Here is a 57671-nt window from a genome sequence, read left to right as displayed (position 1 = left end):
ATTTCACTTACAATCTGCTGAACAACTTGTATAAATACATCGGATAGGTTGTGAACGGAAATCATGGATCAGATCGTCCAGTACTTCCCTATTTTTTTGCTTATATTTTGTCGAATGACATCGTTTTTCGTCGTGGCGCCATTATTTTCCATGAAAGGTGTCCCGAGTACATTCAAGATTGGCCTCGGTTTCTTTTTATCCCTAATCGTATTTATGACATACGGGCTTAAAGAAACGATGGTTCCAATGGATGCCGAATATATCTTGTATATATTCCGTGAAGTACTGATCGGGTTAATGATGGGGTACGTCGTTTACTTATTCATGACGGTTGTGCAAACGGCAGGCGCGCTTATGGATATGCAAATCGGCTTCGCAATGTCGAACGTTATTGATCCGATGACAGGTGTCTCGGCTCCGCTGCTAGGCAACTTCAAGTATATGCTTCTCATCATGGTGTTCCTAGCGGTGAATGGTCATCATTATCTGCTTACGGCATTAATGGACAGCTACAAATGGATGCCATTGTCCAATGAACTGTTCGCAGCTATTTATAATGGAAGTATATCAGAGTTTTTGACCCGGGCAGTTGGTAATGCTTTCCTGCTTGCCTTGCAGGTCGCTGCTCCGCTGGTCATTGCGATGTTCCTGACCGATGTAGGCCTTGGTTTACTGGCGAAGACAGCACCTCAATACAATGTCTTTGTTATCGGGATTCCACTGAAGCTTCTTATTGGCCTTGGTTTACTGATTCTGCTTCTTCCAGGCGTTTCTGCGATATTCGAAAGACTGATTGATATTATGTTTAACAATTTAGAGAAGCTGTTTAGTGTCGTTCAACAAACCGAAAGTAAATAAGGGGGCTGCAACGTTGCGATCTTACTACCTAGAGCTAGACTTGCAGCTGTTCAGTCAGGAAAAGACGGAAAAGGCAACGCCAAAGAAAACGCAGGACGCTCGAAAGAAAGGGCAGATTGCGAAATCCAATGATTTGCCAAGCTCAATGATCCTGCTTTTTACATTCGCGACTTTTGCTGCTTTGGGCAATTATTATAAGACGCGAATTATGGGTTTGTTTCGAGAGTTGTTCGAGAATTGGATGATGATGGACGTAACAGAAGAAAATGTTATGCCATTGTTTAATGAGATTGCAGTGGATATGCTCATGTTTCTAGCACCAATATTCGCAATCGTTGTCATCGTTGCCATACTCGGTAATGTCATGCAGTTTGGATTCCTGCTTACAGGTGAACCGCTCAAGATGAAATTTACGAAGCTCAATCCGATTAATGGATTTAAGCAAATCTTTTCCATGCGTACGGTAGTTGAATTTCTAAAGAGTTTAACTAAACTCCTTGTCATCGGATTTTTGGTCTATCAGGCCATATGGAGCGATTGGGATAAGATATTGCTGCTTTCCAGCTTATCCATAGGTCAAATCTTTCAATTTGCAGCAGGTCTAACCATTAAGCTTGGGCTCGAGACAGGAGCCGTACTTGTCGTTCTGGCTTTCGCTGATTTTATGTATCAGAAATATGAGCATGCGAAGAGTCTTCGGATGTCCAAGCAAGACATTAAAGATGAATACAAGAAGTCGGAGGGTGACCCTCTCATTAAAGGCAAGATCCGTGAACGGCAGCGCCGGATGGCGATGCAGCGGATGATGCAGGATGTGCCTAAAGCAGATGTTGTAATTACAAACCCGACTCACTTTGCGATCGCCTTGCAATATGATGCTTCGAAGATGGAAGCACCACTCATTATTGCAAAAGGAATGGATCATGTTGCGCTTCGCATTCGTGAAGTTGCTAAGGAACACGGCGTTATTATGATGGAAAACAAGCCGCTCGCCAGAGCCTTGTATGAACGGGCAGATATTGGGGATTCGATTCCCGCCGATTTGTTCCAAGCTGTGGCGGAAGTATTGGCTGCTGTTTATAAAATGAAAGGCCGAGTTCGATCATCATAATTGAAAGGGAGAAGACAACATCATGAAAGTAAAAGATATTGCTATCTTAGCTGGGATTATCGGCATCGTACTCATGATGGTCATCCCTATACCTACATTGCTTCTCGATATATTGCTCATCCTGAACATTTCGATCGCGCTCATGATTCTGCTGATTGCGATGAATACGAAGGAAGCCCTTGATTTCTCGATCTTCCCGGCAATCCTGCTCGTCACGACTTTATTCCGGCTCGCACTTAACGTGTCCACTACACGTAACATCTTACAGCATGGGCATGCCGGTGAAGTCGTTCAGACGTTTGGATCATGGGTTGGCGGTGGAGAAATCGCCATTGGCTTCGTCGTCTTCCTCATCCTGGTCGTTGTCCAGTTCATCGTTATTACGAAAGGTTCGGAACGGGTAGCAGAGGTTGCAGCCAGATTTACACTCGACGCCATGCCCGGCAAGCAAATGAGTATTGATGCCGACCTGAACGCAGGACTGATCAATGAACAGCAGGCGCGCGAGCGCCGCTCGAAAATTGAAAGAGAAGCGGATTTCTATGGCTCGATGGACGGTGCAAGTAAATTCGTCAAAGGCGATGCTATTGCTTCTATTATTATCTTGATCATCAACTTGGTAGGCGGATTTATCATCGGGATGGCCATTCATGGAGACTCCTTCCAAGATGCCATTCAAACCTACTCCATTCTGACGATTGGTGATGGTCTGGTTAGCCAGATTCCTGCTTTGTTAATTTCAACTGCAGCCGGTTTGATCGTAACCCGTGCAGCATCAGATGGTAACTTTGCACAGGATGTTACGCAGCAGCTGCTTAAATATCCGAAGCTTCTCTATATCGTAGCTGGAACGATCACACTGCTCGGCGTGTTCACACCAATTGGCATTCTACGTACTATTCCTTTTGCCGGATTGCTTATATTTGGGGCATGGAAGATGCAGAAGACAATTGCGAAACAAATGCAGCAAGAAGAACTACTGGAGGAGGAACAGCAAATCGAAGAGGTTCGCAGTCCAGAAAGTGTCATCAGCTTACTGCAGGTCGATCCAATCGAATTCGAATTTGGTTATGGTCTTATCCCACTTGCTGATACCCAGCAGGGCGGTGATTTGCTCGACCGGATTATTATGATCCGCAGACAATGTGCATTAGAGCTTGGGCTCGTTGTTCCAGTCATTCGGATTCGAGATAATATTCAGCTTAAACCAAATGAGTACGTCATTAAGATAAAAGGCAACATCGTTGCTCGCGGTGAGCTTCTCCTAAACCATTATCTCGCTATGAGTCCAGGGTTTGAGGATGAGTCGGTAATCGGCATTGAAACGACAGAACCGGCCTTTGGCCTTCCGGCTATATGGATAGATGAGGCAATGAAAGAGAGAGCGGAGATATCGGGCTATACAGTCGTAGATCCACCATCCGTAGTTGCGACTCATTTAACGGAAGTAATTAAGCGTCATGCTCATGAACTGATTGGACGCCAAGAGACGAAAGCTTTGGTAGAGAATGTGAAAGATGCTTATCCAGCTCTTATCGAAGAACTTATTCCTTCTATTCTATCAATTGGCGATTTGCAGAAAGTATTGGCGAAGCTGCTTCGTGAGAAAGTATCTATTCGGGATCTTGTTACCATCTTCGAATCATTGGCTGACCAAGGTCATTATACGAAGGACCCGGACATTCTTACGGAATATGCCCGCCAGGCGTTGTCTAGACAAATTACCCAGCAATTCACTTCTACAGGAAATATGCTGAAAGTCATTACGGTTGGACCTTCGCTCGAGAAGAAAATTGCAGAATCCGTCCAACAAACCGATCAAGGCAGCTATATTGCTCTCGATCCGGTTGCGACTCAGCAAATCTACCAAAAGCTGAATGAACAGGTATCACGCCAAATTCAATCCGGCCAGCAGCCAGTAGTACTGACATCACCAACGATTCGTATGTATTTGAGACAAATCGTGGAACGGACGATGCAGGATGTACCAGTATTATCATACAGCGAGCTAGAACCTAATATTGAGGTTCAAAGCGTAGGGGTGGTGAACTTATGAGAGTAAAACGTTATGTCGTGAATGCCTTGCCTGAAGCCTTACCGATGATTCGGAGCGAGCTTGGAAAAGACGCCGTAATCCTTAATACAAAGGAAGTTCGCATCGGTGGATTTATGGGCATGTTTCGGAAGAAGAAGATGGAGGTCATCGCAGCGATAGAATCTGGAGCGCCTGCTCCGGCAGCTGCTTCTCAGCCGCGTCAAGCTGCAGCGGATGTTCAACGTGTTGTTCATGCGATTCAAGAGTCGAAGAGACAGGCTGCAACAGCTACAGCGGTCTTAGAGCCTCCTGTCGTGCAGACTCCTACACCTTCCATACCAACTGCACCTGTTTCTCAACCGCTAAATCGAATCAATGATGATCTGCTTGAAGAAATTCGTCACATTAAGCTGTCTTTGAAACAGCTTTCGATGCATAGGCCAGAGGTCGATAAACCTCTAGCGATTCAAGCTCTGTATAGCCGATTGGTTCAGCAGGAGGTTGAGGCAGAACTTATTGATCGATTAATTGACGCGGTAAACGAGAAACTTGCGGGCAATCCGGAGCTGCTTAATCCACAAGACATTTGGAGCATAGCACGTGGTCTGTTGAACGAATGGCTGGCACCACAAGCCAATCACACCATCAATCATTCTGCGAGAATCGTTCATTTTGTTGGTCCAACTGGAGTTGGCAAGACAACAACGATTGCCAAACTTGCTGCCGGGCAATCAATCAAGTTCGGCCGCCAGATTGGTCTCATTACTTCTGATACTTATCGAATTGCAGCGGTCGATCAACTTAGAACCTATGCGAACATTTTGAACGTACCCATGGAAGTTGTATTCTCGCCGATGGATCTGCCGAAAGCATACAAGCAGCTTGAGGATCGAGAGCTCATCTATATGGATACAGCCGGCCGGAATTTCCGCAATGAGCTCCATGTATCGGAAGTGAACAGCTTGCTGCAGTCCAATGAGCAAAGTGAAACCGTACTTGTACTAAGCTTGACCGGCAAAACGAAGGATATGATGGCTGTTGCCGACAACTTCGTGAAGTATGGTGTAAGTAAAGTGCTCTTCACCAAGCTGGATGAGACATCGGTGTATGGCGCGATCTTTAACCTGGCATTGTTATACGAATTAAAGCCGGTGTTTATTGCAAGCGGCCAAACGGTTCCAGATGATATTAGCCCGTTTGACGCCGAGCGTTATATCGATGCGCTGCTGGGGGCTCCTGCCGATGAATGATCAGGCTGAGGCGCTGCGCAACATGGTGAAGATGAAGATGGGACAAGATAAAGCCCGCCCAACCCGTATCGTGACCATCACGAGCGGGAAGGGAGGAGTAGGTAAATCGAATTTCAGCTTGAACTTTGCCATCACGCTTCAACGCCTAGGGAAAAAAGTACTCGTATTTGATGCCGATATCGGCATGGCAAATATCGATGTGCTGATGGGGGTCAGCTCCCCCTATCATCTCTACCATCTATTTAAACAGGATAAAACAATTTGGGATATCATCCAAATGGGACCATCGGGAGTCCATTTTATCGCAGGTGGTTCAGGGTTTCAGGATTTGCTTGAACTCTCGTCAGCACAACTGGATTGGTTCGCTGAGCAGATTGGCAAGCTGCAAGGCGAATATGATTTCATCTTGTTTGATACAGGGGCAGGGTTATCTAAGGAGACGCTTAAGTTTATATCGGCCGCGGAGGAAACAATTGTTGTTACAACACCTGAGCCTACCGCGATCACCGATGCTTATGCTCTTGTGAAGATGGTCAAATCAATGGGCGTTAACGCTTCATTCAAGCTCATCATTAATCGTGCAACAGATCGAAGAGAAGGCATTCAGACGGCGGACAAAATCAATCTTGTAGCAAAAAAGTTCCTGCAAGCAGAGCTCCCGACATTAGGAGTTATATTGGATGATCCGAACGTGACAAAGGCTGTGAAACGACAAACGCCGTTTACGGTTGCCTATCCGGGAAGTGATGCAACGAGAGGGATTGAGGAGATAGCTCGCAGGTACCTGGAGATGTCTTCACCCGAGCCTGCTGCTGCAACTGGTGTTAAAGGTTTTATACATAAAATGTTCAAGCTATCGCGGTAGTGATTTTACATAAGAGGGGGGAACAGAATGCTTCCTTATCGCGTGCTAATCGTGGACGATTCGCCTTTCATGAGGAAAATATTTAGCGATTTGATCGTACAGGACCCCCAATTTACGATTGTGGCAACAGCTTCTAATGGACTCGAAGCGATAGAGGCTGTGAAGAGGTGGAAGCCGGATGCGGTAACGCTTGATCTTGAAATGCCTGAGCTGAACGGAATTGATGCGTTGCAGCGCATTATGAGTGAACAGCCGACTCCAATTATCATGCTGTCGGGTATTAGCGAAGAGAACACAAGAGAGACCATCAAGGCGCTCCAGTTTGGTGCATTTGACTTTATTCGTAAGCCCATGGGAGCTTTCTCTAACGACATCGTTCGAGTTGGAGAGCTGTTGCTGGAAAAACTAAGAATCGCTGTTTTGATGAAAAGGTATTCTTCCATTAATGGGATAGAGGACACGCCTGCTCTTCCAAAGGCAAAGATAGAACGATTGCCGTTGGTTAAGAGGGCAAATCCTTTAGAAGAAGAGAGCAGCCGCAAGAAAAGGTTGCTGCAGCCCGAACAGCAGGCGGAAGCTCGGGAAGCGGCTTCGCCAGCGCAAGAGGTGAAGGCTTCCAGTGCTATGAAAAAGCTGCCGAAACTCTCCAATGAGGAGAGAATTCCACTTGTACCTGCAGCGGCACCTCTAGAGAATGGCATGAGTGGGAAGCAGCCGAAGAAGAGATTAAAAGCTGCAGATCAATTCGATCATGTTATTGCAATTGGGACCTCCACGGGTGGACCACGTGCACTACATGAAGTGATTTGCTCTCTTCCAGCAGAGCTTGCTGCACCGGTCTTAATTGTTCAGCATATGCCTCCCAAATTCACAAAGTCGCTTGCACAGCGGCTGGACAGCTTCAGTGATCTGGAAGTCATTGAAGCGGCACAAGGAGATCGGCTGAAGGCAGGCGTAGCCTACGTCGCGCCTGGCGGCCATCATATGGAACTGGCGAAAGACCAAGCAGGCTATTATGTCCAGCTTACTCAGAAGCCGCCTCGAAACGGTCATCGCCCTTCGGTGGATGTGTTGTTCGAATCTTTAACTCCGTTTGATGAATTACGACGCCATGCTGTCATTATGACAGGGATGGGCAGCGACGGAGCAAAAGGGATGAAAGCTCTTGTCGACAGCGGGGCAGAATCGGCAATTGCCGAATCGGAACAAACCTGCGTCGTTTACGGAATGCCACGTAGTGCTATTGAGAATGGCTGCGTGAAGACGGTATTACCATTGCAGCAGATTGCTGCAGAGCTGCAGCAAGCAGTATTGAAAGGATAATAGACGATATAAAGTCCTATCAGGAGGTGCGACAAAATGGATATGAACGCCTACTTGTCAATGTTTATCGACGAGTCCAATGATCACCTGCAATCTTTGAACGAAAATCTGCTACGCCTCGAAAGCGATCCGGAGGATCTGTCGATCGTCCAATCGATTTTCCGCTCAGCCCATACGCTTAAAGGTATGTCTGCAACGATGGGGTACGAAGACCTCGCTTCTCTGACACATGAGATGGAGAATGTCCTCGATCTTGTACGTAATAGCAAGCTTAAAATGGATAGCTTCATCTTCGATACACTGTTCAAAGGACTTGATGCTCTGGAAGCAATGGTCCAGGATATCGTAGGAGGAGGCACGGGTAAAGCAGATGTAACTTCGCTGGTTGCTTCCCTTCAGTCGATTGTAAAAGGGGATTACAAAACATCAGGGGCTTCTGCAGCAGTATCGCCGGCAGCCACAAATGGCCAGCAGGCAACTGGTCCTGCGTTACTAGACGAATTCCAAACCTCTGTTATTCAGCAATCTATCGATAGCGGACATAATGTTTACTTTATTGAAGTTGAGGTCCGTGAGGATTGTGTATTGAAAGCGGTTCGTGCTTACATGGTATTCGATCTGTTGGGTAAGAACGGCGATATTATAAAATCCGAACCGCCGGTAACGGATTTAGAGCAGGATAAGTTTGACCGCTCCTTCACAGTGTTTACCATCTCGACCTTATCTCAGCAAGAGCTTGAAACACAACTCTCTGCTATTTCGGAGATTGAGAAGGTTTCGGTTGCCTTGCTGGATCTCGAATCGCTAGCCATGTTGAATAATGCTGCCAAAGAGCAATCTCCTGCAGCTGCTCCAGTTCAAGTGGAAGCGGCAGCGAAAGAGGAAGCCAGCAAGCAGGTTACCACAGCGCGTTCGCAGGCAGCAGCTGCTTCAGCAGCACCAGCAGCCGTTTCAAAAACGATTCGTGTTGATATTGACCGGCTTGATGCACTGATGAATCTGTTCAGTGAACTGTTGATAGATCGAGTAAGACTAGAGCAGCTTTCCAGTGAGATCCGCCGTAATGATCTGACAGAGACCGTAGAGCATATGACTCGTGTCAGCTCAGATTTGCAAAATATCGTTTTGAAACTAAGAATGGTTCCGGTAGATTCGGTATTCAACCGATTCCCGCGTATGATTCGGGATCTAGCCAAATCACTTGATAAGAAGATCGATCTGGTTATTACCGGTGCAGATACAGAGCTTGATCGGACCGTCATTGATGAGATTGGTGATCCGCTCGTTCATTTGCTTCGCAACTCGGTCGACCACGGTATTGAGACGGTGGGAGAACGGATTGCGGCTGGCAAATCCGAGACTGGTACGATCAATCTACGTGCTTACCATAGCGGCAATCATGTATTCATCGAAGTAGAAGAAGATGGACGTGGCGTTAACCAAGAGAAAGTGCTTCAGACGGCCATTAAGAATGGAGTAGTAACAGAGGAACAGTCCAAACAGCTGACTAGTGAAGATATCAACATGTTGATATTCGCACCGGGCTTCAGTACGGCTGACAAAATCTCGGATATTTCAGGACGCGGAGTAGGTCTTGATGTAGTAAAATCGAAAATCACTTCACTTGGCGGCAACGTTACAATTGACTCCGTTCAAGGACGAGGAACAAAGTTTGCCGTGCAATTGCCTCTGACGCTATCTATTATTTCGGCAATGCTGATTAAGCTAGGTTCAGAGAAATATGCGATTCCTCTTACTTCGATAGTAGAGACAGGTATTATTCAAAAAGAGCAGATTTTGAACGTTCACGGTAATCGAATGATTCATTTCCGCAACGCGGTTATTCCTTTGGTTTCTCTAAGTAAAGTCCTTGAATCTCCGGACTTTAACGAGCATAACGAGTCAGAAACAGAGATTGTTGTTATTCGTAAAGGCGATAAATGGGCAGCTGTTACGGTAGATGAATTTATCGGGCAAAGCGAAATTGTTTTGAAGACGCTCGGCAAATATTTGACCAATATCGAGGCAATTTCAGGTGCAACTATACTTGGTGATGGCCAAGTGGCACTCATTATTGATCCTAACGCGTTAATCAAATAGGGAGGGCTTACCGATGGGAGAAGAATTAAAAGTTATCGTATTTACACTGGCACATGAGGAATATGGCATTGAGGTTGATAAAGTTCGTACGATCGAACGTCTAGCCCCAATTACTCGGGTTCCGAAAACTCCTTCCTTCATTAAAGGTGTTATCAATCTGCGCGGTATAGTTGTTCCTGTCATTGATTTGCGCGGACGTTTTGGTCTTCCCGAATCCACAACAACAGAGAACAGCCGGATTATCGTGGTCGCGGCTGCTGATATGGAAGTTGGCTTTATCGTAGATTCTGCTAATGATGTGGTTGATATCGATACGGATACCATTGATTTACCGCCGGAAATTGTCGGAGGAATTAAAGCGAAATATTTAAGAGGGATTGCCAAGTTCGGTGACAACCGTTTGCTCATTATGCTGAACTTGTCCGAAGTGCTGAATAAGAGCGAAATTATTCAACTCGAACAGTTAGAGGTGTAAGCGTGGACGCCTTTAATCGATTTAAAGCGTTTGAGATGGATGTTCTGAAGGAAGTAGGCAACATTGGAGCGGGTAATGCAGCTACTGCATTATCCCGCCTTCTGGACAAGCCGGTAGATATGGCGGTGCCTAAGGTCAGCCTGCTGCCGTTTGAAGAAGTTGCTGATCGTGTGGGCGGTTCCGAACAAGTTGTCATTGCGGTTTTTCTTCGAGTAGAAGGGGAAGCACCAGGCAATATGTTCTTTATTATTCAAGAAGAGGCAGCCAAGCGACTGCTTGGACAACTGCTTTCTCTTGAAAACGAAGCACCGGACAATTATTCCGAAATGGAGATGTCTGCGCTTTGCGAGATCGGTAATATTTTGGCGGGCTCCTATCTATCATCCCTAGCTGACTTTACAAATTTGTCGATGGCACCTTCGGTTCCCGCAGTTGCTAGAGATATGGCAGGACCTATCCTCAGCTACGGGCTTATGCAATACGGGGAAATGGGAGATTCCGCATTACTTATCGAAACAACGTTTCTGGAAGACAAAGAGGAGCTGGAGGGACATTTCTTCCTTATTCCAGATCCAGATTCCTTCTCTAAAATATTTCAATCCTTGGGAGTACTGACCGAATGATCCAACAAGATGTGATCAAGGTCGGCATGGCAGATTTAAAATGGGCTGCGGGCGGAGCACATCTACGGACAACAGGGCTAGGCTCTTGTGTCGGTCTGACGTTATACGATCCTGTTGCACGAGTTGCAGGAATGGCACATGTTATGCTGCCATCTTCAGAAATTGCCAGAGAGTCGACAATGAATATTGCCAAATATGCGGATACGGCAATTCCTGAGCTTATTGGGCAAATGAAAGTAATAGGGGCGGTAGTTAACCGCCTTGTGGCCAAAATGGCGGGTGGCGCACAAATGTTCGCCTTTTCAGGCCAATCGGATTCGATGCGAATCGGACCACGTAATGTAGAATCCTGTTTGGGAATTCTCGCGAACTATTCCATTCCTGTCTTAGGGCAGGATACAGGCGGGAATTATGGCCGCACGATTGAAATTGACAGCATGAGTGGAGTATTGACGATAAGAAGCGTGCAGTTTGGGATAAAGGAGATTTGAAATGGTTGGAAATTGGCGATGGAATGTCGGCTTGGGGATTATTGGCGCGGTACTAACCTTATTATTCTCGATTGGTAAAAACCCGCTGTCTGTCATGCTGATGCGCAGCATGTATGCTTTCATCGCCTTTGTAGCGATTGCATTTGTAATGCGGATTGCACTGGCCTTTATACTTACCCCGCCAGTCATGCATCAAGAAGAGACAGCACAAGAGGATGGCAAAGGCACGCAGCTGGATCTGCAGACTCCTGATGAGAGTGAAGACCTCAATCAGCTTCTTCGATCACAGCTTGATAGCAATCATACGCAAGAAGCAGAACAGTCGGAGCAATCAAAGCAGTTTAAACCATTAACACCGCCTCAGCTTGTTTCGACCCAGAATAAAGAGCCTGAGGAATTGGCTAAAGCCATTCGTCATATGACAGGAGGGTAAGTGACATGATCGCAACTGCAAATTTGGAAATGTGGCGAGCGTGGAAAGAGGAAGGCGACCTAGAAGCCAAGAAACGTCTAATTGAGCAGTTCTTGCCTTTGGTCGATTATGTAACGAACCGAATGGCGATTGGACTGCCGAAAAATGTGTTAAAGGATGACCTCGCCAGCAATGGAGTGATGGGACTCATTGATGCCATCGAGAAATTCGATTATTGCCGAGGTTTGCAATTTGAGACATACGCGTCCTGGCGTATTCGCGGGTCAATAATTGATGGTTTGCGACAAGGGGATTGGGTGCCGCGCTCAGTTAGAGAAAAGGCGAAACGAATTGAGGAAGCTTATCAAAACCTGGAGCAAAAATATTTGCGTTCGGTAACGGATGCAGAAATTAGCCATCATTTAAATGTAAGTGAAAAAGAGTTTACGAATATGCTCCATGAAATCGCAATTACTACGGTTTGCTCATTGGAAGACCCGATCAGAGAAGAAGAGTCGGAGACAAGGCTGTCGCTGCTAATTGATGAACGGGCGAAAAACCCGGATCATAAAGCACATGAGTTTTTCTTGAAGGACTCACTGATCAGTGGAATTGAGAAATTAACGGAGAAGGAAAGAACCGTTATCTCTCTCTTCTATTATGAAGAATTATCGTTAAGCGAAATTGCGGAAGTAATGTCACTTTCCCCTTCACGTATATCACAATTGCATTCGAAAGCGATCTTAAGACTTCGTGGTGCTCTGGCGAAAAATAAAGAACAATTATTGCAGCATTAGAAGGGAGTGGGCAAGGTGGATGACCATTTATTAGAGTCTTACTTGCGTATCCAGATATCTGCTGATAAGCTGTCTGCCTTCCTGACCTTTAACCGGATCACCGAAGATTTCGACTGCACTCCCGGTCAATTGGAACGTTTTGTACGCAGCAAAGGTGTTGTATTTGGAATACGCACAAGTGTGTTACATGAGATTTGCACCAATACGCTTGCTTATTGTAAAGAGCAAACGTTAATTGCTATGGGTACTCCGGCAACTCCAGGCAAGGACGGTTCAATCCGTTTTGCCTATGATATGAAGGAGCAATACCTACGTCCGGCAGAGATGGAGGACGGCAAAGTTGATTTCAAAGAAGTCTCGCGTTTGAAAAATGTGAAGCGTGGTCAATTAATTGCGGAGCGGGTGGACGCTTTATTTGGTGCCCCAGGAATGATGATTACTGGTGAAGAAATCTCAGCTAAACAAGGCAGGCAAGCTAGGTTTAAAGTAGGGAAAAACGTTGTCGTGAACGAAGATCAAACGGCGATGTATGCCTTAATTGATGGCCTTATTACGATTACTGACAAAGAGAAAGTAAACGTTTTCCCGGTTTATGAAGTGAACGGGGACGTTGATTATAGAGTCGGCAATATTGATTTTGTCGGTACGGTAGTCATCCGTGGGAATGTATTAAGCGGATTCCGAGTGAAAGCTTCCGGAGATATTCGTGTTATTGGTGGAGTAGAAGGGGCCGAACTGGATTCTGAAGGCTCCATCGAGATTACTGGCGGTATTATGGCAGGCAACAAAGGCTACATCAAAGCACAAAAGAATGTAAAAAGCTCCTTCATCCAAGACTGTAACGTCATTGCTGGTGAGGATGTTCTGGTATCGCAAAGTATCATGCACTCGAATGTCCGGGCAGGCAGAAACGTTATTTGCCAGGGGTCGAAGGGACTCATTGTGGGTGGTTCAATTCAAGCGGTGGAGCAGGTCTCTGCGCGAGTTGTTGGCAATACGATGTCAACAGCTACTTCTATTGAAGTAGGGGTAAGACCGGAGTTTCGCTCAGAGCTCCAAGAGCTGCGATTAAAGCTTAGGCAGAACATGGATGCGATGGATAAAACGGAGAAAGCGCTTGCTATTCTTGATCAGCAGGCAGCTTTAGATCAACTTACTGATCAGAAGATGGCGATGCGCATTAAACTCGGTGCAACTAGACGTCAGACTACCGCTGAGAGCGATCAGATTAGAGAGCGTATTCTTGAAATTGAGAAATCACTGGAAGATACGGACAAATCCAAGGTAGACATCAGCCATACGGTATATGGCGGTATTAAAATTGTAATCGGCCGATATACCCGTTTTATCAAGGATCCCGTACAGCGTGTTTCATTCCGTTATTCGGAAGGTGATATTGTACAGTATCCTTTGTTTACGTAATCTCATTGTTTTCTTTTAATGAAGAAATGTTAACTGGGCTGTTACGAGAGGAGCTGAGCGTATGCCTTTTAAGCCAATTGATTTGCAATGGTCGATTCCACGAGCACTTGAAGCAAGTGGGACACAAAGCCAGACTAACCATAAGCCTATTGCGGAACAGACAAGAATGGCAGAGCTGGCATCCAAACAAACGGAACAGTTACGAAGTAAAAATACTGGTGTTGAGCAGACTGGCGGACCAAATGTACGCAATGATCGAGATCGGCAGAGCGGTAATCCCTATTTGGCAAAAAGGAAACGTAAGCCGGAGGAAACCCAGGACATACCTGAAGAAAGCCGCCAGGCCGAGCATCCCTATAAAGGGCATCATGTGGATATATCGTTATAGCATCAGCAATGCTTTGTAGAGGGTGTGTATTATGTCTAACTGGTCTTATATTGTACTTCTTGGTGCTGTTGTAGTCGTAGCCTCGCTATTCCTTCCACGGAAACAGCAGTCACAGGAGTTAAAAGATACTCGTAATATGGAAATTGCTTTGGAGCAGTTTATGGAGAATACGGAGCAGGATCATCAAGACCTTGTGAAGCTTGTAACGGTTCTTCGAGAAGAAGGAAAAACACAAAACGAGCAAAGTAAACAGCGCTTAATGGAACTTGAGAACAAATGTTCGCTGTTGGAGCAACAGCTAGGTTTTCTACAGCAACAGCGTCAGAACGACATGATGGCTGCTCAGGCCTATTCTGTACCGATACAGACAGCTGCACCAGCTTTCCAAGCAGCGACAGTTGAATCTACTGTTGAGGATCCTGAACCTCAACAAGTAGTATCGGGCATTCAATCGCGTTATGCCGATTTATTCGAGCTGTACAATCAAGGAAAGTCAATTGAGGCTATCGCTAAAAAACTGAGTATGAATAAAGGGGAAGTGCAACTGATCTTGCAACTGGCTAAGCAGGAGGAGAAGGTCTATGTTTAAGAACCGCTCTTTTGTAGCTGGACTAGGTGCAGGGATCATAGCTGGTGCTATTCTTCTGCAGATTATGCAGATTGGGGACGATAGTCAGCAGAAGCTTTCTGATGGATATAAGGATGTAGAGCCTAAGCTCTATACGCAAGCGGAACTAGATGATAGGATTGCTGAGGAACGTGCAAAGGCTGCTGATGTGGATGCTGTTGAATCAGCCAAGCCATCGGAGAATCCAACTGATGAAGCTGCAGCCACGCCAGCAGCTGAGGATAAGGATACCAAGGCAGAAGAGCAAGCAACAGTCACAGAGAAGGCAGAGACTAAGCGTAAAATCCATATTACAGGCGGTATGAATTTAACAGATACAGCAGAGCTGTTGAAGGAGCAGAACCTGATTACAGATAAATCGGCTTTTATCGCTAAGATGAAGAAGAAGCCTGTTCGCGCAGGTTATTTCTTGTTTGAAGGCAATCCAACCGTAGATGAAGTCATTCAGATTATTACAAGCCAGCCCGTTTCGAAGGAAGAATTTGATCAGCAGAAGTAGACACCGGAAATTTTCGACAAACTTCTGTTGCACCGTGTTGTCATATATGTTATATTAATTGTCGGTGTTAAAAACACACGCCTATTAATTCCGTTAATGGTGCTTCCGGTCGCCGGAAGTTTTAGCGGAAGATGCGATGGGCGGAGGTAACTACTCAAAAACCATAACAGGAGGTGTGTTGAATATGGCGGTTATTTCCATGAAACAACTTCTCGAAGCTGGTGTGCATTTCGGTCACCAAACTCGTCGTTGGAACCCTAAGATGGATCGTTATATCTTCACAGAAAGAAACGGAATTTACATTATCGACCTGCAAAAAACAGTTAAGAAAGTCGAAGAAGCTTACAACTTCGTACGTTCTGTAGCTGCTGAAGGCGGCACTATGCTGTTCGTAGGTACGAAAAAACAAGCTCAAGATTCAGTTAAAGAAGAAGCTGAGCGTTGTGGCAACTTCTACATCAACCAACGTTGGTTGGGTGGTACGTTGACTAACTTCCAAACGATCCAAAAACGTATTGACCGTCTGCGTCAACTCGAAAAATGGTCGGAAGACGGAACTTTCGAAGTTCTGCCTAAAAAAGAAGTTATCATTCTTAACAAAGAAAAAGACCGTCTGGAAAAATTCCTCGGCGGCATCAAAGGCATGAAAGGTCTGCCTAGCGCTTTGTTCATCATCGATCCTCGTAAAGAGCGTATCGCTGTTGCTGAAGCACGCAAACTCGGTATCCCAATCGTAGGTATCGTTGATACTAACTGCGATCCGGACGAAATCGATTATGTAATCCCAGGCAATGACGACGCGATTCGCGCAGTTAAATTGCTGACGTCCAAAATGGCTGACGCTATCGTTGAAGCTAACCAAGGCGAGCAAACAACTGCTTAATCCGAAATAAATTGCTACAACAAAGGGTGGTCAGAAGGTGAAAGCCTCTCACCGCCCTTTTTTTGAACGTAAAAACTAAAAATGGAATTTCCAGGAGGGCTTATTATGGCAGTATCCGCTAGTGCAGTTAAAGAGCTTCGTGAAAGAACTGGAGCAGGTATGCTCGATTGCAAGAAAGCATTGGACGAAACAAACGGTGATATCACAAAAGCAATCGAATTGCTTCGTGAGAAAGGCCTGTCCGCAGCTGCAAATAAAGCTGGTCGTATTGCAACTGAAGGCGTTGTTGAATCGTATATCCATGCAGGCGGCCGTATCGGCGTACTTGTAGAAATCAACTGCGAAACTGACTTCGTTGCGAAAACAGATCAATTCCGTACTTTCGCACGTGATATCGCTATGCACATCGCTGCAGCTAACCCTAAATTCGTTCGTCGCGAAGAAGTTCCTGGTGACGAAATCGAAAAAGAGCGCGAGATTCTGAAAGCTCAAGCGCTGAACGAAGGCAAGCCAGAAAAAATCGTTGAGAAAATGGTTGATGGCCGTATCTCTAAATACTACGAAGAGTACTGCTTGATGGAGCAATCCTTCGTTAAAGACCCTGACAAAACTGTCTCGGCTCTTCTGAACGAAAAAATCAGCGCTATCGGTGAAAACATCTCGATCCGTCGCTTTGTTCGTTATGAACTGGGCGAAGGCTTGGAGAAAAAAGTGGATAACTTCGTTGAAGAAGTTATGGCTCAAGCAAAACTGTAAACCGAACGCACAGGCGGGGCGGGGCGTTCGCCCCGTCCCTTTTTCTAAATAAAGATCATTATAGGATGTTACCTCGCCCGCGAGGTACAAGATGGAGGTAGGGACGATGGGACAGCCTGTTTTCAAAAGAATAGTTCTGAAAGTAAGCGGTGAATCTTTGTCAGGAGATCAAGGCTACGGCATTGAAGCTTCGGTCATTTCAGAAATCGCTGATCAAGTGAAAGAAGTAGTTGCACTTGGCGTTGAAGTCGCTATCGTTGTTGGCGGCGGCAACATCTGGCGTGGTATCGCCGGTACGGCGAAAGGTATTGATCGTGCTACTGCTGACTACATGGGCATGCTGGCAACCGTTATGAACTCACTTGCACTGCAAGACGCACTTGAGCAAATTGAAGTGCCAACTCGCGTTCAAACTTCAATTGCTATGCAGCAAATTGCGGAGCCTTACATAAGACGCCGCGCAATCCGTCACCTTGAGAAAGGCCGTGTTGTTATTTTCGCAGCTGGTACGGGTAACCCGTTCTTCTCGACGGATACAACTGCAGCACTTCGTGCGGCTGAGATTGAAGCAGAAGTTATTCTGATGGCTAAAAACAAAGTAGACGGCGTATACTCTGCTGATCCATTCAAAGATGCAACAGCTGAGAAATACGAAGAATTAACGTATATGGAAGTACTGAACAAGAACCTTGGTGTTATGGATTCAACGGCATCGTCGCTATGCATGGATAACAATATTCCGCTCGTCGTGTTCGCGATTACTGAAAAAGGGAATATTAAGAGAGTCGTGCTTGGTGAGAAGATTGGTACTATTGTGAGAGGAAGTGCGAAATAATGCCACAAACCGTTAAAAAGAATGCAGAAGATCGTATGGAGAAAGCAATTCTCGCTTTGAAACGTGATCTGGCTACACTTCGTGCAGGACGGGCAACGCCTGCTTTGCTCGATCGTGTTCAAGTTGAATATTATGGGGCACCTACGCCCGTTGCGCAATTAGCGAATATTAATACACCGGATTCCCGTACGCTGTTTATTCAGCCTTGGGATAAAACATCAATCGCAGCAATTGAGAAAGCGATTATGAAATCCGATCTTGGCCTTACACCATCCAATGATGGTTCGGCTATCCGTATTACATTGCCTCCTCTGACGGAAGAGCGTCGTAATGACCTTGTGAAAACAACGAAGAAATTCGGTGAGGATGCTAAGGTTGCTATCCGTAACATCCGTCGTGATGCAAATGATGATATTAAAAAGATGGAGAAAACGACTGTTTCTGAAGATGAGTCACGTCGCCATCAAGAAGACATTCAAAAAGCAACAGATCGTTTCATTGCGGAAGTTGATAAAGTACTTGTTGCAAAAGAGAAAGAGATTCTGGAAGTATAATTGCACCTACAGCCCCTCCGTAAGGTGGGGTTTGGTTTTTTGAAATCCGGGTGGGAGGAACAAGCATGATCAGTCGAATTTTGGCCAAACTTGGCAAATCGTCCTCGAAAGAGGCTGAACCGTTTTTGGCAACTGACAATGTTCCGAAGCATATCGCCATCATTATGGATGGTAACGGACGTTGGGCGAGGAAACGTGGACTTCCACGGATCGCCGGCCATCATACTGGTATGAAGACGGTGAAGCGAATCGTAATGGAAGCAGATCGTCTTGGTGTCAAGTATTTGACATTGTACGCTTTTTCCACGGAAAACTGGAAGAGGCCTAAGGACGAGGTTGATTTCTTAATGAAGCTTCCTCAGCAATTTTTGGAAATTGAGCTGGAAGAGCTCGTTGAAAAAAACGTTCAGGTACGCATGATGGGTCACAAAGAAAACCTCCCGTCGTTTACCTTGAATGCTGTTGAAGAAGCGATTACGAAGACAGCTAATAATACGGGACTCGTACTTAATTTTGCTCTTAATTATGGCGGTCGTAGGGAAATGCTGGAGGCTATTAAAGAAATTGCTGCCGATGTACAGGATGGACGATTATCTACGGAACAGATTGATGAACAGCTGTTATCCAGCCGTTTGTTGAGCGGGGATATTCCGGATCCGGACTTATTGATTCGTACAAGTGGCGAGTTAAGACTTAGTAATTTCATGCTGTGGCAGCTTGCCTATAGCGAAATGTGGTTTACGGACGTGTACTGGCCAGAATTCAATGAGACACATCTGCAAGAAGCAATACAAGAGTACCAGCGCCGCGCTAGGCGTTATGGCGGTTTATAAGCATCGATATCGGAGTGTGACCATCACTTGAAACAAAGAATCATTTGGGGACTTCTTGCCGGTGCGGCCTTTGTCGCATTACTGCTTGCCGGCGGATGGTTGTATGCAGCTACGCTTGTATTGCTGGCTTTACTCGGCTTTAACGAGTATACGAAGATGAATGGGCACACATGGAATGAACCAGCTTCATTGCTGGGTTATGCAGGTGTGCTGTTGTTCGTGCTTCCGTGGAAGCTTATGGGCGTAGATTCACCCTCTGCGATTACCGTTCTTTGGACATTGGCATTCTTGCTCTTAGCTGTCACGGTATTCACCAAAAACAAAATAACCATCGACGGCGCCTCGCTAATGTTGTTAGGCGCTTTATATGTAGGTTACGGCTTCAGTTCGATGAATGCAGTAAGGGATCTCGAACATCACGGCATCTTCTGGTCGTTTCTTATTATAGCTTGTAACGTTGCATCCGATGCGGGAGCTTACTTCGTCGGACGAGCAATCGGCAAGAATAAGTTATGGCCTTCTATAAGCCCTAACAAGACAATTGAAGGGGCTGTCGGTGGTGTTGTCCTGTCGGTCATTACAGCTTTTGTATTCGCTGTCTGTGCGCCACATATCATAGAGATCACTAATGCATTATTGATTGGTCTCATTGTAGCGGTAGCCGGACAACTAGGGGACCTTATTCAATCCGCTTACAAACGCGTCCGAAACATCAAAGACTCTGGCTCGATCTTACCAGGCCACGGCGGTGTTCTCGATCGTTTCGATAGTTGGATTATCGTATTCCCGTTGTTAATCCTTACAGATCTTCTACCTACATAAAGAATTGAAGTATGCTGGTGTGGATAAACGTAAACATGGTAATAATGACATGTTCATAATGTTTATACTGCTCTCCATCTTTTATTTCTTGGTATTCCGACTTGGAAGGAATGCCTTAAGTGTCTGCTCTTGGGCTTGGGAGCGAAGCGAGAGTGTCATGGTTGAGAAGCGAAGCGTTCGCCTTTGTCTATGAATTTCAACCGCTAAGCGGATTGAGATCAAGAAATTCAGAGACAACAGCGATCGAAGCCATGACACTTTTGCGCAGCGACCCAGTCCATCAGTAGAACAGCAACACGCATCAAACGAGTTCCAGGAGGAATCCATGAAAAAAATCACCATCTTAGGCTCCACCGGCTCCATTGGCACTCAGACGCTGGATGTTATCGCGAATGATCCGGAGAGTTACCAAGTCGTTGGCTTATCAGCAGGCAATAACTTGCCTCTGTTGATCGAGCAGGCGAAGCAGTTTCGTCCTTCAGCTGTATGCCTATCCACTAAAGATTTAGCGGAGCAGGCCAAGGCTGAATTGCCATCTGGCATTCAGGTGCTGTACGGTGAAGAAGGGCTTGTTGAGATTGCAGCGAATAATGATGCGGATGTCGTTGTTACAGCTATTGTTGGAAGCCGCGGATTACCCGCAACACTTGCAGCGATTGAAGCAGGCAAAACAATCGGTCTAGCGAATAAAGAAACGCTTGTAACGGCCGGTCATATTGTAATGGAACGTGCCAAGCAGAAGGGTGTTTCCATTATTCCAGTCGATAGTGAGCATTCAGCTATTTTCCAATGCTTAAATGGTGAAGACCGTAAAGCTTTACAACAGCTTACTCTCACGGCTTCTGGCGGTTCATTCCGTGACCGTTCACGGGAACAGTTGGTTGGTGTAACGGTTGAGGAAGCGCTGAATCATCCGAACTGGTCAATGGGAGCTAAAATTACAATTGATTCCGCAACAATGGTGAACAAAGGTCTTGAAGTAATCGAAGCGAGATGGCTGTTCGATGTGACATACGATCAGATTAACGTACTTATCCATCCGGAGAGTATTATCCATTCGTATGTTGAATTCAGTGATAACAGCGTCATAGCACAGCTTGGATTACCGGATATGCGTGTTCCTATTCAATATGCGCTAACTTATCCGGAACGTTATCCAACACCTACGGGCAGGCTTGATCTTGCTGCCATAGGCAAGCTTCATTTCCGTGAGATGGATTTTGTGAGATATCCTTGTTTGAAGCTCGCATTTGATTGCGGAAGAGCGGGGCTTTCAGCTCCAACGGTCTTCAATGCTGCGAATGAAGTTGCTGTAGCTCGATTTTTAGATGGAGAAATTGATTTCTTAGGCATTGAACGAGTGCTGGAACGCGTATTGGAGCGACATTCCGTAACAGCAGTAATTGATTTGCAGGCGATAGCAGAAGTGGATGAATGGGCTCGTAAAGAAGCAACAGTCATCTAGCTTGAGCTGTAACCTGCGGTTCTCTTGTGTCGTACGGGAGAATAATGATAATCTATGTACAGGCCGTTACGAACAGGAGGCTCGTTATGGAGATGATTCGGGTCGTTTTTATGACCGTGCTCGTATTTTTTGTTATTGTAACCATCCATGAATGGGGACATTACTATTTCGCCAAACGCGCTGGAATACTAGTTCGGGAATTTGCAATTGGCTTTGGTCCAAAGCTGTTCTCAATTAAGCGTGGTGAAACCAGATTTACGCTACGACTCGTACCGGCCGGCGGATTCGTCCGTATGGCAGGAGAGGATCCAGAGATTGTAGATGTTACAGTCGGACAGACGATTGCTCTTCGTGTGAAGAACAATCAGGTTACCCGGATTTATCTCGATCGGCTGGATGAACGCAGTGGTGTTGTCCGTGGAGAAGTGACTGCGATTGATCTGGAGAAGGATTTGTTCGTTACTCTTGATGTGGAAGGGGATCAAGAACGGTTCGCTGTTCATCCAACCGCGCTTCTTATTTCAAGAGGGAAAGAGACACAAATTGCTCCGATTGACCGTCAATTCGGAAGCAAATCGGTTGGCGCACGAGCGTTATCGATCTTCGCTGGCCCACTGATGAACTTTGTGCTTGCGTTTATTTTGTTCATGGTATACATACAGATGGCAGGCACGCCGCAAGGTTTGCTCGTTGATAAAGTAACCAAAGGGATGCCGGCTGAGCAAGCTCAGCTGCAGCAGGGAGACTTGATTGATACTGTTAATGGAGTCAAGATCGGTACCGATTATGACAAAATGATAGATATCATCGGAGCATCTGCTGGTAAAGCTATTCAGCTCAATGTAATCCGCGATGGAGCTCTTCAACCTATTAAATTGACCCCGATAGCGGATGATCAAGGTGTCGGTAAGGTAGGTATAACGGCTGCTTATCAATTCCGCAGTGCCACGGTTGGTGAGACCATTACAGGTGCAGCCAAGCTGATGAAGACCATGACGGTTAGTATTTTTGAAGGCTTCAAGAAGATTATTATCGGAGACTTCAAGCTGGATGATCTAGGCGGCCCAGTCCGCACAGCGGAAATGACTAGTGAAATTGCTCGCAAAGGTATTACAGATTTAACGTCATGGACGGCTTTATTAAGCCTGTACCTTGGCATTTTCAACTTGCTGCCCATTCCCGCGCTTGATGGAAGCAGGCTTATATTCCTTGGTCTCGAGGCGGTACGCGGACGTCCGGTTAATCCAAACCGGGAGAGCATGGTCCACTTCATCGGCTTTGCACTAATTATGCTGCTGATGCTAGTTGTGACTTACAACGATATTTTGCGATTGGTACGAGGGGAGCCATAAGTCGGTTATGTCTAAGGATAAACAGTTTGTTACCGAAATTACGCCGCAAGGCGAGGATTTTTCAAGATGGTATTTAGATGTTATTAAAAAAGCAGAGCTCATGGATTATTCGCCGGTACGGGGCTGTATTGTTTTCCGTCCAGAAGGCTATGAGCTATGGGAAAATATTCAACGCGATCTGGATCGCCGTTTCAAAGAAACCGGTCACCGCAATGCTTACTTCCCGCTCTTTATTCCAGAGAGCTTCTTCCAAAAGGAGAAAGAGCATGTTGAGGGCTTTAACCCTGAGCTGCCGTGGGTAACGGAAGCTGCTGGTGAGAAGCTGGAAGAACGACTTGCTATTCGTCCAACTTCAGAAACGATGTTTGGACACATGTATTCGAAATGGATCCAGTCGTATCGCGATTTGCCGCTCTTGATTAACCAATGGGCGAATGTTGTACGTTGGGAAAAACGTACACTGCCATTCCTTCGTACAAGCGAATTCTTATGGCAAGAGGGCCATACGGCTCATGAGACAGAAGACGAGGCTCGCGAAGAAACGATGAAGATGCTTAGCGTGTACCGTGAGTTCGTTGAGGAGTTCCTTGCAATCCCGGTAATTGAAGGGGAGAAAACTCCTTCCGAACGTTTTGCAGGTGCGGTAAACACCTATTCGATCGAAGCGATGATGAAAGACGGTAAAGCGGTTCAAGCCGGTACTTCCCATTATCTTGGTACTAAATTTGCAGTAGCTTTCGACATCAAATATTTGGACCGTGAGAACACGCTTCAATTCGCGCATACCACATCTTGGGGCGTGAGTACACGTCTGATTGGTGCTATGATTATGGTTCATGGTGACGACCGTGGTCTGGCTTTGCCGCCTAAGGTTGCACCAACTCAAGTCATTATGATTCCAATTGGTCCGGCCAAAACCCGTGATCAAGTAGTTGGCCGTGTTGACGAACTGTTTGCTGAGCTTAAGAAAGCCGGCATCCGTACTCGTGTAGACGACCGTTCGGACGTCAGCCCAGGCTGGAAATTCAACGAATACGAAATGCGCGGTATTCCACTTCGTCTTGAACTTGGACCTCGCGATATGGAGAATGGCCAAGTCGTTCTTGTATCGCGGATTAGCGGGGAGAAGAGAATTGTTCGCCAGGACAACCTAATTGCTGAAGTGGAAACGATGCTCGCTGATATTCAACGTGAAATGTATGAGAAGGCGAAGAAATTCCGTGAAGATAATTTCTATGATGTAGATACACTTGACGAGATGAAAGCTTCGATGGAAGAGAAACGTGGATTTGTACTAGCTGGCTGGTGTGGTTCCGGAGCTTGCGAGAAGCAAGTGAAGGAAGAAACAGGCGCAACAAGCCGTAACATTCCTTTTGAACCGGAGAAGAAGAAGAGCAAATGTCTCGTCTGCGGAGAACATGCAGAGCACACGGTCGTATTTGCACGTGCATACTAATAGCTTCGATCGGATTGGATCGTACAGGAGTGATTGATTGCCATGAGCCAAACCGGAGACAAACGGCAGCGCTTTGAATTGCTGATGCAGCAAGCGGGACTGCCGCAAGAAATAATAAATTCCTATTACAAGGACGGTTACATCGAGCAAGTTCTTGTAGGAAAAAGCAATAGAAAGTGGACGTTTTGCATTCGCAAAACGTCCTTAATTCCTTATAAGGCCTTTATGGCGCTGACCCAAGCCGTAAACATGAAGTTTTCGCATATTGCTGAAACTTCTTTTCAGCTTCAATACGAAACAACGGTTCCTTCTGTAGAGATTGCCCGTGAATATTGGCCGATGTTCCTGGAGTGGGTTCAACAAGAGAACGCCTCGGTTAATGGCTGGCTGAGTAAAGCAGGAATGGAACCAACCGATGAGATGATCACCGTATCGCTGCTCGATGGTATGGGCCTGGAGTTAGCCAAGAAGAAGAAAATTGATGAAGCGATCAGCAGCTTTTATGAGCGTAACTTCGACCGGACGTATCGTGTGAAAATGGAAGTCGCCGAGCAAGCTAGACCGGAAGTTTATGAGGAGTTCCAGCAGAAGCGGGAACAAGCGGAGCGGGAAGCAGTCATTCAGATCATGGAAAGCGTCGCTACAGAAGCCTCTGAGGGCGAAGGCGATGAAGCGCCGACTAAATTGGCGATGGGCTATGACATTCGTGATGAACCTACTCCACTTATGAACATCCGTGAAGAAGAAAAGAAAATTACAGTACAAGGCGCTGTATTTGGCCTCGAAGTGAAAGAGCTTCGTAACGGTATGACCTTGTTTACGTTTAACGTAACCGACTTCTCCGATTCGATGGCGATGAAAATGTTTGCCAAGAACAAAGAAGACGTGAAGATGCTTAGCCTATTGTCGAATGGCAAATGGGTGAAAGCACGTGGTAAGGTCGATTATGACCGCTTCATGCAGGAGCCAGAGCTGGTCATGATACCAAATGATCTCCAAGAAATATCTTCACCGCCTGACCGTAAGGACAATGCCGAGGAAAAACGTGTTGAGTTCCACCTCCATTCCACAATGAGTGCGATGGACGCGGTTACTCCTATTGGTGAATATGTAAAGATGGCTGCTAAATGGGGTCATAAAGCGATAGCTATTACCGATCACAGCAATATTCACTGTTATCCAGAGGCTTTCAAAGCAGCGAAGAAAAATGGGATCCAAGTTTTATTCGGCCTTGAAGCTAATGTTGTGAATGATGCAGTGCCGATGGTGCTGAATTCAAGGGAAGAACAGCTGGCCTCTGCCGAATATGTTGTATTTGATATCGAGACGACGGGCTTATCTATTATAAATAATAAAATTATCGAGCTTGCAGGCGTTAAGATGGTGAACGGTAAGGAAATCGACCGATTCTCCACCTTCATTAATCCGCATGAGAAAATTCCTTATCATATTCAACAGCTGACGAATATCAATGATGAGATGGTACAGGATGCCCCTGAACTCGAACCTAAGCTGCGTGAATTTATTACCTTTATTGGCGATGCCATTCTCGTAGCACATAATGCAAGATTCGATATGGGATTCATGCAAGCAAATTTGAAGTCTTTGGGACTTCCTGAGATTACAAATCCAGTACTGGATACGCTGGAGCTCGCAAGATTCCTACATCCGTCCATGAAGAACCATCGACTTAATACATTGTCTGCAAAATATAAGATTTCTCTCGATAACCATCACCGCGCCGTAGACGACTCGGTTGCCCTTGGTGGTGTATTATACGGACTCATTAATGATGCATCTGAACGCAATATTACCGGACTTCATCAATTAAATGATTATGTTGGTCTCGATATTTCGAACTCCCGGCCATTCCATTGCAATATTTACGCGCTAAATGCGGCTGGCAAGAAAAATCTGTTTAAAATGGTGTCGATCTCGCATACGGAGCATTTTAAACGTGTTGCTTGTATTCCGAAAAGCAAACTTGTCGACATGCGTGAAGGTATTCTTGTCATTTCCGGCTGTGAAAAGGGAGAGTTCTTCGAGACAGTGCTTAACAAATCATACGAAGAAGCGCTTGAAATCGCTCGATTCTATGATGCGCTCGAGATTCAGCCGATTGACTTCTACATGCACCTTGTTGATAAAGGATTTGTTGGCAGCCGTGCTGAAATTGAACAGGCAATCCGACGCATTTGTGAAATTGGTGATGAGCTCGGCAAGCCGGTTATCGCTACCGGCAACGTCCATTATTTGAATCCACGGGATAAGCTGTATCGCGATATCGCCATTCACGGGATAACCGGTTTTAGTCCGCTTAAAGATTTGCGTAAGCCGGATGCGCATCTGCGTACAACCGAAGAAATGCTTCGGGAGTTTGCCTTCTTAGGTGAAGCAAGGGCTTATGAGGTTGTCGTGAAGAACACTGTGGAGCTTGCTGATCGGTTCGAGCCGTTCGAAATGTTCCCGGATAAACTCTTTACCCCAATTATCGAAGGGGCGGAAGAAGAAATCCGGAATACATGCTATGACACTGCGAAATCCATGTACGGCGATGATCTCCCACAGGTTGTAATTGACCGTCTGGAAAAAGAGCTTGTACCGATTATCAAATTCGGCTTCTCCGCCAACTATTTGATCTCAGAAAAGCTCGTTAAGAAGTCCAATGCTGACGGATATCTCGTAGGTTCACGGGGTTCAGTAGGTTCTTCTGTCGTTGCGACATTCCTTGGCATTTCCGAGGTTAATCCATTGCCTGCGCATTATTTATGTATCAATTCGGAATGCCGCTATAGCGAATGGTTCCTTGATGGCAGTGTCCCAAGTGGATTTGACTTGCCAGATAAGAACTGTCCGAATTGCGGCAAGCCAATGAAGGGTGAAGGTCAGGATATCCCGTTTGAGACCTTCCTGGGTTTCAAGGGCGATAAAGTTCCCGATATCGATCTAAACTTCTCTGGTGAATATCAGCCAACGGCGCATAATTTTACTAAAATTATGTTCGGCGACAAGTGCGTTTTCCGTGCGGGCACGATTGGTACGGTAGCCGAGAAGACAGGATACGGCTTTGCTAGAAAATATGCTGAAGATCATAATAAAACTTGGCGTGGTGCCGAGCTTAACAGGCTAGCTTCTGGTGTAACCGGCGTTAAGCGGAGTACAGGTCAGCATCCGGGCGGTATAGTTGTTGTTCCGAATTATATGGAAGTCGAAGACATTACTCCGGTGCAATATCCGGCGGATGATGTGAATGCAGAATGGAAGACCACGCATTTCGATTATCACGCTTTTGAAGCGAACTTGCTGAAGCTTGATATACTGGGTCATGATGATCCGACGATGATGCGGATGCTTCAGGATTTGACGGGTGTTGATCCAACGACGATTCCGATGAATGATCCGAAGGTTATGAGTATGTTCAACTCGACGAAGGCGCTTGAAGTGTCGCCTGAGAAGATCCGCACACCAGTTGCTACTTATGGCGTGCCGGAGATGGGGACGAAATTCGTTCGCCAAATGCTTCAAGAGACACAGCCATCTTCGTTTGCCGACTTACTTCAGATTTCAGGATTATCCCATGGTACAGGGGTATGGCTGGGCAACGCACAAGAGCTGATCAAGAAGGGCACTTGTAACATTAAGACAGTTATCGGCTGTCGTGATGATATTATGTTATACTTGATATATAAAGCTGGAATGGATGCCGGACTCGCATTCAAGATTACAGAAAGTGTTCGTAAGGGTAAGGGCCTAACGCCGGAATGGATCGAAGAGATGAAGCGTTGTAAAGTACCAGCATGGTACATCGATTCTTGTCTTCGTATCGAGTACATGTTCCCGAAGGCGCATGCTGCCGCTTATGTTATTTCCGCGGTACGGACCGCTTATTTCAAATTGTATTATCCAATTGCATATTATGCGACTTACTTTACAGTACGGGCTGAGGACTTTGATCTGGATCTGCTTTGCCAAGGTTATGATGCGATTCAGAAGAAGCTTATCGAGATTGAGGATAAAGGCTTTAATGCAACAACGAAAGAGAAGAACAGTATTTCGTTGCTCGAGATGGCTCTTGAGATGACAGCCCGCGGCTTCTCGTTTAAGCCGATTGATCTGTATCGTTCGGATGCAACGAAATTTATTATTGAAGGCGACTCGCTCATTCCTCCTTATGCGGCTATTGCGGGTATCGGGGAGAATGCGGCACGGAATATCGCAGCATCACGTGATCAAGGTGAGTTCCTGTCGATTGAAGATTTCCAGCAAAAATCGAAGGCCAGCAAGACGATTATTGAGGTGTTAACGGGCATGGGATGCTTCCGCGGTCTGCCGGAATCCAACCAGTTGTCATTGTTTTAAACGCCCAATGCAAGAAAACATTTCTTGTCACCCCTATGCGGTTATGATATAATTTTTGTGGCAATGATGTGGATAGAGACTTGAAGCAGAGAGTGGGGAAACCCACTCTTTACGTTTTGTAAACGGCTTTTTTCAAATACGAAATCCCGTTTACATGTATGAAGAAACAGGAGGTTACACCGATTGAGCACATCCAAAATCAAAACCGTTGTTGAAGAAATGGTAACACCTTTCCTCAACAGCAATGGATTTGAACTTGTTGATATTGAGTACGTCAAGGAAGGCAGCAACTATTTCCTTCGTGTGTTCGTAGACAAGGAAGGCGGCATTGATATTGACGAATGCGGCAAAGTCAGCGAATTTTTGAGTGAAGAATTGGATAAGAACGATCCGGTATCCGACGCTTACTTCTTAGAGGTTTCATCTCCGGGTGCGGAACGCCCGCTTAAGAAACCAGAAGATGTTCGCAAAGCGGTGGGTAAGCATGTTTACATAACGACTTACGAGCCGATTGACGGTTCTAAGGAATTTGAAGGACAGCTTACTGCATTTGATGGCGAACAAGCTACGGTGAAAATCGGTAAAAAAGAGCATGTAATTCCATATGCCAAGGTCGCGGGCGCACGCCTTGCGATTGTGTTTTAAATAGCGGTTTATTTTTGAAAGGGGGAACTCCATTCCAATGAGCATGGATTTTATTGAAGCATTGTCGGAAATCGAGAGGGATAAAGGGATTGCCAAAGAAGTGCTGTTAGAAGCGATTGAAGCGGCTTTGATATCGAGCTACAAGCGCAACTTCAACACTGCACAGAATGTTCGCGTAGACATTAACCGCCACAGCGGCGTTATTAAAGTATACGCTCGTAAAACAGTTGTAGACGAAGTACTCGACCCTCGTCTTGAAATTACAGTTGACGCATCGCGCGAGATCAACCCTCACTATCAGTTGGATGATATCGCCGATATCGAGGTTACACCTCGTGATTTTGGCCGTATCGCTGCACAAACAGCGAAACAAGTCGTTACCCAACGTATTCGTGAAGCTGAGCGTGGACTGATCTATAATGCTTTTATCGATAAAGAAGAAGATATCGTTAATGGTATTGTACAGCGCCAGGATACTCGTAATTTGTTTGTAGATCTCGGCAAAGTAGAAGCAGTGCTTCCACTTACAGAATTGATGCCTACAGATAAATTCAAGCACGGCGACCGCGTTAAGTCGTATATTACAAAGGTTGAGAATACAACCAAAGGACCTCAAATTATTTTGTCCCGTACTCATCCTGGTCTCTTGAAGCGTCTGTTTGAACTTGAAGTGCCTGAGATCTACGACGGCGTTGTTGAGATTCGCTCGGTTGCCCGCGAAGCAGGTTATCGTTCGAAGATTGCCGTATTCTCCCGTAACGAGGAAGTAGATCCGGTTGGATCCTGCGTTGGTCCAAAAGGGATGCGTGTACAAACAATCGTAAACGAGCTTACTGGCGAGAAGATCGATATCGTTCGCTGGTCGGAGAGCGTTGAGGAATATGTAGCGAATGCGCTTAGCCCATCGAAAGTGCTTGAGGTAATCGTATTCGAACAAGAGAAAATGGCTCGCGTAATTGTTCCTGATTACCAGCTGTCTCTTGCGATTGGTATCAAGGGTCAGAATGCACGCCTTGCTGCGAAGCTTACTGGCTGGAAAATTGATATTAAGAGTGAGACGCAAGCGGAGCAGGAATACGGTCGTCCGAAAACGACGACAGGTACGATGCACCAGGACTCTGTTTCCATCGATCAGATGTAGGGCAGGCTTTCATCTTGGGTCCATTTACGGGCAAAGGAGGGGTGAACGGTGAGACCGAGAAAAGTGCCGCTTCGCAAGTGCGTTGCATGCCAAGAAATGAAGCCAAAGAGAGAACTGATCCGCGTTGTTCGGACACCGGACGAAGAAGTGCTAATTGACCTGACGGGGAAAAAAGCCGGTCGCGGCGCCTACTTGTGCGGGCAGGTAAGCTGCTTTAAGCTAGCCAAGAAGTCAAAGGCGCTTGATCGGGCATTAAAACAGGCAGTTAACGCATCGATTTACGACCAGCTTGAACAGGATTTCATAGCAGTAGAAGACGAGTTTCTGGCAGGCAAGGAGCGGGATAGCGATGAAAATGAATAAATTCTTGTCCTCGCTCGGCATGGCCATGAGAGCTGGCAAACTCATTACTGGTGATGAAATTGTGCTCAAGGCGGTTCGTAAAGGGGAAGCTCAGCTCGTTATTATTGCCGGCGACGCTTCGCCAAACACGAAGAAGAAATTTCGCGACAAATGCAGCACCTACGGGGTACAACTCGCCGAAGCATTTGACCGCGATCAGCTTGGAAAGGCCATAGGAAAGCCGGAACGAGTCGTACTGGCGGTAACTGACGCAAAGTTCGGAAAAATGATTGCAGGTCATCTGAGTCAAAATTCGGAGGTGGATCATATTGAGCAAACAACAGGACAACAGCAAGGACAATAAAGATAAAACGCGTGTATACGAATACGCGAAATCGCTAAACATGAGCAGTAAAGAAATTATAACGATTCTTAAGCGGCTTAACTTGCCTGTTAACAATCATATGAGTGTTATGGAAAACGAAATGGTTCATAAAGTGGAAGGCTTCTTCCGCGATATTAAAGCAAATGCTGCAGCGAAGCGTGCTCAAGAATCAGGCAACGCGACGGTATCCGCCACGCCTCAGCCACAAGCTCAGGCGTCAAGCAAGCCGCAGCAGCAAGCACCACAAGCAAACAAAAATTTATCTCAGGACAGACAGGGGCCTATGAATTCTATTAAAACGACATCCGAAACTAACCAATCGCAACAAGAACAACGTCCGGCACAAAGTCAGCAGGAAAGCGCACCTACAACTAATACAAGCACGACTAATGCAGGCGCAAGCACGAACAGCGCTAGCTCAAATAGCTCCAGCAATTCCAGCAACAATAGACCGCAGCACAGCGGTAACCGTCAGGGTGGTTCGTCATACCAAGGCAACCGTCCGCAAGGTCAAGGCAGCGGCCAAGGCAGCAGTCGTCCACAAGGCGGAGGCGGGTACAACCGTCCACAAGGTCAAGGTGGCGGTCAAGGCGGAAGTCGTCCACAAGGTCAAGGCGGCGGGTTTAACCGTCCGCAAGGTCAAGGTGGCGGCCAAGGCGGAAGTCGTCCGCAAGGTCAAGGCGGCGGATTCAACCGTCCACAAGGTCAAGGCGGAGGCCAAGGCGGTGGATTCAACCGTCCACAAGGCGGCGGTGCTCCAGGTGGCAATCGTCCACAAGGCCAAGGTGGCGGCGGCGGCCAAGCGCGTTCATTCGAATCGCGTCCAGCTCCAACATCGCGTGGTACTGCAGCAGCAGAAACGAATCGCAAAAGCAATAACGTAAACAATAAAGCGAAGTCAAATACGAACAATGGCAGCCAAAAGCGTTTTGACGATGGCAAACCAAACTATAGAACGAACCCGAATAATCGCGGCAGAGGCGGAAGAAATAACCGTAACCATTCGCAACAGCCTCCACGTGAGAAAATTGACAACACACCTAAGAAAATTATTGTACGCGGTACAATGACAGTAGGCGATTTGGCTAAACTGCTTCATAAAGATGCATCTGAAGTTATTAAGAAGCTTATTACTCTTGGTGTAATGGCTACAATTAACCAAGAGCTTGATATGGATACGATCCTTCTGATTGCTTCTGAATTTGGTGTTGAAGTTGAAGTGAAGATCCCTGTTGAAGAAGATACTTTTGAAACAGTGGAAGAGGTTGATGACGAAGCGGATCTGTCTACTCGTCCTCCAGTTGTAACTATTATGGGTCACGTTGACCATGGTAAAACAACACTTCTTGACGCTATCCGTCATACAAACGTAACTGGCGGCGAAGCAGGCGGTATCACGCAGCATATTGGTGCATACCAAGTTGAAGTTAACCAGAAGAAAATTACGTTCCTCGATACTCCGGGTCACGAAGCGTTTACGCTTATGCGTGCACGTGGTGCTCAAGTAACGGATATTACGATTATCGTAGTAGCAGCCGATGACGGCGTTATGCCTCAGACGGTTGAAGCAGTTAACCATGCGAAAGCGGCTGGCGTGCCAATTATCGTAGCGGTTAACAAAATCGATAAACCTGATGCGGATCCTGATAAAATCAAACAAGCTTTGACAGAATATGAACTGGTACCAGAAGAGTGGGGCGGCGACACGATCTTCGTTAACGTTTCCGCGAAGCAACGTCTTGGTCTTGAAGAATTGCTTGAGATGATTCTGCTCGTAGCTGAAGTGAATGATTACAAAGCGAATTCAGACAAACGTGCACGTGGTACAGTTATTGAAGCCGAGCTGGATAAAGGTAAAGGTCCAGTAGCACGCGTCCTTGTACAGCATGGTTCGCTTAAGATCGGTGATGCATTTGTTGCCGGCAACTGCTTCGGTCGTGTCCGTGCAATGGTCAACGACAAAGGCCGCCGTATCAAAGAAGCTGGTCCATCTACACCGGTAGAGATCACAGGCTTAACAGAAGTACCTCTTGCTGGCGATCCGTTTATGGTATTCGAAGATGAGCGTAAAGCAAGAGCGATTGCAGATCGTCGTTCGATCAAGCAACGTCAATCGGAACTGGGTGCAAACTCCCGTGTTACCCTTGACGACCTGTTCAAGCATATCCAAGAAGGCGAGATCAAAGATCTCAACATTATTGTTAAGTCTGACGTTCAAGGTTCAACAGAGGCGCTTAAAGGCTCCCTTGCGAAAATTGAAATCGAAGGCGTTCGTATCAAAATTATTCATAGCGGTGTAGGTGCAATTACCGAGTCCGATATTAACTTGGCTGCGGCATCTAATGCAATCGTAATCGGCTTTAACGTTCGTCCTGAACCACAAGCTGATCTGGCTGCACAACAAGAAAAAGTTGATGTTCGTCTGCATCGCGTTATCTATAACGTGATTGAAGAGATCGAGCAAGCGATGAAAGGCATGCTGGATCCAATCTTCAAAGAGGCTGTACAAGGCCAAGCTGAAGTTCGCAACGTCTTCAAACTTAGCAAAGTTGGCGCTATCGCTGGTTGTATGGTTATTAGCGGTAAAATTATTCGTAACTCCGAAGTTCGCGTCATCCGCGGCGGTATCGTTGTATTCGAAGGTAAAATGGATACAGTGAAACGTTTCAAAGACGATGTGAAGGAAGTCGCGCAAGGTTACGAATGTGGTATTACGATCGAGCGGTTTAGCGACTTCAAAGAAGGAGATATTATTGAATCCTTCATCATGGAATCGGTAGAGCGGTAGAGAGGAAAATAACACATGGCTAAAATTCGTGTAGGACGGGTCGGCGAACAGATTAAAAAAGAGCTGAGCCTTATTATTCAATCCGAGCTTAAAGATCCTCGTATCGGTTTTATTACCGTAACAGGTGTTGAGGCGACAAGCGACCTGTCTCAGGCGCGTGTCTACCTCAGCGTACTCGGCAGCGAGGAACAAAAGGAAGAAACCCTAAAAGCGCTTGGCAAAGCGAATGGATACCTCCGTTCGGAGCTTGGCAAGCGGATGCGTCTCCGTCATACACCAGAGCTTCTGTTCAAGTTCGACAGCAGCATCGAGTATGGCAGCCGCATCGAAGGGCTGCTTGAAGAAATTAACCGCGGAAGCAAAGGTCAATGACGGCCGGCGTGACATACGGGCAACAGCTAGAAGCTGCACTTGCATTTATGCAGGAAGGAGACGACTTTTTGGTCGTCTCCCATGTGCAGCCCGATGGGGATGCGATCAGCTCCACTTCGGTAATCGGCTGGCTGCTTGATCAACTAGGCAAATCCAAAACACTGATTAATGAAGGGGAATCACCTTCACGACTCAGCTACTTAAGAGGCTATGATCAAATCGTTAATTATCGCAAGGATAAACCGGTGCAGACGTACACGCATGTGATTGCGGTCGATTGCGCCGATTTTCGGCGTATTGGCGAGGTTTCAGCCTTGTTTGCGCAGGATGTTAAATTGCTAAATATTGATCACCATCCTACCAATAATGGGTTTGGTACCGTTAATGTCATTCTTCCAGAAGCTGCAGCAACGGTTGAAATTTTATTCGATATCATAGAAAAGTCTGGTTGTGCGATAGATGTTGAGTGTGCAACGGCTATCTATACAGGTTTGTTGACGGATACGGGAGGTTTCCGCTATTCGAATACAAGTCCTAAGGTTATGGATGTTGCATCACGTATGCTTGCACTAGGGGCGCCAGGTCATAAACTTGCCGATCATTTGCTGGAAAAGATGACAATGGCTAAGCTAAAGCTGCTTCAACGCAGCCTAGCTAGACTGACGTTTACCGAAGATCAGCAAATTGGCTGGCTCTATATCGCCAAAGACGATATGAAGGATACCGGAGCTGTATCCGATGATATGGAAGGGATCGTCAACTACGCCCTTAATATAGATGGTGTTGAAGTTGGCATCCTCTTCAAGGAAACGGAAGATGGTGGCGTCAAAGCCAGCCTTCGATCTGCCGGCAAGGCAGATGTGGCGGCTATTGCACAATCCTTTGGCGGAGGCGGACATATCCGTGCAGCTGGCTGCCGGATACAAGGGACGCTAACAGAAGCGATTGAAGAGCTTGTTGAAGCGGTTAGAAAGGCGTTGAATGGATAGATGGACGGAATTATTGCCGTATGGAAGCCTGCTGGATGGACCTCTCATGATGTAGTGGCGAAGGTACGGCGAATCGTTCGGATGAAACGTATTGGGCATGCGGGCACGCTCGATCCAATGGTTACTGGCGTACTACCGCTATGCCTGGGGCGATCGACACGGGTTGTGGAATACTTGCAGGAACGGCCAAAAGCCTATGAGGCAGTCATTCAGCTCGGTGTTGCAACCGACACAGAGGATTTGACGGGTACAGTGCTTGAAGAACAGTCGGACATCAAAGTCACGCAAGAGCAGGTTTTGCAAGTGCTGCAAAGCTTTGTTGGCGAGATTGACCAAGTTCCACCGATGTATTCGGCTGTGAAGGTGGATGGCAAACGACTGTATGAATTAGCTCGTGAAGGCAAAACCGTAGAGCGAAAGTCGCGTAAGGTGACCATTCACCAAATTGATTTGCTTTCATGTGATCTGGATTCAGACCATCCTCGATTCTCATTTTCGGTGATTTGCTCAAAGGGTACTTATATTCGTACATTATGCGTGGATATCGGGCGAGCGCTTGGTGTACCTGCTGCTATGGCTGAATTGATCCGGACGATGTCCGGCGGTATTACAAGAGAGCAATGCGTAACACTTGAAGAACTTGAGGAGCTTCAGGCGGCGGGCCGTTTAGAAGAGCGAATGCTGCCGGCTGAAATCGCGATTGAACATCTTGCTCGAGTTCAAGCAGATGCTTCTGTTACAGAAATGGCGCTTCGAGGCCAGAAAATACCGTACAATCGGATTACCGATTCCTTCGATTCCAGCAGTCTCGTACGCCTATATGGCGAGAATGATGCTTTTATCGGGATATACAAGGCCGATGACGAAGCATTGGCACTTAAACCGGTCAAAGTATTCTCCTAACCGGGATTATATAGAGGAATTGCAGGTGTATCAGCATGGAAATTATATCACTTACTTACCCTTTGAATGATTGCTCAGACTTACTTCAGAATAAGAAGCTAGCTGTAGCGATCGGGCACTTTGACGGTGTTCATCGCGGCCATCAGAATGTGATTCGCCAAGCGGTACAAATTGCGAAGCAATCAGGATCACTATCTGCTGTGATGACTTTTCTGCCACATCCAAAAGAAGTGCTTGGCCATGGGGATCACTATTACAGCTGTTTAACGCCACCTGAAGAGAAGCAGGCTTTATTTGCTGAACTAGGTGTAGACATTATGCTCGTTGTGAAGTTTGACCTGAATTTTGCTTCAATCAGCCCACAGCAGTTTGTGGACGAAGTGCTGCGACCGCTTCAAGCGGAGCATGTAATTGTCGGGTTTGACTTTACATTCGGCTCCAAAGGAAGAGGGAATGCTGAAATGATGAGAAGTTTGGGTAATCCTGGTATTAAAGTGGATATTGTTGAGCCGCTTTATGAGAACGGGGAAAAGGTGAGCAGCACTGCAATTCGAGCAGCATTGGAAAAAGGCGACATCGTCCTTGCAACCACGCTTCTTGGACGTCCATATGAATTGGATGGCATCGTTGTTCACGGCGATGCTCGTGGCAGAACAATTGGATTTCCAACGGCAAACGTTGAATTGTCTAAGCCGTATGTAACGCCTTGCTTAGGGGTATTTGCTATAAAAGTAAAGGTTGCCGGCAAGACATTTTGTGGTGTATTAAACCACGGAATGAAGCCAACCTTTAATAAGGAAGAGATTCGCCCGGTACTCGAAGCTCATTTGTTTGATTTTCACCAAGATATTTATGGGGAGTCAATTACAATTGAGTTCCATTCCTTTATCCGTTCGGAGAAAAGATTTGGATCTATTGATGAATTGATTCAACAGATTGGTGCTGACGCTTTAGAGGCGAAGCAATTCTTTGGTATTGCCTAAGCGTTGGCATTTACTTGCCTAATCAATTATGGTATACTAGACAACGTTGTGAGCGAGTACGGCTTGTCCGTTACAGCGCACAAACGAACCTTAGCTTGGATTTCTGCTCTCACCGGCGATTTCGAGGCTAATGGCGATTAACTGAAATAGGAGGTGAACGAGGATGGCAATTACACAAGATCGTAAAACACAACTGATCGAGACTCACAAAACACACGCGAGCGACACGGGTTCCCCGGAAGTTCAAGTGGCTATCCTGACGGAAAACATCGTGAACTTGACGCAACATTTGCGGGAGCACAAGAAAGATCATCATTCCCGCCGTGGTCTGCTCAAGATGGTTGGTCAACGCCGTAAGCTGTTGGCATACCTGAAAAACAAAGATGTTAGACGTTATAGCGCATTGATCGAAAAACTCGGCCTTCGCCGCTAGAACATGTTTCATGAAAAGCAACCTGGTTGTCTTGCCGTCCGGGCTACCGGAGCCGGCAGAATCGGGTTGCTTTTTGTAATATCACAAGATTCAGCAGGATATACCATTGCTGCCCACGAATGGTATGAAAAGCAATGGCTACATAGAAGCGCATGCTTACGAAGCATGAATTGCTTCACAATTCTTTAAGCAAATGCTTACGACGTAAGAATTGCTTCACAATTCTTTAAGTGCATGCTTACGAAGTAAGAATTGCTTCACAATTCTTTTTAGGAGGGAATACGTTTGCAACGAGTAGAGATGTTATTAGGCGGCAGAAAGCTTGTGCTGGAAACAGGCCGTTTGGCTAAGCAGGCTAATGCTGCAGTAACGGTTACCTACGGGGATACTGTTGTCCTTTGTACGGTTACAGCTTCCACTGGACCGAAAGATTTGGACTTTTTCCCATTAACCGTGAACTATGAAGAACGTTTATATGCCGTAGGCAAAATCCCTGGCGGATTTATTAAACGTGAAGGACGCCCTAGTGAAAAAGCGATTTTGTCCAGCCGTTTGACAGACCGTCCGATTCGTCCACTGTTCCCGGAAGGTTTCCGTAATGATGTTCAAGTGGCGAATATCGTAATGAGCGTGGATCAAGATTGCACGCCAGAAATCGCAGCAATGATTGGTACTTCTGCAGCGCTGAGTATTTCTGATGTGCCGTTTAACGGTCCTATCGGAGGCGTGAATGTAGGTCGTATTAATGGTCAATTCATCATTAACCCGACTGCAGAGCAAGCACAGGAGACTGAAATCTTCCTTACGGTTGCAGGTACGAAAGATGCGATCATGATGGTAGAAGCAGAAGGCAATGAAGTAGCGGAAGACGTGATGCTCGAAGCAATCATGTTTGGTCATGACGAGATTAAGAAAATCGTCGCAACCATCGAAGAACTTCAAGCTGTGTCCGGCAAACCGAAAATGGAAGTTAAGCTTCATGCTGTTAACGCTGAAGTGAACGCTGCTGTTCGCGCATTTGCTTCTGAGAAGCTGGTTGAAGCGATCCGAATCCCTGAGAAACATGCACGCCAAGAAGCAATTGACGCTGCTAATAGTGAGACTGTTGCTCATTTTGAAGAAGTATATGCAGAAACACCTGAGCTTCTGAGCGATGTAAAAGAAGTTTTGTATGATATCGTGAAAGAAGAAGTTCGCCGCTTAATCACCCATGATAAAGTACGTCCTGATGGACGTGGACTTGACGAGATTCGTCCGATTGAATGTGACGTAGCTCTGCTTCCGCGTACACACGGCTCCGGCTTGTTCACACGTGGACAAACTCAAGCACTTAGTATTTGTACACTTGGTGCACTTGGCGATGTTCAAATCTTGGATGGGATCAGCCCTGAAGAGACCAAACGCTTCATGCATCATTACAACTTCCCGCCATTCAGCGTAGGTGAAGCTCGTCCACTTCGTCCTCCAGGCCGCCGTGAGATTGGCCATGGTGCACTTGGTGAACGTGCCTTGTCGAAGGTTATTCCTAATGAGACAGAATTCCCTTACACGATCCGTCTTGTATCAGAAGTGCTTGAATCGAATGGTTCGACTTCCCAAGCTAGTATTTGCGCAAGTACACTTGCAATGATGGATGCCGGCGTTCCGATTAAAGCTCCTGTAGCGGGTATTGCAATGGGTCTGATCAAAGACGGCGAGCATTTCTCGATTTTGTCTGATATTCAAGGGATGGAAGATCATCTTGGAGATATGGACTTTAAAGTTGCTGGTACAGCGAAAGGTGTAACGGCTATTCAAATGGATATCAAAATTGACGGTATTGACCGTGCGATCTTGTCGCAAGCACTGGAACAAGCACGTATCGGCCGTATGCACATTCTCGGCAAAATGACGGCAGTAATGTCTGAATCGCGCACGAACTTGTCTAAATACGCTCCGAAAATTTTGACACTCCGCATTAACCCTGATAAAATCCGTGACGTTATTGGTTCCGGCGGTAAAATCATCAATAAAATTATTGAAGAAACCGGCGTAAAAATCGATATCGAACAGGATGGCATGGTCTTCATCGCTTCTTCGAACGAGGAAATGAACCAGAAGGCGAAAGCTATTATCGAGGGCATCGTGAAAGAAGTCGTAATTGGCGAGGTTTACCTCGGAACGGTTAAACGGATCGAGAAATTCGGCGCATTTGTTGAAATTTTGCCGAACAAAGACGGTCTTGTTCATATCTCTCAGCTGTCTACTGAGCGCGTAGCGAAGGTAGAAGATGTTGTTGCGATTGGTGACCAAATTACGGTAAAAGTAACTGAAATCGATCAGCAGGGTCGTATTAATCTGTCCCGTAAAGCTGTTCTGACACCAGAAGTACCAGCGCAGTAATCAACTGCGCTTCTATAGAAATGAAGCAAAGAGCCAGATAAGATCTGTCTCTTTTTGTTTTGTCCACCTATCCCGGAATAATTTCGTCCAAGCATTCATACCTATTAGACAACCGCAGCGGCATGCTGCGGTTGCCAAGCCATTGTCGAGTGGCGTATACCGATAGGTAGGAGCTGGAATGATGCAGATGCGGAACAAGATCATTGCTCTATGTGCTTCCTTTATCGTACTTTTTGTTTTTATCCGACTGAATGTCGGAGGCGTTATGAACTATATTGAAGCTGTCAAAGGACAGGAATCTGTTGAGGCCGGCACGGAAGCCGCATTATCAGATCAGGATAAGGCCACACTACGCGAGACAATAGAAGCAGCAGCTCAGCAACAATATATTGAGCCTATTGATGCACGTATTGACCGCGTGTGGAAAGCGATCCCAGGTTATAACGGACTTGAAGTAGATGTAGAGAAGACCTTTCAGCAAACAATCGCAAGCGGTAAAACCTCTCCAATTCAATTTGTGTACAAGGAAATTCCGCCAAAAATCTCATTAAGAGATCTGGGGCCGTGGCCAATCTATAAGGGTAATCCTAATAAGAAGATGATTGCGATTATGGTCAATGTAGCGTGGGGAAATGAATATTTGCCGGCTATTTTAAATACGTTTGATAAGGAAAATGTAAAAGCGACATTTTTTCTTGATGGCTCTTGGCTCAAGAAGTATCCGGATGTTGCGAAGCAAATTCAAGAGAGAGGGCACGAAATCTCGAATCATGCGTATTCTCATCCCGATATGAAAACCCTAAGCAGACAAAATGCTTATACCCAGATTTCGCGAACAGAAGATCTTCTAAAAGGTACACTTGGCGTACAAAACAAATGGTTCGCACCACCGTCCGGCTCCTACAATCAGATGACGGTTCAGGTGGCAGAGGAACAAGGCTTAATGACGGTGCTTTGGACGATTGATACTGTGGATTGGCGTAAACCGTCACCTGATTGGATCATTCAGAAAATATCATCTAAGCTCGAACCAGGTGCTCTAATCCTTATGCATCCAACCTCATCGTCAAGAGATGCTCTGCTAGGGATGATTCGAGAAGCTAAGCGTCAAGGTTATGCATTAGGGACAGTCAGTGAGACCTTGTCTTCGGATCGAATTCCGGCTGCGGTTGAGCAGGCTCCCTAAATTTGTTATAGTGAAATCATTCATGTTTAGACCATGCTTACGTAGCATGAATCACCACAAACGGTTAATAATTTACCTTTTTGTGTAGCAATTCATTTAAGGAGGATACGAAGTGAATAAATATACGCTTAGCAATGGCCTCCGCGTCGTTGTGGAATATCTGCCAACTTTCCGGTCGGTATCCTTCGGCATATGGGTAAAAACAGGTTCACGGAATGAAACACCCGAGAACAACGGTATTTCTCATTTTGTCGAGCACATGTTGTTCAAAGGAACAAATGGTCGTACAGCCAAAGATATTGCTGATCTATTTGATGGAATTGGCGGCAATGTGAATGCATTTACATCCAAGGAGTACACTTGTTATTTTGCAAAGGTGCTTGATGAGCATCTGCCGATCGCAGTAGACGCCTTGGCGGATATGTTCTTTGAGTCGAAGCTTGATGCAGAAGAGCTGGCCAAGGAGAAAAATGTTATCCTTGAAGAAATCTCGATGTACGAAGATACTCCGGATGACAAAGTACATGATGAATCGTCCCGTGCTGCGTATGGTGATCATCCGCTTGCTTACTCGATTCTGGGGCTTGAAGAACGTCTTACAGCGATGAATTCTGATTCGCTCCGCGGTTATATGAATGATACATATACACTTGAAAACACGGTTATCAGCGTGGCAGGCAATGTTGAGGAAGGCAAGCTTCTTGAACTGCTTGAGAAATATTTTGGCCGTTTCCAGAACAAAGGACAGAGCAGTTTGATCGAAGTTCCGAAGTTCCACGGCGATTATGTATTCTTTAAGAAAAAGACAGAGCAAAATCACATTTGTTTGTCGTTCCCTGGCTGCTCGAACTCGGATCCGCAGCTGTATGCTATGATTTTGTTAAACAACGCGCTTGGCGGAGGCATGAGCTCTCGTCTGTTCCAGGAAATTCGCGAAAAGCGGGGACTTGCTTATTCCGTTTATTCCTACCACACTTCGTATGCAGACAGCGGCTTGTTTACCCTGTACGCCGGTACTGCTCCTAAGCAAACGAAAGAGGTACTGGATCTGACTCTTGCTCAGATGGAAGAGCTTGCGGTGAAAGGCCTTAGCGATGAAGAGCTTCACCGCGGCAAAGAGCAGTTGAAAGGCAGCTTGATTCTAAGTCTGGAAAGCACAAGCAGCCGAATGAACCGTCTAGGCAAAAACGAGCTGATGATTGGACGTCACTTTACATTAGATGAAATGCTGCAACGTATCGATAATGTTACAATGAAGGATGTACGTGAAGTAACAGAACGTCTGTTGTCTGTCCCATTTGCCGTTGCAATGGTTGGAACAAACGATAAAACTGCAGCACAGATCGGGAGGGACCGTTTTGTTTCAAATTCTATTTAAACGCCTGGAAGGTAACGAAGATATAGCATTGCCGAGTAAAATGTCCGAATGGGCAGCAGGCTTTGATCTGCAAGCAGCGGTAAGCGAGCCAGTTGTGCTTGCACCAGGTGAACGCAAATTAATTTCTACTGGACTTGCAATGGCTATGCCACCGCAAGTTGAAGCTCAGGTACGACCTAGAAGCGGGCTGGCATTCAAGCATGGGATTACATGCCTGAATTCACCAGGCACCATAGATGCGGATTACCGCGGCGAAGTGAAGGTACTGCTTATTAATCATGGGCAAGAGCCATTTACAATCAATCGCGGCGAGCGGATTGCTCAGATGGTGATCCAGCAGCTTCCGGAAATTACTATTGAAGAAGCTGACGAGCTGCCGGATACGGTTCGCGGCGCAGGCGGCTTCGGGCATACCGGCGTGTAGTTGGTCTTCATTTGGAAGCTTGTGGTGTAAAGGGTAAGGGGTATCTCCTGTAGGGGTGTAACGCCCTCCTTTGTCTGACCATTGCAACTTCTAAACGTTGATTCAAGCAATTGTCAGACAACAGCGGCCGGAAGGAGATACCCCGTCCCTGTCACCTGGCCAATTTCCAAAAGACAATAAAAGCGTCAAAACCAAAGTAATGGTTTTGGCGCTTTTTTGCGTTCCAAAATATTGGTTTTCACCATTCTGGGCACAGGGCATAAGATGGTCTATAACTAGTGCGCAGAAAGGAGTGAAGCCTATATGCTAACAGGCGTTCGAATACTGCTGCTAGGAGGCGATGCAAGACAGCTTGAGGTTATTCGCAAATTAACCGAATTGGATGCGACTGTAACGGTGTCCGGCTTTGACGGACTGCATTCCTCCCTTGACGGGGCGGTGCACGCAGAATTTGACGATAGCTTATTTACTGACGTTGACGCATTGCTGCTGCCGGCAGTGGGGACGGACGATAATGGGTTTATTCATGCTGTATTTAGTGATCGGCAAATGCAGCTGCTTGATCAACATATTGTAAAACTTCCGAAGCATTGCAAAGTATATGCTGGAATGGCAAAGCCTTATTTGCGGGAACTTTGTGCGCAGCATCAGATTGGTCTCGTCGAACTGTTTGATCGGGATGATGTAGCGATTTATAATGCGATACCTACTGCAGAAGGCGCCGTTATGATGGCCATTCAGAACACCGACATTACGATACATGGTTCTACATGTATGGTTCTAGGCTTTGGGCGAACTGGCTTTACGATGGCACGCACGCTTCTTAACTTAGGAGCAAAAGTGCTTGTGGGAGTAAGGCGGAGCGAGCATTTTGCAAGGGCTGCTGAGATGGGTTTTGTGCCATTTTACACAAGTCAACTACTCCAAAATACGGGTAATATTGACTTGCTTTTTAATACAATTCCGACTATGATAGTCACAGCGCAAATTATAGCAAATTTGCCCTCGCGAACCGTTATTATTGACCTTGCAACGAAGCCAGGCGGAACAGATTTCCGCTTTGCTGAGAAGAGAGGCATTAAAGCGATTCTCGCGCCCGGACTTCCCGGTATCGTCGCACCCAAAACAGCTGGACGAATCATAGCGGAATGCTTGACACAGTTGATTACGGACGATTCGATAAAGCGGGGGAATGGGTAATGGATTGGACGGGGAAAACAGTCGGGTATGCGTTGTCTGGCTCGCACTGTACATTGGCGGAGATTATGCCGCAAATTCAACGGTTTGTAGACGCTGGTGCGAATGTTGTGCCTATCGTGTCGAACACGATTATGACAACTGATACGCGATTTGGAAAGTCGGCAGACTGGCAGACGCAGCTTAAGGCGATTACCGGCAACGATATTATTCACACAATTGTAGATGCTGAGCCGCTTGGGCCATCGAAGCTGATTGATGTGCTTCTGATTGCGCCATGTACGGGAAGCACAACTAGCAGACTTGCTAACGCGATCACCGATAGTGCTGTACTCATGGCGGCGAAAGCCCAAATGCGTAATTTAAGACCTGTCGTACTCGCCATTTCTACAAATGATGGTCTCGGGTTGAACGCTGCTAATATTGCAAAACTGTTGGCAGCTAAACATATTTATTTTGTGCCATTTGGCCAAGATAACCCGGTTCAAAAGCCAAACTCGCTTGTTGCGAGAATGGATCTGGCTCTGGAAACATGTGAAGCAGCATTGCAAGGGAAACAACTGCAGCCGTTATTGATTGAGCGATTTAATTACTAAGAAGCCCTTATATGGTTTATCATTCAAGCAGGCGGCGATGGAAGTAAGGAACTGGTGATTTCGCCGGGGCTTTATGGACCTTATATGCCGCTTGTTTTTCCATCTATTGATAATCCCTAATTACCTTGCAGTACAAAACAACTACGATCTGGAAGATGCCTTAGAGAAGACATCTTTGCATCGGTAACGGAGGAAAGACAGTAATGCGCATCCTGGTACAAAAATTCGGGGGCACTTCACTTTCGACCGATCATGCTAGAAGCTTTTGTCTTCAACATATTGCAAGAGAGCTCGCAAATGGCTACAGCGTTGTGGTCGTTGTATCGGCTATGGGACGCACAGGTGATCCGTATGCTACGGATACTTTGCTGCAACTCATTCGTAACAACGGCGATAAGCTGCCGCCGCGAGAGCGGGATATGCTGCTCGGCTGCGGGGAAATTATTTCAGCCGCAGCTTTGTGCAGTTTACTTTGCTCTGAAGGAATACCATCCGTCGTGTTAAACGGCGGCCAAGCAGGAATTGTTACAGATGATCAATATGGCCATGCTCGTATTAAAGAGCTTCGTCCTGAGAAAGTTTTGCACCAATTAAGGGATGGCAAGGTCGTTATTGTGACAGGTTTTCAAGGCAGTACAGAGAATGGCGATATGACTACTCTTGGACGAGGCGGAAGTGATACATCGGCTACCGCATTAGGTGCCGCCCTTCGTGCAGAGATGGTTGATATTTATACCGATGTTAATGGTATACTGACCGCAGACCCGCGTATTGTAGAAAATGCAAAGCCACTGCAGATTGTCAGCTACGCTGAAATATGCAATATGGCAAGGCAAGGGGCTAAAGTTATTCATCCTCGTGCAGTTGAAATCGCACAACAAGCCCGGATACCGGTTCGTGTGAGATCTACGTTTTCGATGGATGAAGGTACACTTGTCTCCGATGCGGTTCTGACTCCTGTGTCGGATCGTCAGGCGACAGGAATTGCACATGTATCTGGGGTTACCCAAATATCGGTGAAAGCCATTGAGGGCAGAAACGATGTGCAGCTGCAGGTATTCCAGACAATGGCTAGGCATCATATTAGTGTCGATTTCATTAATGTAACGCCAAGTGGTGCTGTATATACCGTATTTGATCATGATGCCGAACGAGCTGTTTCCGTCCTTCAAGATTGCGGATATGATCCGCTAGCTATCCGAGGCTGTGCGAAAGTCTCCGTTATCGGCGGAGGGATGAACGGTGTACCAGGTGTCATGGCCCGAATCGTTGAAGCACTGACAGAGGAAGGGATTACGATCATGCAGTCCGCAGACTCCAATACAACGATATGGGTGTTGGTGAGAGCAGAGGATATGGTCACAGCGGTAAGAGCTCTTCATACGAAGTTCGAGCTTCATATATAGTTTAAGTTAATGCTTGCGGAGTAAGTTTACTCCGTAAACTTTTCAGGAGGTCATAACAATGGAATTTGGTAGATTAATCACTGCAATGGTCACGCCTTTTGATGAGAATGGTCAAATTGACTGGGACACGACCAGACGTTTGATCGATTATTTGATTGAAGAACAGCAAAGCGATTCGCTTGTTGTATCCGGTACGACTGGAGAATCTCCAACCTTGGAAGAAGATGAGAAAGCGGAGTTGTTCCGTTTTGTCGTTGAGCACGCAGCAGGCCGCTGCAAAGTGATTGCTGGCACTGGCAGCAACAACACTGCTCATTCGATTCATCTGACAAAGGTAGCAGAAGATGCAGGAGTAGATGGGGTGCTTCTTGTTGCACCATATTACAATAAGCCAAACCAAGAAGGCTTGTATCAGCATTTCAAAGCAATCGCTGAGTCTACCAAATTACCTGTGATGCTCTATAACGTTCCTGGACGTACAGGCATTAATATTTCGGTTGAAACCACGCTTCGTCTGGCAGAGCTGGACAATGTGGTGGCGACGAAGGACTGCGCTTCTTTCGAGCAGCTGACACAGATTATTTCGGCTGCACCTGAGAGCTTCAGAGTATACAGCGGCGATGACAGTGCAACACTTACTACACTTGCAATTGGTGGTTACGGTATTGTTAGCGTAGCCAGCCATATTATTGGTGCTAAGATGAAAAAGCTGATCGAATCGTATTTGAGCGGCGATGTAAAGCAAGCAGCAAGCCTGCATGCTGAATGCTATCCGGTCTTCAAAGGACTCTTCGAATGTCCTCACCCTGTACCAAATCCTGTTGCGGTTAAATATGCGCTTGGCTTACGTGGTATGCCGGTTGGTGGTGTAAGACTTCCTCTCGTAACGGTAACTGAGGCTGAGGCAGCTTTTATTAGCAAACTGGTCTAATTTCATCATTTCAACCTAAATAACTCAAGCAGGCGGAGATCATCTCCGACCTGCTTATTTATGTTTGTACAAGCATCAGGTATTTCCTTGTATTCCATCTTTTTCTTCATGTATAATGAATGCAAGTGAAACGGACGGAAAATGATTCAATTTCATCAATTGGCTGGAACGGAGAATGGTTGTACATTCGAAGGAGGTAAGCACTTGTCGAAAAAAAATCAGGATAAATTACTTGTATTTGCCCTTGGCGGAGTAGGCGAAATTGGGAAAAATATGTATGTCATTCAATACGAGAACGATATTGTTGTCGTAGACGCAGGTCTTAAATTCCCGGAAGAGGATATGCTCGGGATCGATATTGTCATTCCGGATATTTCCTATTTGTTAGAAAATCGCGAGAAGGTAAGAGGTATTCTCATTACTCATGGTCATGAAGACCATATTGGCGGCTTGTCGTATTTACTCAGACAGTTGAATGTTCCTGTGTATGGAACAAAGCTGACACTCGGATTAATCGACGGAAAGCTGAAGGAAGCGGGCCTACTTGGCGAGACCAAGCGTATTCTGATCCAAGCAGATTCTGAAGTTCAATTAGGCTCGATCCAGGCAAGCTTCTTCAAGACCAATCATAGTATTCCGGATTCGGTAGGTGTTGCGCTGGATACTCCGGAAGGCACGATTGTTCATACTGGTGACTTTAAATTTGATTATACTCCTGTCAATGACCAGTATGCCGATCTGCAGCGGATGGCAGAGATTGGTCAACGTGGCGTTTTAGCTTTATTGTCGGATAGTACAAATGCAGAACGTCCAGGCTACACTCCTTCGGAGAAAAATGTAGGGGAAGAACTGGAAGATATTTTTCATAAATCTATGCAACGTGTTGTAGTGGCCACATTCGCTTCGAATGTCCACCGCATTCAGCAAGTGATCAATGCTGCAATTGCGACTAATCGTCATATAGCAGTCGTTGGGCGCAGTATGGTGAATGTTGTGGGAATCGCTTCTGATCTTGGCTATCTGCACATTCCAGATGGCATGCTCATAGAGCCAGAGGAAGTAAACAAGCTTGCAGCGGATCGTGTTGTAATCTTGTGTACGGGCAGTCAAGGGGAGCCTATGTCGGCTCTGACACGTATGGCGCGCTCAACGCATCGCAAAGTTGACATTTTACCAGGAGATACAGTCATTATTGCTGCAACTCCGATTCCGGGGAACGAACGTTATGTAGGAAGAACTGTTGATGAGTTGTTCCGGCTTGGAGCTAATGTCATTTATGGTCCTGGTTCTGTATCTGGTGTTCACGTATCGGGTCATGGAAGCCAAGAGGAATTAAAGCTGATGCTTAATTTAATAAAGCCGAAATATTTTATACCTATTCATGGTGAATACCGCATGCTCAAGCAGCACGCTCAGCTTGGTGAAGATGTGGGCATTCCACGGAATCAAATATTCGTTATTGAGAATGGTGAAACGGTTGAATTCCAAGGCGGAATTGGCCGTAAAGGAGCAAAAGTACAAGCAGGCAACGTGCTGATTGATGGCCTTGGTGTTGGGGATGTTGGCAATATCGTGCTGCGTGATCGTAAGCTTTTATCACAAGATGGTATTCTTGTGGTTGTCGTAACCTTAAGTAAGCAGGATGGTGGGTCAATCGTATCTGGACCGGATATTATCTCCCGTGGATTTGTATATGTTCGGGAATCCGAAGGACTATTGGAAGAGGCGAGCAAGATCGTCACCTTAACATTAAATAAACTGATGCATGATAAAGTGAATGAATGGGCTTCACTCAAAACACAGGTTAAGGAAGCACTTGGCCGCTTCTTATATGAGCAAACCAGACGCCGTCCAATGATCCTTCCGATCATTATGGAAGTCTAATCCTAAATTTTAGAGATCGTCTAAGGGGAGAAGTATCCCTGCAAGGCGATCTTTTTTTGTGTGCGCTGGAAGCGGTATAAATTCGTCGTTCCACCTCATACTATGACGAGCTATATCTTGATGGGGGGATTTAATATGAACTATATGAACGAAGAAGCGCAACCGCAGCAAGAGCCTATATCCGATGAAAAGAAGAAGCAAAATTCAATCGTAGAGACGATTCAGCAATTAGGACAAACCACAACACCTGCATCCGAATCAAATATATTTTGCATGACGATTATTGGTCAAGTGGAAGGACATATCGTATTACCGCCGCAAAATAAAACAACAAAGTATGAGCATCTCATTCCACAGCTGGTTGCCGCAGAGCAGAATTCAAAGATTGAAGGGATCCTTATTGTTCTTAACACAGTAGGCGGCGATGTGGAAGCGGGACTTGCAATAGCCGAAATGATCTCCTCATTATCCAAACCAACCGTAACCCTTGTTCTTGGAGGCGGTCATTCCATTGGGGTTCCAATTGCAGTGGCAGGCAACATGTCCTTTATTGCTGCGACAGCTACAATGACGATCCATCCAATCCGCCTGAATGGTCTTGTGATTGGTGTTCCTCAAACTTTTGAGTATCTCGATAAAATGCAGGAGCGAATTTTACGATTCGTTACAATGCATTCCAATGTGACAGAAGAAACCTTTAAAGAGCTGATGTTTAAGACAGGTGAATTGACAAGAGATATCGGTACGACAGTTATTGGTTCTGATGCGGTTAAACATGGACTGATTGATGCTGTTGGCGGCTTGGGAGATGCCCTGAGAGAACTTAACCGTCGGATCTCAGAACAGAAATCTGCTCCTCAAACGGGGGTATATAACTAATGACGATCTATACGATTATGCCGCTTGAAGCCGTGCTGGACGGATTAAATACGGAGCCGGAGGCTTCTCATGAGGTATGGGTTAACGGCGTATATATGCAAGTGCAGCCAATTGCGCCAGGTATGGGTAAAATCGTCCGCCTGCTCCAATGCTCCTTGGATGATTACCTCAGGCCAGAGCTTACACCAGGCAATGTCGTCATGTTCGGACATCCTCCGACGTCATAAAATACGTACAAAGGTTCTTATCTCCGTTAGTAACATATGGTATAATGTTACCCAGAGGTGACGAATCATTGGCTAAAAAACGACGGAAAAAGAAATCGATAGCGACTCACTTAAAATATGAAGTTTATGGGATTTTATTAATTACAGTGTCGGTTATCGCAATGTCGGGGGAAGCAACGGTTGGCCGCTCATTGTCCAAGCTGTTTGGCTTGTTCCTTGGCAAGTTTTATTTTGTATTGGCGCTAGTTGGCATATATGTAGGATTAGTTGTTATGGTCAAAAGGGCTTGGCCGCGTGGTTGGACAAATCGGCGGACAGGCCTGCTTGTGTTTGTGCTTGCATTGACCTTATCCAGCTCCATCGCAGAAATTGACCGTAAGCTGCTGCCAGTAACAGAGCTGAGTGGAAGGGAGATTCTGCATCAGTTAAGTTTGGATGTGAAGGATGAACTCCTGTCATTTGACAGCACAGATACCCGGCCAATTAGCCAACGGGCAATTAGCGGTGGATATGTTGGTGCAATGGAATATTCGATGCTGTACTCGTTATTCGGCTACTTCGGTTCGAAGCTTATCGCAGGTGTCATGTATGCCATCGCGCTTATGCTGCTAACAGGCAAATCTTATGTGGAATTAGCACGAATCGGGAGAGACCGGAGTATACGGGTGTATAAGCTGCTGTCTGCCAAATGGTCGAAAGGTGCATCACTTCGAAGTGCATCCAACAAGACATCGAAGACGGTTAAGCCGCCGGTATTTGTTCAGTCCGATGCCATCGATGACGATGAGGATGACGATTATGCGGCATCCATGCCGCCAAGAAGAAAGAAGTCGTTATTTTTCTCCTGGAGGAATCAAGAACAGCCAAGTCAGCAAGAGCCGCCGACTTCACAGGATGACTGGTCCATGAATGACGAACATTATAGCGGTGGTCATGATAATGCTGTCAAGCCTCATTGGGCGAATGCTGAGGCGTGGGAAGAAGAATGGGATCGTAATGGGGAACAAGTGAATGCTGCAATAAAACAAGAAGATGATACCCCGCCTTGGGAGCAGCAGCCAGAACAGCAGCGTTCTGTTCCGGTATATCCTGTTTATAACGAATTTGAGGAAGTTGATGTGCCAGAGGTTATAACAAGGATTGTACCTCGTGCAGATACATACGATGAAGAAGAGCAAGAGGAGTTTACACCGATTCCTGCTGAGCCAGTGCAATATACGGATGACCTCAATAACGAGGAGTTTGATCCGGGCTTAGGTGAGGAACTTGATGGTGATGACTTGAAAGAAGAGGCGGCAGGTGAGAATAAACCTAAACCAGCAGCCCCAACACCTAATCCTGTATCGGATATCCCGGCCAAGAAGCCGTATTTACTGCCACCATTCTCTTTACTGTCTAAGCCAAGCATGATGGGAAGAGGCGGTGATGGTACGGATGCTATCGATTCAAAGCGGAAGCTTGAGGCAACGCTAGAAAGCTTTGGCGTACGAGCGAAGGTGCTTGATGTGGTTAGAGGGCCCGCGGTTACACGCTACGAGGTTCAACCTGCCACAGGTGTGAAAGTAAGCCGTATTGTCAGCTTAACGGATGATATTGCCTTAGCGCTGGCAGCGAAGGATATTCGGATGGAAGCGCCGATTCCAGGCAAATCTGCTATCGGGATTGAAGTGCCGAACATGGAAGTGTCCGTCGTTACGATGCGTGAAGTCATGGAGACAACAACATTCCATAATGCACCTTCCAAGCTGTCGATCGCTTTTGGCCGTGATATTTCGGGTCAGCCGATTATCGGCAACCTGGCAAGAATGCCCCATTTGCTTGTAGCAGGAGCAACAGGTTCAGGTAAATCCGTCTGTATTAACGGGATCATTACAAGTATTTTGTACAAAGCCGCTCCGGATGAAGTGAAGTTCCTAATGGTCGATCCGAAGATGGTCGAGTTAAATGTCTATAACGGTATTCCGCATTTGCTGGCACCGGTTGTGACCGATCCACGGCGTGCTGCACTTGCTCTGAAAAAGATTGTAGTTGAGATGGAGAAGCGTTACGAATTATTCTCCAAGTCCGCTACGCGTAATATTGAGGGTTATAATGCCTTAATGGCCGAAAATCCAAAGGCTTTACTTCCATATATCGTCGTAATTGTTGACGAGCTTGCCGATCTTATGATGGTAGCATCTAATGACGTTGAGGATTCGATTGCAAGGCTTGCCCAAATGGCTCGTGCGGCGGGTATCCATCTCATTATCGCTACACAGCGCCCTTCGGTTGACGTTATTACAGGTGTAATCAAAGCGAATATTCCTTCACGGATCGCCTTCGGGGTATCCTCACAGGTCGATTCGCGTACCATTCTTGATATGGTTGGTGCAGAAAAGCTGCTGGGTCGAGGGGATATGCTTTACCTGCCGGTTGGCATGTCCAAGCCGATTCGTGTCCAAGGTGCCTTCTTGTCTGATCAAGAAGTGGAGGCGCTTGTCGAGTATGCAAGAGGACAAGCTGAAGCGGAATACAAAGAAGATTTGGTGCCCGAAGTGGAGGAAGAATCGACAGACCCTAGTGAAATAGTGGATGAGCTTTATGATCAGGCCGTACAAATCGTTGTTGAAGCGAAGCAAGCTTCTGTTTCCCTTCTGCAGCGCCGTATGCGTGTCGGTTATACAAGGGCAGCAAGGCTTGTTGATCAGATGGAAGCACGCGGTATTGTTGGCCCTTATGAAGGCAGTAAGCCGAGGGAAGTATTGATGTCAATTGAGCAATATCAAGCGAGCCGCATCCCATCCTAGAGGGATTGCATCCAATAGTTGATGAATAGAAGCAGGAATCCCTTCTCATACTAGAGTTAGGTAACGCAGCTAATCGCGGACTAACTTGCAAGAGAAAGGCAGATTCCTAATGAAAAATCGATTAATTGTCGTGACCACCATCCTTGTAACCATATTGTTCGGAATGTATTCCCTTCAGCGGTACACACAAGATGGTGCAGAAGCAACGTTCAGTAACGCTACAATTACGGTAGGTTCCTCCGGTCAGGATGTATATGAGCTGCAGGGAAGGCTCAAATATTTGGGCTATTATAATGGTGCGATCGACGGCAGTTTTGGTACAAAAACGAAAAATGCCGTTACATGGTTCCAATGGAAATTCGGAATGAAATCCGATGGTGTAGTTGGAGCAAAGACCAAGCTGAAGCTGTGGGAAGCAACAAAGAGCTGGAAACCAACAGCTGCAGATTCAGGCAGCAACTCTTCCGGATCGGGCAGCAGTAACAACGGCTCTGATTCTGGCTCCTCGAATTCGGGCAGCTCAGGAAGTACACCTTCCAAATCAAATAACCTTGGATTTTCTGAAAGCGATTTGAAAATCATGGCGAATGCCGTGTATGGTGAATCACGCGGGGAACCTTATGAAGGTCAAGTTGCTGTTGCTGCGGTTATCTTGAACCGCGTGAAGTCACCAAGCTTCCCGAATACAGTATCGGGCGTAATATTCCAGCCACTTGCATTTACTGCGGTTGCTGATGGACAAATTTGGCTGACTCCTAATGAATCGGCTCGTAAAGCTGTACAGGATGCCATAAATGGCTGGGATCCGACTGGCGGATGCACGTACTATTTCAACCCGGAGACAGCTACATCCAAGTGGATTTGGTCTAGACCACAAGTGAAAACGATTGGCAAGCATATCTTCTGTATGTAATGACGAGAAGCAGCCTTTCTGCCCTAGGCAGGCAGGTTGCTTCTTCCATTTCGTATCGGTTAGAATGGTATAGGAAGCAAGAAAATGGAATACATTACTATATTCCATTTCACTCGGAAGGAGCAAACGTAGTGACATTATTCGAAAGAGGGCAAATAGGCCGAATTAGGTTACATGTGCTGCCAACAAAACGTTTCAAGACGTTTGCAATATCGTTATTCGCAGGACTGCCTTTATCTGAAAACGCTGTAACAAAGACCGCGCTTGCCCCATTTGTATTACGCCGCGGTACGGTGTCTACACCAGAGACAAAAGCTTTCCGTGAGAGGCTTGATGATTTATATGGCGCCGGTTTCGGCTTTGATGTATATAAGAGAGGCGATTCGCAGATCGTTCAATTCCGTATGGACGTTATTAACGATCATTTTGTATCGTCTGATGTACCGCTGCTCAGTTCTTCCTTGCGTTTTCTTGGAGAGGTCGTTACAGAACCAGTAACAGAGGATGGGGCTTTCCGCCGCAAGTATGTTGATGCAGAGAAGCAAACATTGACCAAGCGGCTTGAATCTATCGTTAATGATAAAATCCGTTATGCGGCAGAACGCTGTATGGAGGAAATGTGTGCAGATGAGCCTTACCGACTGCATCCGCTGGGTAAACTTGATGAGATTGCATCGATCACACCTGAATCTCTGTACAGTCAATATAAACAGTGGCTAAGTGAAGCTGCATTCGACCTATATGTAGTTGGTGATACCTCTTTGGAAGAAGTGAAGGCGTTAGCGCAGGAAGCTTTCCGAATCGAAGAAGGGACACCAGCAAGCTACTCTACACCTTCTATTTCGCATGAAGTACGGAATGTGAAAACGATCGTGGAGCGAATGGATGTCAATCAAGGCAAGCTGAATCTGGGGCTTCGGACTAATGTTGGTTACGGAGACAAAGACTATGCCGCTTCCTTAATGTATAACGGTATATTGGGAGGCTATCCTCATTCGAAGCTGTTCCTGAATGTTCGGGAGAAAGAAAGCTTGGCCTATTACGCAGCATCAAGGCTTGACGGACATAAGGGCTTGCTGACCATTCAGTCTGGTATTGAAATCGAGAATTATGAGAAGGCAGTGACGATTATTAAGCAGCAGCTTGAATCTATGCGTCAAGGCCAGCTTACTGATCTTGAACTGAATCAGACGAAAGCCATGATTGCGAATCATCTTAGAGAGTTGCAGGATTCGGCTTATGAGATGATCGCTTATGATTTCAATGCGGTGTTATCCGGCAAGGAAAGAACCGCTCAGCAGCTGCTTGATCAGATAGAAGCCGTAACGGCAGACGATATCGTTCGAGTTGCGCATTTGGCTCAGCTAGATACGATTTACTTTTTACGTGACCAGAAGGAGGCGTAACAGCAATGGAGACGCTCGATTACAAAGGCGTTCAAGAAACGCTATACCGCGAAGTGCTGGATAACGGCCTCGAAGTGATCGTACTGCCGAAGGAAGGCTTTCAGAAGACGTATGCTACATTTGCAACGAAATACGGCTCTGTAGATAATCAGTTCGCAGTAGGTACGGAAGACATTATTCGTGTGCCAGACGGTATTGCCCATTTCCTAGAGCACAAGATGTTCGAAGAGCCTACAGGCGATATTTTCGCTACTTTTGCTTCACAAGGTGCATCCGCAAATGCATTTACCAGCTTTGACCGAACCGTTTATTTATTCTCCGCAACCGAGCAAATTCCGGCTAACCTGGAGACCTTGATTGATTTTGTGCAAAATCCTTACTTCACGGATACTAATGTCGATAAGGAAAAAGGCATTATCGCTCAAGAAATCAACATGTACAAAGACAATGCGGATTGGCGCGTATACTTTGGCCTCATCGATGCCATGTATCATAACCATCCGATTCATATCGATATTGCAGGTACGGTGGAGTCAATCTATCAGATCGACAAGGAAACGCTGTATCGCTGCTACGAAACGTTTTATCACCCGTCTAATATGCTGCTCTTTGTCGTCGGCGGGGTAAAAGCGGATGAAGTATTTGAGCTTGTTCGTAATAACCAGGAAGGCAAGACGTTTAGGCCGCAAGGGGAAATAAAGCGTTTCTTCGAAGAGGAACCGCAGAGCGTGAAGATTCCGCGGAAGGTAACGAAACTTCCTGTATCGCTCCCGAAAGTGATGTTCGGCTTTAAAGAAAAGCAAACAGGACACACCGGTGAAGCGCTGCTTCGCCATGAAGTGACGACCAAACTTATGCTTGATGCTTTGTTTGGTGCGAGCACAGCCTTGTATCAAGATTTGTATGAGCAAAATTTAATATCTGATTCCTTTGGAACAGAATTTAATGTAAGTACGGATTATGCCTTTTCCGTCATCGGCGGCGATACGCCAAATCCAGATGAATTACTGAACCAGATTCGAACAGCTGTAGAAGAAGCGCTCCGTACAGGAATTGAGCCGGCAACCTTCGAACGTTCGAAGAAGAAAAAAATCGGCGGATATTTACGAATGCTGAACTCCCCTGAAGCAATTGCTGGTGAATTTACACGTTATCGGTTCCGTGACAGCGATATGTTTGATTTGCTGTCCCTGTATGAGAACTGTACACTGGAGCAAGTCAATGAACGGCTCCGCGAGCATTTTGACTTTAATCAACTGGCGGTTTCGATCGTGGAGAAACCAGACGACCAACCGGTTTCATGAAGACAATTAAAGAAATGACGGTGTTAATTACCGGGGGAAGCCGGGGCATCGGCGCTGCCATCGCGCAGCGCTTTGCCGCGGAAGGACTTAACATCGTCATTCATTATCGTGAATCACATGAAGCGGCTAATGAAACAGCACGTGCCTGCATGAGATTTGGGGCTAACGTGATGACTATATCCGCGGACCTGCGTTCCCGTGAGCAGCTTCTTCGCATGAAAGAGAAGCTTGAAGCCCATGACATGCTTCCGGACATTCTCGTTAATAATGGCGGTATTTCCCATTATGGTATGCTGATGGATGTGACGGAGCAGGAATGGGACGATGTGATGGCGGTTAATTTGAAGGGTATGTTTTTATGCAGCCAAATTTTTATGCCGAATATGATTGCGAACAGATTTGGCCGAATTATCAATGTATCGTCAATTTGGGGAATAGCTGGCGCATCCTGTGAGGTTCTTTATTCTACAACCAAAGGCGGCATGAATGCCTTTACAAAGGCTCTCGCCAAAGAGCTTGCACCATCCGGTGTTACCGTTAACGCAGTTGCTCCAGGTGCGGTGGATACAAGGATGATGAGCAGCTTCAATGAGGAAGAGAAGGCAGCTTTGGAACAGGAAATTCCGCTCGGTCGTTTTGGACAACCTGATGAAGTGGCTTCCCTTGTTTATTTCTTGTCTTTACCGGAATCCTCTTACATAACAGGTCAAATCATAAGTCCTAACGGCGGCTGGCATACTTAAAATCATGGTATAATCCGTTTCGCCCAGGCGCAGAATAACATTTGTTGAGCGTAATTCACTTACCTCTTCTCAAATTGTTCTTATTCCAGGAGGCGAACCTAAATGTCCAACGTCCTTTCTAACTTCGACAATTGGAAAGAGTTTTTGTCGGATCGCGTAGCTCAAGCCAAAACTAACGGGATGTCGGAAGACACCATTAAAAATTTGGCGTATGAAATCGGATCCTTCCTTGATGAAAAGGTCGATCCTAAGAATGAACAGCAACGCGTGCTGAAGCAGCTTTGGGATGCGGGCGATGAGAACGAACGCAAAACCGTAGCTGGTTTGATGGTCAAATTGGTCGAAACAACCTAATTGATGGCATCTTGCAGAAAAGCCTCCCAAATTGGAGGCTTTTCTGCAATGTCTATGTATAGGTTGCAGGAATGTGGCGAAAATTGTAGAATAAATTTTTAT

Annotated in this window: 54 protein-coding genes (1 of these 54 only partly in view); all 54 read left to right on the top strand. The window is 46.2% G+C overall.

Features of this window, described 5'->3' with window-relative positions; genetic code table 11:
• On the top strand, positions 1–47 hold the final stretch of the coding sequence (gene fliQ / locus FHS17_RS22645; RefSeq protein ID WP_167280739.1) for a flagellar biosynthesis protein FliQ. Its footprint begins 223 nt before the window's first position; 47 of the gene's 270 nt are visible here — the last part of the coding sequence; its start codon lies beyond the left edge, outside the window; the stop codon is at positions 45–47.
• 16 nt (positions 48–63) lie between these two features.
• On the top strand, positions 64–858 hold the full coding sequence (fliR, locus tag FHS17_RS22640; RefSeq protein WP_167280738.1) for a flagellar biosynthetic protein FliR: 795 nt from the start codon (positions 64–66) through the stop codon (positions 856–858).
• 13 nt (positions 859–871) lie between these two features.
• Positions 872–1969 (top strand): flagellar biosynthesis protein FlhB, encoded by a 1098-nt coding sequence (gene flhB, locus FHS17_RS22635; RefSeq protein WP_167280737.1) that lies wholly within the window; start codon positions 872–874, stop codon positions 1967–1969.
• Positions 1970–1991: 22 nt separating this feature from the next.
• Positions 1992–4025 carry a flagellar biosynthesis protein FlhA gene (flhA, locus tag FHS17_RS22630; RefSeq protein ID WP_167280736.1) on the top strand — a complete coding sequence of 678 codons (2034 nt, stop codon included), beginning with the start codon at positions 1992–1994 and terminating at the stop codon, positions 4023–4025.
• Positions 4022–5254, top strand: a complete 1233-nt coding sequence (flhF, locus tag FHS17_RS22625; RefSeq protein WP_167280735.1) for a flagellar biosynthesis GTPase FlhF — start codon at positions 4022–4024, stop codon at positions 5252–5254. The genes flhA and flhF overlap by 4 nt, the downstream gene beginning before the upstream one ends.
• The gene (locus tag FHS17_RS22620; RefSeq protein ID WP_167280734.1) at positions 5247–6119 is read left to right on the top strand and encodes a MinD/ParA family protein; all 873 of its coding nucleotides are present in this window, start codon (positions 5247–5249) and stop codon (positions 6117–6119) included. The genes flhF and FHS17_RS22620 overlap by 8 nt, the downstream gene beginning before the upstream one ends.
• Before the next feature lie 27 nt (positions 6120–6146).
• Positions 6147–7442, top strand: a complete 1296-nt coding sequence (locus FHS17_RS22615) for a protein-glutamate methylesterase/protein-glutamine glutaminase (protein ID WP_167280733.1) — start codon at positions 6147–6149, stop codon at positions 7440–7442.
• Between the two features lie 36 nt (positions 7443–7478).
• Positions 7479–9542 carry a chemotaxis protein CheA gene (locus tag FHS17_RS22610; RefSeq protein ID WP_167280732.1) on the top strand — a complete coding sequence of 688 codons (2064 nt, stop codon included), beginning with the start codon at positions 7479–7481 and terminating at the stop codon, positions 9540–9542.
• 13 nt (positions 9543–9555) lie between these two features.
• Entirely contained in the window at positions 9556–10017 is a 462-nt protein-coding gene (locus tag FHS17_RS22605; RefSeq protein ID WP_167280731.1) for a chemotaxis protein CheW, read from the top strand.
• A 35-nt stretch (positions 10018–10052) separates the two neighbouring features.
• Entirely contained in the window at positions 10053–10640 is a 588-nt protein-coding gene (locus FHS17_RS22600; RefSeq protein WP_167280895.1) for a chemotaxis protein CheC, read from the top strand.
• Positions 10637–11131, top strand: a complete 495-nt coding sequence (locus tag FHS17_RS22595) for a chemotaxis protein CheD (RefSeq protein ID WP_167280730.1) — start codon at positions 10637–10639, stop codon at positions 11129–11131. Before FHS17_RS22600 ends, FHS17_RS22595 begins: the two co-directional genes overlap by 4 nt.
• A 1-nt stretch (position 11132) precedes the next feature.
• Positions 11133–11564 (top strand): hypothetical protein, encoded by a 432-nt coding sequence (locus tag FHS17_RS22590; protein ID WP_167280729.1) that lies wholly within the window; start codon positions 11133–11135, stop codon positions 11562–11564.
• A gap of 5 nt (positions 11565–11569) precedes the next feature.
• The gene (locus FHS17_RS22585) at positions 11570–12340 is read left to right on the top strand and encodes a FliA/WhiG family RNA polymerase sigma factor (protein WP_167280728.1); all 771 of its coding nucleotides are present in this window, start codon (positions 11570–11572) and stop codon (positions 12338–12340) included.
• Between the two features lie 15 nt (positions 12341–12355).
• Positions 12356–13762 carry a FapA family protein gene (locus FHS17_RS22580; RefSeq protein ID WP_167280727.1) on the top strand — a complete coding sequence of 469 codons (1407 nt, stop codon included), beginning with the start codon at positions 12356–12358 and terminating at the stop codon, positions 13760–13762.
• Between the two features lie 61 nt (positions 13763–13823).
• Positions 13824–14150 (top strand): hypothetical protein, encoded by a 327-nt coding sequence (locus FHS17_RS22575; protein WP_167280726.1) that lies wholly within the window; start codon positions 13824–13826, stop codon positions 14148–14150.
• 31 nt (positions 14151–14181) lie between these two features.
• Complete coding sequence (locus FHS17_RS22570) at positions 14182–14739, top strand: DUF6115 domain-containing protein (protein ID WP_167280725.1); 558 nt, start codon at positions 14182–14184, stop codon at positions 14737–14739.
• Positions 14732–15277 (top strand): endolytic transglycosylase MltG, encoded by a 546-nt coding sequence (locus FHS17_RS22565; RefSeq protein ID WP_167280724.1) that lies wholly within the window; start codon positions 14732–14734, stop codon positions 15275–15277. Before FHS17_RS22570 ends, FHS17_RS22565 begins: the two co-directional genes overlap by 8 nt.
• Before the next feature lie 184 nt (positions 15278–15461).
• The gene (gene rpsB, locus FHS17_RS22560) at positions 15462–16160 is read left to right on the top strand and encodes a 30S ribosomal protein S2 (RefSeq protein WP_015844998.1); all 699 of its coding nucleotides are present in this window, start codon (positions 15462–15464) and stop codon (positions 16158–16160) included.
• Between the two features lie 105 nt (positions 16161–16265).
• Positions 16266–16916, top strand: coding sequence for a translation elongation factor Ts (gene tsf / locus FHS17_RS22555; protein WP_167280723.1), 651 nt, complete (start codon positions 16266–16268; stop codon positions 16914–16916).
• Positions 16917–17022: 106 nt separating this feature from the next.
• Positions 17023–17751: a UMP kinase gene (gene pyrH, locus FHS17_RS22550; protein WP_167280722.1), complete on the top strand. Its 729-nt coding sequence runs from the start codon at positions 17023–17025 to the stop codon at positions 17749–17751.
• Complete coding sequence (gene frr, locus FHS17_RS22545) at positions 17751–18305, top strand: ribosome recycling factor (RefSeq protein ID WP_167280721.1); 555 nt, start codon at positions 17751–17753, stop codon at positions 18303–18305. The genes pyrH and frr overlap by 1 nt, the downstream gene beginning before the upstream one ends.
• Positions 18306–18370: 65 nt before the next feature.
• Positions 18371–19138 (top strand): isoprenyl transferase, encoded by a 768-nt coding sequence (locus tag FHS17_RS22540; protein WP_167280720.1) that lies wholly within the window; start codon positions 18371–18373, stop codon positions 19136–19138.
• A 27-nt stretch (positions 19139–19165) separates the two neighbouring features.
• Positions 19166–19960 (top strand): phosphatidate cytidylyltransferase, encoded by a 795-nt coding sequence (locus FHS17_RS22535; protein ID WP_167280719.1) that lies wholly within the window; start codon positions 19166–19168, stop codon positions 19958–19960.
• 325 nt (positions 19961–20285) lie between these two features.
• Entirely contained in the window at positions 20286–21425 is a 1140-nt protein-coding gene (locus FHS17_RS22530) for a 1-deoxy-D-xylulose-5-phosphate reductoisomerase (RefSeq protein ID WP_167280718.1), read from the top strand.
• An 86-nt stretch (positions 21426–21511) separates the two neighbouring features.
• A complete protein-coding gene (gene rseP / locus FHS17_RS22525) occupies positions 21512–22777 on the top strand; it encodes an RIP metalloprotease RseP (protein WP_167280717.1) in 1266 nt (421 codons plus the stop codon).
• A gap of 7 nt (positions 22778–22784) precedes the next feature.
• The gene (proS, locus tag FHS17_RS22520; RefSeq protein WP_167280716.1) at positions 22785–24233 is read left to right on the top strand and encodes a proline--tRNA ligase; all 1449 of its coding nucleotides are present in this window, start codon (positions 22785–22787) and stop codon (positions 24231–24233) included.
• Between the two features lie 42 nt (positions 24234–24275).
• Positions 24276–28592: a PolC-type DNA polymerase III gene (locus FHS17_RS22515; protein WP_167280715.1), complete on the top strand. Its 4317-nt coding sequence runs from the start codon at positions 24276–24278 to the stop codon at positions 28590–28592.
• Between the two features lie 183 nt (positions 28593–28775).
• A complete protein-coding gene (gene rimP / locus FHS17_RS22510; RefSeq protein WP_167280714.1) occupies positions 28776–29237 on the top strand; it encodes a ribosome maturation factor RimP in 462 nt (153 codons plus the stop codon).
• Between the two features lie 37 nt (positions 29238–29274).
• A complete protein-coding gene (gene nusA / locus FHS17_RS22505; protein ID WP_167280713.1) occupies positions 29275–30378 on the top strand; it encodes a transcription termination factor NusA in 1104 nt (367 codons plus the stop codon).
• Positions 30379–30426: 48 nt separating this feature from the next.
• Positions 30427–30741: an RNase P modulator RnpM gene (gene rnpM / locus FHS17_RS22500; protein WP_167280712.1), complete on the top strand. Its 315-nt coding sequence runs from the start codon at positions 30427–30429 to the stop codon at positions 30739–30741.
• Positions 30734–31084, top strand: coding sequence for a L7Ae/L30e/S12e/Gadd45 family ribosomal protein (locus FHS17_RS22495; protein ID WP_167280894.1), 351 nt, complete (start codon positions 30734–30736; stop codon positions 31082–31084). Before rnpM ends, FHS17_RS22495 begins: the two co-directional genes overlap by 8 nt.
• Positions 31050–33893 carry a translation initiation factor IF-2 gene (infB, locus tag FHS17_RS22490; RefSeq protein ID WP_167280711.1) on the top strand — a complete coding sequence of 948 codons (2844 nt, stop codon included), beginning with the start codon at positions 31050–31052 and terminating at the stop codon, positions 33891–33893. The genes FHS17_RS22495 and infB overlap by 35 nt, the downstream gene beginning before the upstream one ends.
• Before the next feature lie 15 nt (positions 33894–33908).
• The gene (gene rbfA / locus FHS17_RS22485) at positions 33909–34265 is read left to right on the top strand and encodes a 30S ribosome-binding factor RbfA (RefSeq protein ID WP_167280710.1); all 357 of its coding nucleotides are present in this window, start codon (positions 33909–33911) and stop codon (positions 34263–34265) included.
• Positions 34262–35254, top strand: a complete 993-nt coding sequence (locus FHS17_RS22480) for a DHH family phosphoesterase (protein ID WP_167280709.1) — start codon at positions 34262–34264, stop codon at positions 35252–35254. Before rbfA ends, FHS17_RS22480 begins: the two co-directional genes overlap by 4 nt.
• Positions 35255–36157: a tRNA pseudouridine(55) synthase TruB gene (gene truB / locus FHS17_RS22475; protein WP_167280708.1), complete on the top strand. Its 903-nt coding sequence runs from the start codon at positions 35255–35257 to the stop codon at positions 36155–36157.
• Between the two features lie 35 nt (positions 36158–36192).
• A complete protein-coding gene (locus FHS17_RS22470) occupies positions 36193–37140 on the top strand; it encodes a bifunctional riboflavin kinase/FAD synthetase (protein WP_167280707.1) in 948 nt (315 codons plus the stop codon).
• Positions 37141–37303: 163 nt separating this feature from the next.
• Complete coding sequence (gene rpsO, locus FHS17_RS22465; RefSeq protein WP_015844979.1) at positions 37304–37573, top strand: 30S ribosomal protein S15; 270 nt, start codon at positions 37304–37306, stop codon at positions 37571–37573.
• A 300-nt stretch (positions 37574–37873) separates the two neighbouring features.
• Positions 37874–39955, top strand: coding sequence for a polyribonucleotide nucleotidyltransferase (gene pnp / locus FHS17_RS22460; RefSeq protein ID WP_167280893.1), 2082 nt, complete (start codon positions 37874–37876; stop codon positions 39953–39955).
• A gap of 178 nt (positions 39956–40133) precedes the next feature.
• Positions 40134–41141, top strand: a complete 1008-nt coding sequence (locus FHS17_RS22455) for a polysaccharide deacetylase family protein (RefSeq protein WP_167280706.1) — start codon at positions 40134–40136, stop codon at positions 41139–41141.
• A gap of 112 nt (positions 41142–41253) precedes the next feature.
• Positions 41254–42519, top strand: a complete 1266-nt coding sequence (locus tag FHS17_RS22450; RefSeq protein ID WP_167280705.1) for an insulinase family protein — start codon at positions 41254–41256, stop codon at positions 42517–42519.
• Complete coding sequence (gene dut / locus FHS17_RS22445; protein ID WP_167280704.1) at positions 42500–42943, top strand: dUTP diphosphatase; 444 nt, start codon at positions 42500–42502, stop codon at positions 42941–42943. Before FHS17_RS22450 ends, dut begins: the two co-directional genes overlap by 20 nt.
• 303 nt (positions 42944–43246) lie before the next feature.
• Positions 43247–44143 (top strand): dipicolinate synthase subunit DpsA, encoded by an 897-nt coding sequence (gene dpsA, locus FHS17_RS22440; RefSeq protein WP_167280703.1) that lies wholly within the window; start codon positions 43247–43249, stop codon positions 44141–44143.
• Positions 44143–44736 carry a dipicolinate synthase subunit B gene (locus FHS17_RS22435; RefSeq protein WP_167280702.1) on the top strand — a complete coding sequence of 198 codons (594 nt, stop codon included), beginning with the start codon at positions 44143–44145 and terminating at the stop codon, positions 44734–44736. Before dpsA ends, FHS17_RS22435 begins: the two co-directional genes overlap by 1 nt.
• 203 nt (positions 44737–44939) lie before the next feature.
• Entirely contained in the window at positions 44940–46142 is a 1203-nt protein-coding gene (dapG, locus tag FHS17_RS22430; RefSeq protein ID WP_167280701.1) for an aspartate kinase, read from the top strand.
• A gap of 58 nt (positions 46143–46200) precedes the next feature.
• A complete protein-coding gene (dapA, locus tag FHS17_RS22425) occupies positions 46201–47073 on the top strand; it encodes a 4-hydroxy-tetrahydrodipicolinate synthase (RefSeq protein WP_167280700.1) in 873 nt (290 codons plus the stop codon).
• 204 nt (positions 47074–47277) lie between these two features.
• The gene (locus tag FHS17_RS22420; RefSeq protein ID WP_167280699.1) at positions 47278–48957 is read left to right on the top strand and encodes a ribonuclease J; all 1680 of its coding nucleotides are present in this window, start codon (positions 47278–47280) and stop codon (positions 48955–48957) included.
• Between the two features lie 144 nt (positions 48958–49101).
• Positions 49102–49836, top strand: coding sequence for a ClpP family protease (locus FHS17_RS22415; RefSeq protein ID WP_208420520.1), 735 nt, complete (start codon positions 49102–49104; stop codon positions 49834–49836).
• Complete coding sequence (locus tag FHS17_RS22410) at positions 49836–50063, top strand: YlzJ-like family protein (protein ID WP_167280697.1); 228 nt, start codon at positions 49836–49838, stop codon at positions 50061–50063. Before FHS17_RS22415 ends, FHS17_RS22410 begins: the two co-directional genes overlap by 1 nt.
• Before the next feature lie 68 nt (positions 50064–50131).
• Entirely contained in the window at positions 50132–52849 is a 2718-nt protein-coding gene (locus tag FHS17_RS22405) for an FtsK/SpoIIIE family DNA translocase (RefSeq protein ID WP_167280696.1), read from the top strand.
• Between the two features lie 109 nt (positions 52850–52958).
• Positions 52959–53762 carry a spore cortex-lytic enzyme gene (gene sleB / locus FHS17_RS22400; protein ID WP_167280695.1) on the top strand — a complete coding sequence of 268 codons (804 nt, stop codon included), beginning with the start codon at positions 52959–52961 and terminating at the stop codon, positions 53760–53762.
• 131 nt (positions 53763–53893) lie between these two features.
• Positions 53894–55168 (top strand): EF-P 5-aminopentanol modification-associated protein YfmF, encoded by a 1275-nt coding sequence (gene yfmF / locus FHS17_RS22395; protein ID WP_341805896.1) that lies wholly within the window; start codon positions 53894–53896, stop codon positions 55166–55168.
• 5 nt (positions 55169–55173) lie between these two features.
• Positions 55174–56472, top strand: coding sequence for an EF-P 5-aminopentanol modification-associated protein YfmH (gene yfmH, locus FHS17_RS22390; protein WP_167280693.1), 1299 nt, complete (start codon positions 55174–55176; stop codon positions 56470–56472).
• Positions 56469–57215, top strand: coding sequence for an elongation factor P 5-aminopentanone reductase (ymfI, locus tag FHS17_RS22385; RefSeq protein ID WP_167280692.1), 747 nt, complete (start codon positions 56469–56471; stop codon positions 57213–57215). Before yfmH ends, ymfI begins: the two co-directional genes overlap by 4 nt.
• Before the next feature lie 102 nt (positions 57216–57317).
• Complete coding sequence (locus FHS17_RS22380; RefSeq protein WP_167280691.1) at positions 57318–57569, top strand: DUF3243 domain-containing protein; 252 nt, start codon at positions 57318–57320, stop codon at positions 57567–57569.
• Positions 57570–57671: the final 102 nt, after the last annotated feature.

Source organism: Paenibacillus lupini, from assembly GCF_011761355.1.
Lineage (GTDB): Bacteria > Bacillota > Bacilli > Paenibacillales > Paenibacillaceae > Pristimantibacillus > Pristimantibacillus lupini.
This window is presented reverse-complemented; position numbering and strand designations above follow the sequence as displayed.

Excerpts from the sequence above, each read along its gene's own strand:
- FHS17_RS22480 (WP_167280709.1), top strand. The coding sequence starts at position 34,262 with ATGACGGCCGGCGTGACATACGGGCAACAGCTAGAAGCTGCACTTGCA.
- FHS17_RS22530 (WP_167280718.1), top strand. The coding sequence starts at position 20,286 with ATGAAAAAAATCACCATCTTAGGCTCCACCGGCTCCATTGGCACTCAG.
- FHS17_RS22565 (WP_167280724.1), top strand. The coding sequence starts at position 14,732 with ATGTTTAAGAACCGCTCTTTTGTAGCTGGACTAGGTGCAGGGATCATA.
- FHS17_RS22585 (WP_167280728.1), top strand. The coding sequence starts at position 11,570 with ATGATCGCAACTGCAAATTTGGAAATGTGGCGAGCGTGGAAAGAGGAA.
- FHS17_RS22610 (WP_167280732.1), top strand. The coding sequence starts at position 7,479 with ATGGATATGAACGCCTACTTGTCAATGTTTATCGACGAGTCCAATGAT.
- dapA (WP_167280700.1), top strand. The coding sequence starts at position 46,201 with ATGGAATTTGGTAGATTAATCACTGCAATGGTCACGCCTTTTGATGAG.
- FHS17_RS22615 (WP_167280733.1), top strand. The coding sequence starts at position 6,147 with ATGCTTCCTTATCGCGTGCTAATCGTGGACGATTCGCCTTTCATGAGG.
- rpsB (WP_015844998.1), top strand. The coding sequence starts at position 15,462 with ATGGCGGTTATTTCCATGAAACAACTTCTCGAAGCTGGTGTGCATTTC.
- nusA (WP_167280713.1), top strand. The coding sequence starts at position 29,275 with ATGAGCATGGATTTTATTGAAGCATTGTCGGAAATCGAGAGGGATAAA.
- fliR (WP_167280738.1), top strand. The coding sequence starts at position 64 with ATGGATCAGATCGTCCAGTACTTCCCTATTTTTTTGCTTATATTTTGT.
- proS (WP_167280716.1), top strand. The coding sequence starts at position 22,785 with ATGTCTAAGGATAAACAGTTTGTTACCGAAATTACGCCGCAAGGCGAG.
- FHS17_RS22605 (WP_167280731.1), top strand. The coding sequence starts at position 9,556 with ATGGGAGAAGAATTAAAAGTTATCGTATTTACACTGGCACATGAGGAA.
- pnp (WP_167280893.1), top strand. The coding sequence starts at position 37,874 with ATGTTATTAGGCGGCAGAAAGCTTGTGCTGGAAACAGGCCGTTTGGCT.
- dpsA (WP_167280703.1), top strand. The coding sequence starts at position 43,247 with ATGCTAACAGGCGTTCGAATACTGCTGCTAGGAGGCGATGCAAGACAG.
- rpsO (WP_015844979.1), top strand. The coding sequence starts at position 37,304 with ATGGCAATTACACAAGATCGTAAAACACAACTGATCGAGACTCACAAA.
- sleB (WP_167280695.1), top strand. The coding sequence starts at position 52,959 with ATGAAAAATCGATTAATTGTCGTGACCACCATCCTTGTAACCATATTG.
- FHS17_RS22515 (WP_167280715.1), top strand. The coding sequence starts at position 24,276 with ATGAGCCAAACCGGAGACAAACGGCAGCGCTTTGAATTGCTGATGCAG.
- FHS17_RS22570 (WP_167280725.1), top strand. The coding sequence starts at position 14,182 with ATGTCTAACTGGTCTTATATTGTACTTCTTGGTGCTGTTGTAGTCGTA.
- FHS17_RS22595 (WP_167280730.1), top strand. The coding sequence starts at position 10,637 with ATGATCCAACAAGATGTGATCAAGGTCGGCATGGCAGATTTAAAATGG.
- FHS17_RS22380 (WP_167280691.1), top strand. The coding sequence starts at position 57,318 with ATGTCCAACGTCCTTTCTAACTTCGACAATTGGAAAGAGTTTTTGTCG.
- tsf (WP_167280723.1), top strand. The coding sequence starts at position 16,266 with ATGGCAGTATCCGCTAGTGCAGTTAAAGAGCTTCGTGAAAGAACTGGA.
- FHS17_RS22600 (WP_167280895.1), top strand. The coding sequence starts at position 10,053 with ATGGATGTTCTGAAGGAAGTAGGCAACATTGGAGCGGGTAATGCAGCT.
- rseP (WP_167280717.1), top strand. The coding sequence starts at position 21,512 with ATGGAGATGATTCGGGTCGTTTTTATGACCGTGCTCGTATTTTTTGTT.
- flhF (WP_167280735.1), top strand. The coding sequence starts at position 4,022 with ATGAGAGTAAAACGTTATGTCGTGAATGCCTTGCCTGAAGCCTTACCG.
- FHS17_RS22410 (WP_167280697.1), top strand. The coding sequence starts at position 49,836 with ATGACGATCTATACGATTATGCCGCTTGAAGCCGTGCTGGACGGATTA.
- FHS17_RS22590 (WP_167280729.1), top strand. The coding sequence starts at position 11,133 with ATGGTTGGAAATTGGCGATGGAATGTCGGCTTGGGGATTATTGGCGCG.
- ymfI (WP_167280692.1), top strand. The coding sequence starts at position 56,469 with ATGAAGACAATTAAAGAAATGACGGTGTTAATTACCGGGGGAAGCCGG.
- flhA (WP_167280736.1), top strand. The coding sequence starts at position 1,992 with ATGAAAGTAAAAGATATTGCTATCTTAGCTGGGATTATCGGCATCGTA.
- pyrH (WP_167280722.1), top strand. The coding sequence starts at position 17,023 with ATGGGACAGCCTGTTTTCAAAAGAATAGTTCTGAAAGTAAGCGGTGAA.
- truB (WP_167280708.1), top strand. The coding sequence starts at position 35,255 with ATGGACGGAATTATTGCCGTATGGAAGCCTGCTGGATGGACCTCTCAT.
- rbfA (WP_167280710.1), top strand. The coding sequence starts at position 33,909 with ATGGCTAAAATTCGTGTAGGACGGGTCGGCGAACAGATTAAAAAAGAG.
- FHS17_RS22455 (WP_167280706.1), top strand. The coding sequence starts at position 40,134 with ATGATGCAGATGCGGAACAAGATCATTGCTCTATGTGCTTCCTTTATC.
- FHS17_RS22620 (WP_167280734.1), top strand. The coding sequence starts at position 5,247 with ATGAATGATCAGGCTGAGGCGCTGCGCAACATGGTGAAGATGAAGATG.
- FHS17_RS22435 (WP_167280702.1), top strand. The coding sequence starts at position 44,143 with ATGGATTGGACGGGGAAAACAGTCGGGTATGCGTTGTCTGGCTCGCAC.
- FHS17_RS22575 (WP_167280726.1), top strand. The coding sequence starts at position 13,824 with ATGCCTTTTAAGCCAATTGATTTGCAATGGTCGATTCCACGAGCACTT.
- frr (WP_167280721.1), top strand. The coding sequence starts at position 17,751 with ATGCCACAAACCGTTAAAAAGAATGCAGAAGATCGTATGGAGAAAGCA.
- FHS17_RS22495 (WP_167280894.1), top strand. The coding sequence starts at position 30,734 with ATGAATAAATTCTTGTCCTCGCTCGGCATGGCCATGAGAGCTGGCAAA.
- FHS17_RS22540 (WP_167280720.1), top strand. The coding sequence starts at position 18,371 with ATGATCAGTCGAATTTTGGCCAAACTTGGCAAATCGTCCTCGAAAGAG.
- FHS17_RS22415 (WP_208420520.1), top strand. The coding sequence starts at position 49,102 with ATGAACGAAGAAGCGCAACCGCAGCAAGAGCCTATATCCGATGAAAAG.
- dapG (WP_167280701.1), top strand. The coding sequence starts at position 44,940 with ATGCGCATCCTGGTACAAAAATTCGGGGGCACTTCACTTTCGACCGAT.
- FHS17_RS22470 (WP_167280707.1), top strand. The coding sequence starts at position 36,193 with ATGGAAATTATATCACTTACTTACCCTTTGAATGATTGCTCAGACTTA.
- yfmH (WP_167280693.1), top strand. The coding sequence starts at position 55,174 with ATGGAGACGCTCGATTACAAAGGCGTTCAAGAAACGCTATACCGCGAA.